The 57,671-nt window shown below is 63.8% G+C and carries 46 protein-coding genes and 6 pseudogenes (2 of these 52 cut by a window edge); 11 read left to right on the top strand and 41 right to left on the bottom strand.

Annotated features, from left to right (window positions below; genetic code table 11):
* The 6 genes from CBP34_RS17585 to CBP34_RS17610 all read right to left on the bottom strand — a co-directional run.
* Positions 1–1,175, bottom strand: partial view of an ABC transporter substrate-binding protein gene (locus CBP34_RS17585; protein ID WP_094098769.1) — the 5' portion only. The gene continues 559 nt to the left of window position 1, outside the view; the window shows 1,175 of its 1,734 coding nt (coding positions 1–1,175); the start codon lies at positions 1,173–1,175; its stop codon lies beyond the left edge, outside the window.
* Between the two features lie 186 nt (positions 1,176–1,361).
* Positions 1,362–1,670 carry a DUF2160 domain-containing protein gene (locus CBP34_RS17590; RefSeq protein WP_086913552.1) on the bottom strand — a complete coding sequence of 103 codons (309 nt, stop codon included), beginning with the start codon at positions 1,668–1,670 and terminating at the stop codon, positions 1,362–1,364.
* Positions 1,671–1,819: 149 nt separating this feature from the next.
* Positions 1,820–2,632 carry a carbohydrate ABC transporter permease gene (locus CBP34_RS17595; protein ID WP_094098770.1) on the bottom strand — a complete coding sequence of 271 codons (813 nt, stop codon included), beginning with the start codon at positions 2,630–2,632 and terminating at the stop codon, positions 1,820–1,822.
* Complete coding sequence (locus tag CBP34_RS17600) at positions 2,625–3,521, bottom strand: carbohydrate ABC transporter permease (RefSeq protein ID WP_094098771.1); 897 nt, start codon at positions 3,519–3,521, stop codon at positions 2,625–2,627. The genes CBP34_RS17595 and CBP34_RS17600 overlap by 8 nt, the downstream gene beginning before the upstream one ends.
* Positions 3,518–4,594: an ABC transporter ATP-binding protein gene (locus CBP34_RS17605; RefSeq protein ID WP_094099254.1), complete on the bottom strand. Its 1,077-nt coding sequence runs from the start codon at positions 4,592–4,594 to the stop codon at positions 3,518–3,520. Before CBP34_RS17605 ends, CBP34_RS17600 begins: the two co-directional genes overlap by 4 nt.
* Before the next feature lies 1 nt (position 4,595).
* Positions 4,596–5,687 carry an ABC transporter ATP-binding protein gene (locus tag CBP34_RS17610; protein WP_094098772.1) on the bottom strand — a complete coding sequence of 364 codons (1,092 nt, stop codon included), beginning with the start codon at positions 5,685–5,687 and terminating at the stop codon, positions 4,596–4,598.
* 192 nt (positions 5,688–5,879) lie between these two features.
* On the opposite strand from CBP34_RS17610, the gene CBP34_RS17615 reads away from it, so the two are divergent.
* The 3 genes and pseudogenes from CBP34_RS17615 to proC all read left to right on the top strand — a co-directional run bounded on the left by CBP34_RS17615 (position 5,880) and on the right by proC (position 9,245).
* Positions 5,880–6,644 carry a DeoR/GlpR family DNA-binding transcription regulator gene (locus tag CBP34_RS17615; RefSeq protein WP_086928855.1) on the top strand — a complete coding sequence of 255 codons (765 nt, stop codon included), beginning with the start codon at positions 5,880–5,882 and terminating at the stop codon, positions 6,642–6,644.
* A 107-nt stretch (positions 6,645–6,751) separates the two neighbouring features.
* Positions 6,752–8,328 (top strand): annotated as a pseudogene (gene glpK, locus CBP34_RS17620) (glycerol kinase GlpK).
* Positions 8,329–8,408: 80 nt separating this feature from the next.
* Positions 8,409–9,245 (top strand): pyrroline-5-carboxylate reductase, encoded by an 837-nt coding sequence (gene proC, locus CBP34_RS17625; protein WP_094098773.1) that lies wholly within the window; start codon positions 8,409–8,411, stop codon positions 9,243–9,245.
* A gap of 62 nt (positions 9,246–9,307) precedes the next feature.
* Here the strand turns inward: proC and ubiA are convergent, their stop codons facing one another.
* The 5 genes and pseudogenes from ubiA to recG form a co-directional block, all read right to left on the bottom strand.
* Positions 9,308–10,177 (bottom strand): 4-hydroxybenzoate octaprenyltransferase, encoded by an 870-nt coding sequence (gene ubiA / locus CBP34_RS17630; protein ID WP_094098774.1) that lies wholly within the window; start codon positions 10,175–10,177, stop codon positions 9,308–9,310.
* A 300-nt stretch (positions 10,178–10,477) separates the two neighbouring features.
* Positions 10,478–11,830: pseudogene (locus tag CBP34_RS17635) on the bottom strand (CYTH and CHAD domain-containing protein); the annotation flags it as partial.
* 95 nt (positions 11,831–11,925) lie between these two features.
* Positions 11,926–12,429 carry a Dps family protein gene (locus CBP34_RS17640; protein WP_094098775.1) on the bottom strand — a complete coding sequence of 168 codons (504 nt, stop codon included), beginning with the start codon at positions 12,427–12,429 and terminating at the stop codon, positions 11,926–11,928.
* A 145-nt stretch (positions 12,430–12,574) separates the two neighbouring features.
* Positions 12,575–13,540 carry a LysR substrate-binding domain-containing protein gene (locus tag CBP34_RS17645; RefSeq protein ID WP_086913560.1) on the bottom strand — a complete coding sequence of 322 codons (966 nt, stop codon included), beginning with the start codon at positions 13,538–13,540 and terminating at the stop codon, positions 12,575–12,577.
* 20 nt (positions 13,541–13,560) lie between these two features.
* Positions 13,561–15,717 carry an ATP-dependent DNA helicase RecG gene (recG, locus tag CBP34_RS17650; RefSeq protein ID WP_094098776.1) on the bottom strand — a complete coding sequence of 719 codons (2,157 nt, stop codon included), beginning with the start codon at positions 15,715–15,717 and terminating at the stop codon, positions 13,561–13,563.
* Between the two features lie 110 nt (positions 15,718–15,827).
* Between recG and CBP34_RS17655 the strand changes: the two genes are divergently transcribed.
* From CBP34_RS17655 to queA, 3 genes and pseudogenes are all read left to right on the top strand, one after another.
* Entirely contained in the window at positions 15,828–17,105 is a 1,278-nt protein-coding gene (locus CBP34_RS17655; RefSeq protein WP_086913562.1) for an HD-GYP domain-containing protein, read from the top strand.
* Between the two features lie 31 nt (positions 17,106–17,136).
* Complete coding sequence (locus CBP34_RS17660; RefSeq protein WP_086913563.1) at positions 17,137–18,093, top strand: 1-phosphofructokinase family hexose kinase; 957 nt, start codon at positions 17,137–17,139, stop codon at positions 18,091–18,093.
* A gap of 90 nt (positions 18,094–18,183) precedes the next feature.
* A pseudogene (gene queA, locus CBP34_RS17665) lies at positions 18,184–19,340 on the top strand (tRNA preQ1(34) S-adenosylmethionine ribosyltransferase-isomerase QueA).
* A gap of 172 nt (positions 19,341–19,512) precedes the next feature.
* Here the strand turns inward: queA and CBP34_RS17670 are convergent.
* The 8 genes and pseudogenes from CBP34_RS17670 to trpE form a co-directional block, all read right to left on the bottom strand.
* Positions 19,513–20,243, bottom strand: a pseudogene (locus CBP34_RS17670) (uracil-DNA glycosylase).
* A 58-nt stretch (positions 20,244–20,301) separates the two neighbouring features.
* On the bottom strand, positions 20,302–21,102 hold the full coding sequence (gene trpC / locus CBP34_RS17675) for an indole-3-glycerol phosphate synthase TrpC (RefSeq protein WP_094098777.1): 801 nt from the start codon (positions 21,100–21,102) through the stop codon (positions 20,302–20,304).
* On the bottom strand, positions 21,095–21,238 hold the full coding sequence (locus tag CBP34_RS19700; protein WP_167372739.1) for a hypothetical protein: 144 nt from the start codon (positions 21,236–21,238) through the stop codon (positions 21,095–21,097). The genes trpC and CBP34_RS19700 overlap by 8 nt, the downstream gene beginning before the upstream one ends.
* A 4-nt stretch (positions 21,239–21,242) precedes the next feature.
* Positions 21,243–22,273 (bottom strand): annotated as a pseudogene (gene trpD, locus CBP34_RS17680) (anthranilate phosphoribosyltransferase).
* A 25-nt stretch (positions 22,274–22,298) separates the two neighbouring features.
* On the bottom strand, positions 22,299–22,970 hold the full coding sequence (locus CBP34_RS17685; protein WP_094098778.1) for a LysE family translocator: 672 nt from the start codon (positions 22,968–22,970) through the stop codon (positions 22,299–22,301).
* Entirely contained in the window at positions 22,967–23,551 is a 585-nt protein-coding gene (locus CBP34_RS17690) for an anthranilate synthase component II (protein ID WP_094098779.1), read from the bottom strand. Before CBP34_RS17690 ends, CBP34_RS17685 begins: the two co-directional genes overlap by 4 nt.
* 4 nt (positions 23,552–23,555) lie before the next feature.
* Positions 23,556–23,885 (bottom strand): chorismate mutase, encoded by a 330-nt coding sequence (locus CBP34_RS17695; RefSeq protein ID WP_086928285.1) that lies wholly within the window; start codon positions 23,883–23,885, stop codon positions 23,556–23,558.
* On the bottom strand, positions 23,882–25,381 hold the full coding sequence (gene trpE / locus CBP34_RS17700; protein ID WP_086914229.1) for an anthranilate synthase component I: 1,500 nt from the start codon (positions 25,379–25,381) through the stop codon (positions 23,882–23,884). Before trpE ends, CBP34_RS17695 begins: the two co-directional genes overlap by 4 nt.
* Before the next feature lie 342 nt (positions 25,382–25,723).
* Here trpE and CBP34_RS17705 point away from each other — a divergent pair, with 342 nt between their 5' ends.
* Positions 25,724–26,311: a chalcone isomerase family protein gene (locus tag CBP34_RS17705; RefSeq protein ID WP_157896510.1), complete on the top strand. Its 588-nt coding sequence runs from the start codon at positions 25,724–25,726 to the stop codon at positions 26,309–26,311.
* 109 nt (positions 26,312–26,420) lie between these two features.
* Here CBP34_RS17705 and gph read toward each other — a convergent pair whose 3' ends face one another.
* The 14 genes from gph to CBP34_RS17770 all read right to left on the bottom strand — a co-directional run bounded on the left by gph (position 26,421) and on the right by CBP34_RS17770 (position 43,744).
* Positions 26,421–27,131 carry a phosphoglycolate phosphatase gene (gene gph, locus CBP34_RS17710; RefSeq protein ID WP_094098780.1) on the bottom strand — a complete coding sequence of 237 codons (711 nt, stop codon included), beginning with the start codon at positions 27,129–27,131 and terminating at the stop codon, positions 26,421–26,423.
* Positions 27,132–27,226: 95 nt separating this feature from the next.
* Entirely contained in the window at positions 27,227–28,006 is a 780-nt protein-coding gene (locus tag CBP34_RS17715) for a S1C family serine protease (protein WP_094098781.1), read from the bottom strand.
* Complete coding sequence (locus CBP34_RS17720; RefSeq protein WP_208616348.1) at positions 28,003–29,082, bottom strand: nucleotidyltransferase domain-containing protein; 1,080 nt, start codon at positions 29,080–29,082, stop codon at positions 28,003–28,005. The genes CBP34_RS17715 and CBP34_RS17720 overlap by 4 nt, the downstream gene beginning before the upstream one ends.
* Positions 29,083–29,096: 14 nt before the next feature.
* The gene (locus CBP34_RS17725; RefSeq protein WP_208616349.1) at positions 29,097–30,032 is read right to left on the bottom strand and encodes an HprK-related kinase A; all 936 of its coding nucleotides are present in this window, start codon (positions 30,030–30,032) and stop codon (positions 29,097–29,099) included.
* Positions 30,029–30,349 carry an HPr-rel-A system PqqD family peptide chaperone gene (locus CBP34_RS17730; protein WP_094098783.1) on the bottom strand — a complete coding sequence of 107 codons (321 nt, stop codon included), beginning with the start codon at positions 30,347–30,349 and terminating at the stop codon, positions 30,029–30,031. The genes CBP34_RS17725 and CBP34_RS17730 overlap by 4 nt, the downstream gene beginning before the upstream one ends.
* On the bottom strand, positions 30,330–30,938 hold the full coding sequence (locus CBP34_RS17735) for a hypothetical protein (RefSeq protein WP_086913574.1): 609 nt from the start codon (positions 30,936–30,938) through the stop codon (positions 30,330–30,332). The genes CBP34_RS17730 and CBP34_RS17735 overlap by 20 nt, the downstream gene beginning before the upstream one ends.
* A 185-nt stretch (positions 30,939–31,123) precedes the next feature.
* The gene (locus tag CBP34_RS20165) at positions 31,124–32,098 is read right to left on the bottom strand and encodes a tetratricopeptide repeat protein (protein ID WP_236748457.1); all 975 of its coding nucleotides are present in this window, start codon (positions 32,096–32,098) and stop codon (positions 31,124–31,126) included.
* Positions 32,056–33,900, bottom strand: a complete 1,845-nt coding sequence (prsT, locus tag CBP34_RS17740) for an XrtA/PEP-CTERM system TPR-repeat protein PrsT (RefSeq protein WP_236748458.1) — start codon at positions 33,898–33,900, stop codon at positions 32,056–32,058. The genes CBP34_RS20165 and prsT overlap by 43 nt, the downstream gene beginning before the upstream one ends.
* Before the next feature lie 22 nt (positions 33,901–33,922).
* Positions 33,923–35,284 carry a PEP-CTERM-box response regulator transcription factor gene (prsR, locus tag CBP34_RS17745; protein ID WP_086913576.1) on the bottom strand — a complete coding sequence of 454 codons (1,362 nt, stop codon included), beginning with the start codon at positions 35,282–35,284 and terminating at the stop codon, positions 33,923–33,925.
* Positions 35,281–37,374: an XrtA/PEP-CTERM system histidine kinase PrsK gene (prsK, locus tag CBP34_RS17750; RefSeq protein ID WP_094098784.1), complete on the bottom strand. Its 2,094-nt coding sequence runs from the start codon at positions 37,372–37,374 to the stop codon at positions 35,281–35,283. The genes prsR and prsK overlap by 4 nt, the downstream gene beginning before the upstream one ends.
* 23 nt (positions 37,375–37,397) lie before the next feature.
* Positions 37,398–38,792: a TIGR03013 family XrtA/PEP-CTERM system glycosyltransferase gene (locus tag CBP34_RS17755; protein WP_094098785.1), complete on the bottom strand. Its 1,395-nt coding sequence runs from the start codon at positions 38,790–38,792 to the stop codon at positions 37,398–37,400.
* A gap of 185 nt (positions 38,793–38,977) precedes the next feature.
* Positions 38,978–40,837: an O-antigen ligase family protein gene (locus tag CBP34_RS17760; RefSeq protein ID WP_236748459.1), complete on the bottom strand. Its 1,860-nt coding sequence runs from the start codon at positions 40,835–40,837 to the stop codon at positions 38,978–38,980.
* Positions 40,838–40,914: 77 nt separating this feature from the next.
* Positions 40,915–42,120, bottom strand: a complete 1,206-nt coding sequence (locus CBP34_RS17765) for a pyridoxal-dependent decarboxylase, exosortase A system-associated (protein WP_094098787.1) — start codon at positions 42,118–42,120, stop codon at positions 40,915–40,917.
* On the bottom strand, positions 42,092–43,744 hold the full coding sequence (locus tag CBP34_RS17770) for an acyl-CoA ligase (AMP-forming), exosortase A system-associated (protein WP_094098788.1): 1,653 nt from the start codon (positions 43,742–43,744) through the stop codon (positions 42,092–42,094). Before CBP34_RS17770 ends, CBP34_RS17765 begins: the two co-directional genes overlap by 29 nt.
* Positions 43,745–43,847: 103 nt before the next feature.
* Between CBP34_RS17770 and CBP34_RS17775 the strand changes: the two genes are divergently transcribed.
* From CBP34_RS17775 to CBP34_RS17785, 3 genes are read left to right on the top strand one after another with little or no spacing between them, the layout of a single operon-like run.
* Positions 43,848–44,108 carry an acyl carrier protein gene (locus CBP34_RS17775; protein ID WP_094098789.1) on the top strand — a complete coding sequence of 87 codons (261 nt, stop codon included), beginning with the start codon at positions 43,848–43,850 and terminating at the stop codon, positions 44,106–44,108.
* On the top strand, positions 44,105–44,956 hold the full coding sequence (locus CBP34_RS17780) for a hydrolase 2, exosortase A system-associated (protein WP_094098790.1): 852 nt from the start codon (positions 44,105–44,107) through the stop codon (positions 44,954–44,956). The genes CBP34_RS17775 and CBP34_RS17780 overlap by 4 nt, the downstream gene beginning before the upstream one ends.
* Positions 44,953–45,804, top strand: a complete 852-nt coding sequence (locus CBP34_RS17785; protein ID WP_094098791.1) for a hydrolase 1, exosortase A system-associated — start codon at positions 44,953–44,955, stop codon at positions 45,802–45,804. The genes CBP34_RS17780 and CBP34_RS17785 overlap by 4 nt, the downstream gene beginning before the upstream one ends.
* A 129-nt stretch (positions 45,805–45,933) precedes the next feature.
* Here CBP34_RS17785 and CBP34_RS17790 read toward each other — a convergent pair whose 3' ends face one another.
* The 7 genes and pseudogenes from CBP34_RS17790 to CBP34_RS17820 form a co-directional block, all read right to left on the bottom strand.
* Positions 45,934–46,740, bottom strand: a complete 807-nt coding sequence (locus CBP34_RS17790) for a THxN family PEP-CTERM protein (protein WP_094098792.1) — start codon at positions 46,738–46,740, stop codon at positions 45,934–45,936.
* A 198-nt stretch (positions 46,741–46,938) separates the two neighbouring features.
* The gene (locus CBP34_RS17795; RefSeq protein WP_094098793.1) at positions 46,939–48,384 is read right to left on the bottom strand and encodes a phenylacetate--CoA ligase family protein; all 1,446 of its coding nucleotides are present in this window, start codon (positions 48,382–48,384) and stop codon (positions 46,939–46,941) included.
* Positions 48,385–48,390: 6 nt separating this feature from the next.
* Positions 48,391–49,116, bottom strand: a complete 726-nt coding sequence (locus CBP34_RS17800; RefSeq protein ID WP_157896511.1) for a PEP-CTERM/exosortase system-associated acyltransferase — start codon at positions 49,114–49,116, stop codon at positions 48,391–48,393.
* Between the two features lie 370 nt (positions 49,117–49,486).
* Complete coding sequence (locus CBP34_RS17805) at positions 49,487–50,491, bottom strand: GNAT family N-acetyltransferase (RefSeq protein WP_236748460.1); 1,005 nt, start codon at positions 50,489–50,491, stop codon at positions 49,487–49,489.
* 22 nt (positions 50,492–50,513) lie between these two features.
* A pseudogene (locus tag CBP34_RS17810) lies at positions 50,514–51,835 on the bottom strand (UDP-glucose dehydrogenase family protein).
* A 208-nt stretch (positions 51,836–52,043) separates the two neighbouring features.
* Positions 52,044–52,409: a DMT family transporter gene (locus CBP34_RS17815; RefSeq protein WP_094098794.1), complete on the bottom strand. Its 366-nt coding sequence runs from the start codon at positions 52,407–52,409 to the stop codon at positions 52,044–52,046.
* On the bottom strand, positions 52,406–53,854 hold the full coding sequence (locus CBP34_RS17820; protein WP_094098795.1) for a UbiA family prenyltransferase: 1,449 nt from the start codon (positions 53,852–53,854) through the stop codon (positions 52,406–52,408). Before CBP34_RS17820 ends, CBP34_RS17815 begins: the two co-directional genes overlap by 4 nt.
* A 1,166-nt stretch (positions 53,855–55,020) precedes the next feature.
* Between CBP34_RS17820 and CBP34_RS17830 the strand changes: the two genes are divergently transcribed.
* Positions 55,021–56,955: a hypothetical protein gene (locus CBP34_RS17830; RefSeq protein ID WP_236748461.1), complete on the top strand. Its 1,935-nt coding sequence runs from the start codon at positions 55,021–55,023 to the stop codon at positions 56,953–56,955.
* Positions 56,956–57,107: 152 nt separating this feature from the next.
* Here the strand turns inward: CBP34_RS17830 and CBP34_RS17835 are convergent.
* The gene (locus CBP34_RS17835) for an IS3 family transposase (RefSeq protein ID WP_157896455.1) occupies positions 57,108–57,671 on the bottom strand (it continues 668 nt past the right edge of the window). Within the gene, positions 57,108–57,671 belong to an annotated coding region that runs on past the window's edge; the region does not span the whole gene.

The raw sequence follows: 57,671 nt of genomic DNA on the forward strand, positions 1-57,671 counted from the left end.
TGCATACCCTGCTTCCAGTATGGGCCGTTCGGCCCGGGCGCCATGCGCCACTTGGGTGTGCCATCGGCGTTCACCACGGGCAGGCCGGGCTTGACCATGTCGGCCGTGAAGGCCGTGTACCAGAAGATCTGCTGCGCGATCTGGCCTTGGGCCGGCACCGGGCCGGCTTCGCCAAAGGTCATGCCGGTGGCTTCCTTGGGCGCGTATTTCTTCATCCAGTCCACGTACTTGGTCAGCGCATAGACGGCTGCGGGTGAGTTGGTGGCACCACCACGGGCCACCGATGCGCCCACCGGTGTGCACTTGTCGTCGGCCACGCGGATGCCCCATTCGTCGATCGGCAAGCCATTGGGCGCACCGATGTCGGCGGTGCCGGCCATCGACAGCCAGGCATCGGTGAAACGCCATCCCAGCGACGGGTCCTTCTTGCCGTAATCCATGTGACCATAGATGGGCTTGCCGTCGATCTGCTTCACGTCATTGGTGAAGAACTCGGCGATGTCCTCATAGGCGCTCCAGGTGAGCGGCACGCCCAGGTCGTAGCCGTACTTGGCCTTGAACTTGTCCTTGATGTCCTTGCGATCGAACAGGTCGGCGCGGAACCAGTACAGGTTGGCGAACTGCTGGTCGGGCAGCTGGTAGAGCTTGCCATCGGGTGCCGTGGTGAACTTGGTGCCGATGAAGTCCTTGAGGTCCAGGCCCGGGTTGGTCCATTCCTTGCCGGCCCCTGCCATGTAGTCGGTCAGGTTCATCATCTTGCCGTAGCGGTAGTGGGTACCGATCAGGTCCGAGTCCGAGATCCAGCCGTCATAGATCGACTTGCCCGACTGCATGGAGGTCTGCAGTTTCTCGACCACGTCGCCTTCCTGGATCAGGTCGTGCTTGACCTTGATGCCAGTGATCTCCTCAAACGCCTTGGCCAGCGTCTTGGATTCGTATTCGTGGGTGGTGATGGTCTCCGACACCACAGAAATCTCCTTGACGCCCTTGCCCTGGAGCTTCTTGGCGGCTTCGATGAACCACTTCATCTCGGCCATCTGCTGGTCCTTGTTCAGCGTGGATGGCTGGAACTCGCTGTCGATCCACTTCTTGGCTTCGGCCTCGCCAGCCCAGGCAGCTTGCCCCAAAGTCAGGGTAGCGGCGGCGAACGCGATCGCCGTGAACTGCATCTTCATTGTTGTCTCCTCAGATGGAACCCCCATGGTGGCTGAACACCGGCCCGGGGGGAGATCGGGCCGGAGCGCGTCATCATCAAAAACGATAGCTGCCAGCGCTTTTCACAGCTATGTTTTAGATAAATTTCTACTTAAAAGTCTTACCAATAAAGCGGTACAAGCTATGTTTTTGATACCGCCAGCCCATCAACCCTTGCGCATCACCAGCGCCAGCACCACCATCGACAGCACAAAGCTGATCCAGATCGACGGGTCGCCGTCCAGGCGGAACCACTGGGCCAGCTTGCCGCTGATGCCGACAAAGATCAGGTTCACATAGGCCGCAGACAGCAGCCCGATGAACAGGCGGTCGCCGCGGGTGGTCTCCAGCGGCAGAAAACCCTTGCGCATCACGGTAGGCGACTTGATTTCCCACACCGTCATGCCCACCAGCATCAGCACGATGCAAATGAAGAACACCGCCACGGGCAGCGTCCAGGCCATCCAGTCAAACATTGGTACCCCCCTGAGCGCCTGCGGCGCTTCCCCCCAGGGGGACGCAGCCAGTGGCCGGGCAATGCCCGTTCCACGGCTGCTGCTGGCATGGGGCAGCCTGCGCACTCTGCGGCGAATTGGTGTGGTTCATGGTTCTGCTCCCTTTGTCGTCAAACGCGGCCCATCGCAAAGCCTTTTGCGATGTAGTGGCGGACAAACCAGATCACGATGGCGCCCGGCACGATGGTCAGCACCCCGGCCGCGGCCAGCGTCGCCCAGTCCATACCCGACGCGCTCACGGTGCGCGTCATGGTGGCCACGATGGGCTTGGCGTTCACGCTGGTCAGCGTGCGCGCCAGCAGCAACTCGACCCAGCTGAACATGAAGCAAAAGAACGCAGCCACACCCACGCCTGCCTTGATGAGCGGCAGAAAAATCTTGATGAAAAAGCGCGGAAAGCTGTAGCCGTCGATGTAGGCCGTTTCGTCGATCTCGCGCGGGATGCCGCTCATGAAGCCTTCCAGAATCCACACCGCCAGCGGCACGTTGAACAGCAGGTGCGCCAGCGCCACGGCGATGTGCGTGTCCATCAGCCCCACCGTGGTGTAAAGCTGAAAGAACGGCAGCAAGAACACAGCGGGCGGCGTCATGCGGTTGGTGAGCAGCCAGAAGAACACATGCTTGTCACCCAGGAACTGGTAACGGCTGAACGCGTAAGCCGCTGGCAGCGCCACCGTGAGCGAAATCACCGTGTTGATGCCCACATAGATCAGGCTGTTGATGTAGCCCGAATACCAGGACTCGTCCGTGAAGATGGTCTTGTAGTTGTCCCAGGTGAAGTGCTGCGGGAAGAACGAGAACGAAGACAGGATCTCCGCGTTCGTCTTGAAGCTCATGTTCACCATCCAGTAAATGGGCAGCACGGCGAAGATCAGGTAAGCGATCAAAAACAGCGACCGCTTGTGGAAGCGCTTTTCATTCATGGCCGGCCCCTTCGTTGCTGGCGGTGCCCACGCGCTGCATCCAGTTGTAGAGGATGAAACACAGCAGCAGGATGATGAAGAAATAGATCAGCGAGAAGGCTGCCGCAGGCCCCAGGTCGAACTGGCCAACGGCCTTGGTGGTGAGGTACTGGCTCAGGAACGTGGTGGCATTTCCCGGCCCACCGCCCGTCAGTACAAAGGGCTCGGTGTAGATCATGAAGCTGTCCATGAAGCGCAGCAGCACCGCAATCATCAGCACACCGCGCATCTTGGGCAGCTGGATATAGCGAAACACCGCCAGCTTGCTGGCGCCGTCGATGCGGGCCGCCTGGTAGTACGCATCGGGGATGGAGCGCAGCCCGGCAAACGCCAGCAGCGCCACCAGCGGAGTCCAGTGCCACACGTCCATCAGCAGCACCGTGAGCCAGGCTTGCGTGGCGTTGCCGGTGTAGCTGTACTCGATGCCCAGCTCCTGCAGCATGCGGCCCATCAGGCCAATGTCGGCCCGGCCGTAGATCTGCCAGATGGTGCCCACCACGTTCCACGGGATCAGCAGCGAAAGCGCCACCACCACCAGCACGGCAGACGACTTCCAGCCCTGCGCCGGCATGGACAGCGCCAGTGCAATGCCCAGCGGAATCTCCACGGCCAGCACCGCCAGCGAGAACGTGAGCTGGCGCCACAGCGCAGCGTGCAGCTCCTCGTCGCGCATCACGGCGGCAAACCATTCGGTGCCAACAAACACGCGCCGCTCGGGCGAGATGATGTCCTGCACCGAGTAGTTCACCACGGTCATCAGCGGCAGGATGGCCGAGAAAGCCACACAGAGGATCACCGGAAGAATCAGGAACCAGGCCTTCTGGTTCACGGGTTTGGTCGTGGTGCTCATGCCAGCAGCTCCTCGTTTTGGTAGTAGCAGGTGTGCTCACCCAGCACCTGCAGCCACACCGTGTCGCCTGCCGAGGGCAGTCGCGTCTCGGGGCTGAAACGGGCCTTGAGCGTGTGCTCGCCCACCTTCGCTGTCAACATCAGATAGGTGCCAATGTCTTGCACCTGCGCCACGCTGCAGGCCAGGGCGCCGGGCTGCTGCGCAGCGGCCAGCGCCAGGTATTCCGGGCGAATGCCCACCTCCAGCGACCCGGCGGGCAGCGCACGCCCGGCGGGCAGCGCCAAACGGTGGCCAACCACGGCCAGCTCTGCGCCATCCGCCTCTGCAGGCAAAAAGTTCATGCCCGGCGAGCCAATAAAGTGGCCCACAAACATGTGCGCCGGCCGCTCGAACAGCGCGTCCGCCGAGCCCACCTGCACGGCGCGACCGCGCGTCATCACCACCACCTGTTCGGCAAACGTGAGTGCCTCGACCTGATCGTGTGTCACGTAAATCAGCGTGAGCTTGAGCTCATGGTGGATCTGCTTGAGCTTGCGCCGCAGCTGCCACTTCAGGTGCGGGTCGATCACCGTGAGCGGCTCGTCGAACAGCACAGCCGCCACGTCCGATCGCACCAGGCCGCGGCCCAGTGAAATCTTCTGCTTGGCATCGGCCGCCAGGCCCGCCGCGCGCTGGTTGAGCTGGCCGCTCAGCTCCAGCATCTCGGCAATGACGCCCACGCGCTGCTTGATCTGCGCCTCGGGCACCTTGCGGTTGCGCAGCGGGAACGCCAGGTTCTCGGCCACGGTCATGGTGTCGTAGATCACGGGGAACTGGAACACCTGCGCGATGTTGCGCTCCTGCGGGCTCGCGCGCGTCACGTCGCGGCCGTCAAACAGCACCTTGCCATGTGAGGGGACGAGCAGGCCCGACATGATGTTGAGCATGGTGGTCTTGCCACAGCCCGAGGGGCCGAGCAGCGCATAGGCGCCCCCGTCCTCGAACTCCATCTTCAGAGGCAGCAGCGCGTAGTCGCTGTCCTGCTGCGGGTTGGGCTTGTACGAGTGCGCCAGATCCAGACTGATGCGAGCCATCTCAGCGCCCTCCTTGTAGGGCGAGGTGTCGCGCGGGCGCCCACGCCAGTCGCCCATCGGCGCCAAACACATAGGCCTGCGCCGGGTCCAGATGCAGCGTGATGGGCGCGCCCAGTTCAAAGTAGTGCACGCCGGTGAGCTGCGCAACCAGGTCGCCCCAGGGCGTCGTGGCATGTACGAAGGTATCCGAACCCGAAATCTCCGCCAGCTCCACCACGCCCCCCACGCTGATGTCTGCGGGGCGGGCCACCACGCGCAGCGCGCTGGCGCGCACACCCACCGTCAGCCCTGCCGCCGTGGCCACGCCTTGTGGCAGCGGCAAGGCCAGTTCCACCCCGCCCTGCAGGCGCACCCCACGCGGGGCCGCCGAAGCAGCGATCAGGTTCATGGGCGGGTCGCTGAAGGCACGCGCCACGCGCAGCGAGTTGGGCGCATGGAACACCTCGGCCGTGGGGCCGTATTGCAGCAGCCGGCCTTCATCAAGCACGGCCGTGTAGCCGCCCAGCAGCAAGGCCTCGCCCGGCTCGGTGGTCGCATAGACCACGGTGGACTGGCCTGCGGCAAACAGCTGGGTCAGCTCCTCGCGCAACTCTTCGCGCAGCTTGTAGTCCAGGTTCACCAGGGGTTCGTCCAGCAGCATCAGCGGCGCGCCCTTGGCCAAGGCGCGGGCCAGCGCCACGCGCTGCTGCTGCCCGCCCGAGAGTTCGGCCGGGTAGCGGTCCAGGAACATGTCGATATGCAGGCGACTGGCGATCTCACGCACCCGGGCGTCGATGTTCTTCTCGCCGCGCAGCCTGAGCGGCGACGCAATGTTGGCGGCCACCTTCATCGATGGGTAGTTGATGAATTGCTGGTACACCATCGCCACGTTGCGCTCGCGCACCGGCACACCCGTCACATTGACGCCATTGACCACCACGCGACCGGATGTTGGCGTGTCCAGCCCCGCCATGATCCGCATGAGGCTGGTCTTGCCCGCCTGCGTGGCACCCAGCAGCACCGTGACGGCGCCACTCTGGAGCGCAAGGCTCATGTCATGCAACCAGGTCTGCGGCCCTACCTTCTTGCCGATGCTGTCCAGTGCCAGCTGCATCCCGCAACCTTTCTTTGTGACCCGAGGGCGTATGAATCCGGCGCTGCTGCGACACCAGACACAGCACGCACACCTGATTTTCGATTTCGTTCATTTTTGATATTTCTTGATCACATTGAATCAATGTTTACCCTTAACAAGTTCCTTTTTGTTCGATTTAAAGTATCTCCACCCTTTAGCTGATTGATTCGCGTGAATACGAACCCCCGACAACTGCTGCTTCTTGAAGAAGTCCGTGCGCGCAAATCCGCCACGGTGGAACAACTGGCCGATACCCTGGGCGTGACACTGCAGACCGTGCGCCGCGATGTGCAGCGCCTGGCCGATTCCGGTCTGCTCACGCGCTTTCATGGCGGCGTGCGCGTGCCCAGTTCCACGGTGGAGAACCTGGCCCACACCCAGCGCGAAACGCTCAACGCCAAAGGCAAGGCGCGCATTGCGCGCGCCGTAGCCGAACAGGTGCCCAACGACTGCTCGCTGATCCTGAACATCGGCACCACCACCGAAGCCATCGCCAAGGCGCTGTTGCACCACCGGGGCCTGCGCGTGATCACCAACAACCTGAACGTGGCGGCCATCCTGAGCGGCAACCCCGACTGCGAAGTGATCGTGGCCGGCGGCGTGGTGCGCGCCCGCGACCGCGGCATCGTGGGCGAGGCGGCGGTGGACTTCATCCGCCAGTTCAAGGTGGACATTGCGCTCATCGGCATCTCGGGCATCGAGCCCGACGGGTCGCTGCGCGACTTCGACTACCGCGAGGTGAAAGTGGCGCAGACCATCATCGAACACGCCCGCGAGGTCTGGCTGGCCGCCGACCACAGCAAGTTCAACCGCCCGGCCATGGTGCAACTGGCCACGCTCGCCCAGATCGACCGCCTGTTCACCGACGCCCCTCCTCCCGAACCATTCCCGGCACTTCTGCAGGATGCCGAGGTGATCTGCACCGTCGCCGCATGAGTGAGAACAACCCCCTGCGCGGCGGTCGCTGGCATCGGCTGCGCGCTTTCATTGGCCGGCTCTCCGAATCTGGGCCCAACCGCATCGCCTGACATACCCTTTCATCTATGACCTACCTGCTCGCACTCGACCAAGGCACCTCCAGCTCCCGCAGCATCGTCTTTGACGAGCAAGGCCGCATCGTGGCGCAGGCGCAGCTGGAGCTGCCGCAGATCTACCCCCAGCCCGGCTGGGTGGAGCACGACCCGCTGGAAATCTGGCGCACCCAGCTGGCCACGGCACGCGATGCGCTGGCCAAGGCGGGCATTGCCGCCAGCGCCGTGCGCGCCGTGGGCATCACCAACCAGCGCGAGACCACCGTGCTTTGGAACCGCAAGACCGGCCAGCCCGTGCACCACGCCATCGTGTGGCAGGACCGGCGCGCCGAGCCTGCCTGCGCGCAACTGCGCGAACAAGGCCATTCCGCCACCATCCAGGCCAAAACCGGGTTGCTGGTGGATGCCTATTTTTCGGGCACCAAGCTGCAGTGGCTGCTGGACCATGTGCCCGGCGCGCGCGACGCGGCCGAGCGCGGCGAGCTCGCCTTTGGCACGGTGGACAGTTGGCTCATGTGGAATCTCACCCACGGCCGGGTGCATGTGACCGACGTGAGCAACGCCTCGCGCACCATGCTGTTCAACGTGCGCACCAACCAGTGGGACGACGAGCTGCTGGCGCTGCTGCGCATCCCCAGGGCGCTGATGCCCGAGGTACTGCCGTCCAGCGCCCACTTTGGCGACATCGCCCCCGACCTGCTGGGCCACCCCATCCGCATCGGCGGCGTAGCGGGCGACCAGCAGAGCGCGCTGTTCGGCCAGGCCTGCTTTACCGCCGGCATGGCCAAGAACACCTATGGCACGGGCTGCTTCATGCTGATGCACACGGGTGGCACGTTCCAGACATCCCACAACGGCCTGCTCACCACCAGCGCAGCATTGGCAGCCCCCACGCTTGCTGCTGCGCATGCGGCGCTGCCCCCGAGGGGGCCGTACCAGGCTTGGGGCGGCCCGGCGCCTGGCAGGCCACGACCCAACCCGAATTCGCCATGGAAGGCAGCGTCTTTGTCGGTGGCGCCGTGGTGCAGTGGCTGCGCGACGGACTGCGCGCCATCGATTCGAGCAGCGAGGTGCAGGCGCTGGCCGAAAGCGTGCCCGACTCGGGCGGCGTGATGATGGTGCCCGCCTTCACCGGCCTGGGCGCACCTTACTGGAAGCCTGATGCCCGCGGCACCATCACGGGCCTGACGCGCGGCACCACGCTGGGCCACATTGCGCGGGCCGCGCTGGAAAGCATCGCCTACCAGAGCGCCGCCCTGCTGCTGGCCATGAGCCGCGATGCCGTGGCCGCAGGCGGCGCCCCGGTCAGCGAGCTGCGCGTGGACGGCGGCGCCTGCATCAACGACCTGCTCATGCAGTTCCAGGCCGACCTGCTGGGCATTCCGGTGGTGCGGCCTGCCGTCATCGAAACCACGGCGCTGGGCGCGGCGTACCTGGCGGGGCTGTCGAGCGGTGTGTATGGCAGCACCGATGAGCTGTCCCAACTGTGGCGGGCAGATCGCCGATTTGTGCCCACGCTCGGCAATGCGCGTGCGCAGGAGTTGATGGCGAACTGGGAGCACGCCGTGCGCCAGACCACGGCAGACTGAATTCGGTTGCGCACCAGAACGTAAGGGCGCGGCGGCGCTACCATCGTGGCCCCAGTTGTTGTTGCCACCTTGCACCTCCCATGAACCAAACCGCCGCCTCCCCCTCCCTCCCCACCATCGCCTTCATCGGCGGCGGCAACATGGCCAGCGCCATCATTGGCGGGCTGATCCACCGCGGCCACCCGGCCAGCCAGATCGAGGTGGTCGAGCCCTGGGCCGAGGCCCGCGAGGCGCTGCGCAAGAACTATGGACTGCAAGCCCAGGCCGAAGCGGGCCCGGCACTGCAGCGCGCGCAGATCGTGGTCTGGGCCGTCAAGCCCCAGACCTTCAAGGACGCCGCTGCCCAGGCAAAGCCCCACACGGCAGGCGCCCTGCACCTGAGCGTGGCCGCCGGCATCCGCTCGGACAGCATCGCCCAGTGGCTGGGCAGCGAACGCATCGTGCGCACCATGCCCAACACGCCCGCGCTGGTGGGCAAAGGCATGAGCGCGCTCTATGCCCGCCCGGCCGTCAGCGCGCCCGAGCGTCAGAGCATCGAGGCCATCATGGCCACGACGGGCGAGTTCCTGTGGGTGGATGATGAGCCGCTGCTGGACGCCGTCACGGCGCTGTCGGGCTCGGGCCCGGCCTATGTTTTCTATTTTCTGGAAGCCATGACGCGCGCCGGCACCGACATGGGCCTGACCGCGGCGCAGGCCCACCAGCTGGCGGTCGGCACCTTTGTGGGCGCCTCGGAGCTGGCCCGCCGCTCCGACGAAACGCCCGCGGTGCTGCGCCAGCGCGTCACGTCCAAGGGCGGCACCACCTATGCGGCCCTGCAATCGATGGAGCAGGACGCGGTGGGCGAGAAGTTCGTGCAGGCCATGCAGGCCGCACGGCAGCGTGCGCACGAGCTGGGTGACGAGTTTGGAAAATAAGTATCAAAACAGCCTGTAGCTCTTGATGGATAAGCGCTAATAGCTATTTATTTGATAGCAAATCAACCCAGCAGATAGCTGCCCGCAATGCCGACGAACAGCGTGAACCCCACCCAGTGGTTCATGCGAAACGCCCGAAAACACCCCTCGCGCGAGCGCGTGCGGATCAGCCACCAGTGCCACACCACCTGGGCCAGCGCCACCGCGATTGCTATGTAAAAAATAGTACCTAGCGCAAGCGGTGCAAGCGCTACCAGCCAACAACCCAGGAACAGCAGGTAGAACACCACAATGGCGACCACGTCAAAGCGCCCCAGCGTGATGGCCGAGGTTTTCATGCCGATCTTCAGGTCGTCGTCGCGGTCCACCATGGCGTATTCGGTGTCGTAGGCCAGCACCCAGAACAGGTTGCCCAGCCAAAGCAGCCACGCCATGGCCGGCACCTGGCCCTGCACGGCGGCAAACGCAATCACGATGCCGAAGTTGAAGGCAATGCCCAGCACCGCCTGCGGCATGGCAAAAAAACGTTTGGTGAACGGGTAAAGAATGGTCACCAGCAGCGCCGGCACCGACCAGGCCACCGCCACCCAGTTCGTCGTGAGGACCAGCCCCAGCGAAATGAGCGACAGCACCGCGCCCACGGCCAGGGCTTCCTTGACCGAGACCTGGCCCGAGGTGATGGGCCGCTGCGCCGTGCGCTTGACGTGGCGGTCGAAATCGCGGTCGGCCACGTCGTTGATGCAGCAGCCGGCGCTGCGCATCAGGATGGTGCCCAGCACGAACACCGCCAGCAGATGCCAGCCTGGAAAACCGCCCGCCGCCAGCCACAGCGCGCTGAGCGTGGGCCAGATCAGCACCAGCCAGCCGGCAGGCCGGTTCAAGCGGATCAGGTCGAGGTACAGGGAAAAACGGCTGCGCGGAGAAGGGGTCATGCTGAAACCAACGAAAAACGGACAGGAACGGGCAAAGGACGAACGCAGCGAAAAATGCGGCGAGCGGCGCCGCCCGCGCGCGATGGCGGGCCGGCCCGGAAAACGCGCTTTATACGCTACCCGCCGCTGGCGGGGCGGGCGGTGGGGCCAGTGGCACGCCGGCCTGCCCGGCGGCAAAGCCGCGCAGAAACTCCACAATGCCCGGGTCCACCGCCAGCCGCTGGCCAGCACCCCGGCCTGCAGCACATCGCGCGATGCACCGATCCCCGCCTGCAACTGGGTTGCCTGCTGCAGCCAGCGCTGTGCGCGCACGGGCAACAGCGGACGCAAGGCCTCGATGTTGTAGCGCAGGCGCTTGGCCAAGATGCGCGCGCGGTGCTGGCTTTCGGCATGGGTGCTGTCGCGCAGCGCCTTTTTCCATTGCGCATGCAGCCGCTGGATGCGCTGGCGCACCCAGTGGCGCACGGTTTTGCCCGGCAGGTCCGGCGATTCACCCCAGGCCTGCGGGCGGGCCAGGTCATCCAGCCACAGGGTGATGGACAGCAAGGCCGCGCCCACGGCCGGCTCCTGCAATGCCCGGCGCACCAGCTGGCGCTGCTGCAGCGCGGCCTGCTGGAATGCCTGCGCCATCGCCTGCCAGCGCTCTGCCCGCCCGGCGTCACCGGCCACAAAGGCGTCTTGCAGCGCGGGCAGCGTCTGCGTGCACGCCACATCCAGGTCGCGCAACTCGCCCAGCAAGACCAGCATGGGCTGCATCTCCGGCCACGCAGGCACCGCCCGCACCGGCGCGGCCGGTTTGAACAGGCGCAAGGCGCCGCGAAAGCGCCGCCAGCCCACGCGCGCCTGGTGCACCAGCTCGGGGGCGTCGCTATGGACCAGCGCGTTCAGGTTGGCGGTGAACTGGGCAAACATCTCGCCCAGCACGGGCTGCACCAAGGCGCGCAACGAAACCTCGGTGCCCAGTTGCGGCGGGCGGGCGCGCAGCGGGGTGTCCAGCTTGCCATCGCGCAATTCATAGCCGCGCTGGGCCTTGCTGGCCGCCAGCGGCAGCACGGCGATGTGCTGCGCAATCTGCCGCGCCAGATCGAACAGCGCGGCGGGCGGCCCGGCCAGCAGTTCCAGCTCCAGCTCGCAAATCGGCACGCTGCGCTGCCCGCAGGTGATCTGCCCCATGTCAAGCGCCACCTCGATAGCACTGCCATCGCGCCGGCGCACCGTCCAGGCCGTGCGCTCGAAGTCCGTGGCAAAACAGGGCGCGAGCGCTGCAAACACCGCGCCGTCGGGGTCGACTTTTTGCCAAGGCGGCGCGGACTGCAGGGCGGCCTGCACCAGCGCAGGCCCTGGCACCGGCACTTCCCATTCTCCGCGCAGGCTCAGGGCCGAATCGCCGCTGTCGCTGGTCTTGAGGGTTTGCAGCCATTGCGGCGCATTGACCCCGCCCACACGCCGCAGGCGCAGGGCCATGCGCTGGGTGCGCAAGGCCTGTCCGGGCGTGTCGTAGTAAATGTTGTCCACCTGCTTGTGCACGGGCTGGCGCCGCGCCAGGGCCGGCAGGCGCGCCAGCTGCCGCGCCAGGCCGGCGGGATTGGACGTGGGCAACGCGAGCTTGATTTCAAGCTCTGCGCCCGGGCCGGGGTAGCTGGTAGATGGCATGGTGTTTGTCTCTCCAGGTCACGGCGCCACGGTGACAGACCGCTGTCGGAAAAAAGCGCCGGCAGCAGACACGCCCCGTGATCCAGCAAACGAAATCAGTCTTCCAGCAACGAGCGCAGCATCCACGCTGCCTGCTCGTGCACCGTCAGGCGCTGGGTCAGCAGGTCGGCCGTGGGTTCGTCGCTGGCCTTGTCGGCCAATGGGAACAGGCTGCGCGCGGTGCGGGCCACGGCTTCGTGGCCTTGCACCAGGATACGGATCATCTCGGTGGCCTTGGGCGGCTGGGCGGGGGCATCGGGCAGGCTGGTCAGCTGGCCGAACTGGGCATAGGAGCCCGGTGCGAAATGGCCCAGCGAGCGGATGCGCTCGGCAATCGGGTCCACGGCATTCCACAATTCGGTGTACTGCGTCATGAACATGGTGTGCAGCGTGTTGAACATCGGGCCCGTCACGTTCCAGTGGAAGTTGTGGGTGGTGAGGTACAGCGTGTAGGTATCGGCCAGCAGGCGTGACAGGCCCTGGGCAATGGCGGCGCGGTCTTTTTCGCTGATGCCGATGTTGATGCTGGGTGCCGAGGTTTTGCTGGAAGCTTTGGCCATGTCATTTCTCCTGGAATGGGCGGGTGGAACAACGGCTGCGGGCGCCTGAAAATCAGGCCTGCAGCGCAATCGACCACTGTAGCGCAGGAAACCGCGCGCACAGGGCACAAGCGCCGTTCAACCCCGCCTGCACGGTCGCATCAGGTCATGACAGCCGCGTGACGCCCGGTAGCTCGCAGGCATAAATGGCGTTGCGCAGCGCGGCAATGGCTTCATAGCGCGTGAAGCTGCGCCGCCAGGCCAGCACCACGCGGCGCGTGGGCGGTGGGCTGCCATCTTCCTCGCGGATGGGCAGGTAGCGGATATAGTTTTCGTCGCTCTTGCGCCGGCGCGACACGGTCAGCAGCGCATCGCGCGGCACCGACAAGCGCGGCACCAGCGTCACCCCCATGCCGGCGGCCACCATGTGCTTGATGGTCTCCAGCGACGAGCCCTCGAACGACTTGCGGATGCCCTCGGCATTGCTGGCAAAGCGCGCGAACTCGGGGCACACCTCCAGCACATGGTCGCGAAAGCAGTGGCCCGCGCCCAGCAGCAGCATGGTCTCGCTCTTGAGCTCGGACGCGGTGATGGATTTTTGCGCGGCCAGCGGGTGCTTGCTGGGCACCGCCGCCATGAACGGCTCGTCATACAGCGGCGCGATGGCCAGGCCCGTGTCGGGAAAAGGCTCGGCCAGGATGGCACAGTCAATCTCGCCGGTGCGCAGCATCTCCAGCAGCTTGACGGTGAAGTTCTCCTGCAGCATCAGCGGCATCTGCGGGGTGCGCGTGATCGAGTGGCGCACCAGGTCGGGCAGCAGGTAGGGGCCGATGGTGTAGATCACGCCCAGGATCAAAGGCCCGGCCAGCGGGTCCTTGCCGCGCTTGGCAATCTCCTTGATGGCCGCCGCCTGCTCCAGCACGCTTTGCGCCTGGCGCACGATGTCCTCGCCCAGCGGCGTCACCGTGACCTCGCCCGCACTGCGCTCGAAGAGCTTGACGTCCAGTTCCTCCTCGAGCTTCTTGATGGCGACCGACAACGTGGGTTGCGACACATAGCAGGCATCGGCCGCATGACCGAAGTGCTTCTCCCGCGCCACGGCAACGATGTACTTGAGTTCGGTAAGGGTCATGGTGAATGCATTTCGGCCCGTCAGGCTTTGAGATAGTCTGATTTTCCACCCAACCAGCGCGCCACGTGCCTGGCAGCCAGTTCCGGGTAGCGGTCCAGCATCTGCGGCGCCAGCTCACGCGCCCATTCGAGCAGGTGCGTGTCGGTGGCCAGGTCGGCAAATCGCAGCAGCGCATCGCCCGACTGGCGCGCGCCCAGAAACTCCCCAGGCCCGCGGATTTCGAGGTCGCGCCGGGCGATCTCAAAGCCGTCGTTGGTCTCGGCCATGGCGCGCAGGCGCTCCTTGGCGGTTTCGCCCACGCGGCCGCTGTCGTTGGTGGCATAGAGCAGCACGCAGGCCGATGCCGCAGCGCCCCGCCCCACCCGGCCGCGCAACTGGTGCAACTGGCTCAAACCAAAGCGCTCGGCATGTTCTATGACCATGAGCGAGGCGTTGGGCACGTCCACACCCACCTCGATCACGGTGGTGCTGACCAGCACGCCCATCTGCCCGCTGGTGAACAGCGCCATCACGGCCTTCTTCTCGGCCGTGGGCATGCGCGAGTGCAGCAGGCCCACCATCACACCGGGCAAGGCCTCGCTCAGGTCGGCGTGCGTGGCGGTGGCGTTGGAGAGGTCCAGCGCCTCGCTTTCTTCGATCAGCGGGCACACCCAGTAAACCTGCCGCCCGGCCGCCACCTGCGCGCCGATGCGCGCGATCACCTCGTCCTTGCGGCTGTCGGCAATCAGCTTGGTGACGATGGGCGTGCGGCCCGGCGGCAGCTCGTCGATCACCGACACATCGAGGTCGGCGTAATAGCTCATGGCCAGCGTGCGCGGGATGGGCGTGGCGCTCATCATCAACATGTGCGGCTCCATGCCTTGATGGGACAGCTTTTGCCGTAAGGCCAGCCGCTGCGCCACGCCAAAGCGGTGCTGCTCGTCGATGATGGCCAGCGCGAGGTTCTTGAACTGCACCTGCTCCTGGATGACGGCGTGCGTGCCCACCACCAGCGCGGCCTCGCCGCTGGCCACCAGCGCCAGCATGGCGGTGCGATCCTTCTTCTTTTGCCCGCCCACCAGCCAGGCCACGCGGCGGCCACGGGCGGCGAGCAAGGGCTCGAGCCAGCCGATCATCTTGGCGAAATGCTGCTCAGCCAGGATTTCGGTGGGCGCCATCAGCGCGCACTGCCAGCCGGCGTCCATGGCGAGACACGCCGCCAGCGCCGCCACCACGGTTTTGCCCGAGCCCACATCGCCCTGCAGCAAACGGTGCATGGGCACGGGGCGGGCCAGGTCGGCGGCGATTTCGTCGCCCACGCGGCGCTGCGCGGCGGTCAGGTCGAACGGCAGCACGGCCATGAGCTGCTCATGCAGGGGCAGCGCGCCGTCGTCCGCCCTGGCGGGGCGCAGCACCGGGGCCCGCAGCCGGTCGCGCTCGCGCCGCGACTGCTGCTGCGACAGCTGCTGGGCCAGCAGTTCCTCGGCCTTCAGCCGCTGCCAGGCCGGGTGGCTGTGGTCTTCCAGCGTGGACAGCGCCACATCCGGCGTGGGGTGGTGCAAAAATGTGAGCGCCTCGCGCAAGCTGAATAAGCGCTGGAGGCCGTTTTGGCTATATATCCGGGTCACCGGCGGCTCTGCACCGGGTGGCAGGGTGTCTGACAAGTCCACCCGCGTCAGCGCGCCGACCACCGCGCGGCGCAGATAGGGTTGGGGCAAACCGGCGGTGGTGGGGTAGACCGGCGTCAGCGCGGCAGGCAGCTCGCCGCCTGCCACACGGAACGCTGGATGCAGCATCTGCCGCCCCCAGAAGCCGCCCTTGACCTCACCCCGGATGCGCAGGCGCGCACCCACGGCCAGGGTCTTCTGGTGCGAGGGGTAGAAGCTGAAAAAACGCAATTCGCACGACCCCGTGTCGTCTTCCACCCGCACCAGCAACTGGCGGCGCGGGCGCAGCTGCACTTCGCTCGCGGTCACCGTGGCTTCGATCTGCACCATCTGCCCGTCGCGGGCGGTGGCCAGTGGTGTGATGCGGGTTTCATCCTCGTAGCGCAGAGGCAGGTGCAAGGCCAGGTCGATATCGCGCTGGAGACCCAGCTTTTGCAACGCCTTCTGGGCCACCGACGCCCCGCCCTTGGCGGCCGCGGGGGCCGCAGGCCGGGCGGCGACGGGGGAAGCGACTTTGGCAGCGATGGGCATGGAGGAGCGATGGGAGCGCGGGTATGGCCAAAAGGCAGGACAAAAAGGCTACCATGGTTGTCTTCACTCACACCTTGTTACGACGATCTTTCGCGTCCCGTGCTTCCGACATGCTCAAGCGCATCCCAATCCGACACCTCACCCTGGGCATGTACCTGCACGAATTCTGTGGTTCGTGGATGGAGCATCCGTTCTGGCGCGCCAAGTTCCTGCTGAAAGACCCCAAGGACCTGGCCCGCATCCAGGCCACCTCCATCCACGAATGCTGGATCGACACCGACAAGGGCGTGGATGTGACACCGGGCACCGCCTCGGTCTCGCGCGCAGAAGCGGATGCGCAGGTCGAGACCGACTTCAGCCAGCTCGAAGACTTGCCGCCGCTGCAGGTCAGCCTGCCGTTGCCGCCGCTGCCCGCGCGCAACCGCGCCCCCACGGACATGGAAGGCGAGCTGAAGATGGCCGCATCGATCTGCATGCAGTCCAAGCAAGCCGTGGTGTCGATGTTCAACGAGGCGCGCATGGGCCGCGCGGTAGATACCTCCAGCGCCAAGAGCCTCGTTGAAGACATTTCCGACTCCGTCACGCGCAATCCGGGCGCGCTGATCAGCCTGGCGCGCCTGAAGACCGCCGACGACTACACCTACATGCATTCGGTGGCGGTGTGCGCCCTGATGGTGGCGCTGGCCCGGCAGCTCAAGCTCGACGACGAGCAAACGCGGCTCGCCGGCATGGCGGGCCTGCTGCACGACCTGGGCAAGGCGGCGGTTCCGCTGGCCGTGCTGAACAAGCCCGGCAAGCTCACCGACCAGGAATTCACCGTGGTGCGCAGCCACCCCGTGGCGGGCTACCAGATGCTCAAGGAGGGCGGCAACCTGCCCGAGGCCGTCCTCGACGCTTGCTTGCACCACCATGAAAAGGTCGATGGCACCGGCTATCCCAACCAGCTGCGCGGCGACGCCATCAGCGTGATCGCCCGCATGACGGCGATCTGCGATGTCTATGACGCCATCACCTCCGACCGGCCCTACAAGCGCGGCTGGGACCCGTCCGAGTCGCTGCGCCGCATGGCCGAGTGGACCAGCGACCATTTCGATGCGCGGCTGTTCCAGGCCTTCGTCAAGAGCATCGGCATCTATCCGGTGGGTTCGCTGGTGCGGCTGACTTCGGGCCGCCTGGGCGTGGTGATGGAGCAAGCCCCGGCGGCGCTCACCACCCCGGTCGTAAAAGTGTTCTTCTCGACCAAGTCCGACCTGCGCATTCCGCCCGAACTGGTGAACCTCGCGGCACCGGGCACCACCGAGAAAATCGTGGCGCGGGAAGACCCCGACCGGTGGAATTTCCCCGACCTGAACACGCTGTGGTCCGGTCTTTCCGAAGCAGCCTGGTAAAACCACCCTGCCCATACTTACCTTCGCTGCCGTGCCCTCCCTGATCACCCTCACCCTCAACCCCGCACTCGACCTGGCCACCACCACCGACCGCGTGGCGCCCACGCACAAGCTGCGCTGCGGCCCCGTGCAGCGGTTTGCGGGCGGCGGCGGCATCAACGTGGCGCGCGTGCTGCACCGGCTGGGCAGCGAGGTGCAGGCCTGGGCCCTGGCGGGCGGCGTCGCCGGCGCACAGGTGCGCCAGTTGCTGGCCGATGAGGGCGTGGCCACCGCCATCCAGCCCATTGCCGGCGACACGCGCGAGAACTTTTCGGTGGTGGAAACCACCACCGGCCAGGAGTTTCGCTTCGTGCTGCCCGGCCCCACCCTGCAGGCCACGGAATGGCAGGCCTGCCTGGACACCTTGGCCGCACTCACCACCGCACCGCGCTGGCTGATCGCCAGCGGCAGCCTGCCACCCGGCGTGCCCCCTGATTTTTACGCCCGGCTCGCACCCGGCGCCCGCGCACGCGGCACGCGCCTGGTGGTGGACACCTCCGGCCTGCCACTGGCGGCGGCGCTGCAGGCCGGGGTCACGCTGGTCAAGCCCAGCCTGCGCGAATTGCGCGAACTGCTGCAGCTGCCCCTGGCCAGCGCCGCAGCGTGGTGCGCGGCCGCGCAGGCGCTGGTGCACGCGGGCCAGGCGGAAATCGTGGCACTGTCCCTGGGCGAGCAAGGTGCGGTGCTGGCCACGCGCAACGGAGTCTGGCAGGCCCCGGCCCTCCGCGTGTCGGCAGCCACCGGCACCACGGGCGCGGGCGACTGTTTTCTGGCCGCACTGGTCTGGGCACTGGACCGCGGCGAAGCGCCGCCAGAGGCCCTGCGCTGGGGCGTGGCCGCCGGGGCAGCCGCGCTGCTGTCCCCCGGCACGGCGCTGGCCCAGGCCCATGACGTGCAGAGGCTCGTGCACAGCGTGCCGGCACCGGTGTCCTTCACTGTCCAGCCATAGCCTTACCCTGCATAGCGCGCGGCCCCGTGGGACAATCGCTCCCTTCGCAATTTTTTACCTTGGTACGGGCCCGTTCAGCCCTCAAGCACGATGACTGATCTCTCCAGCGGCGCAGCCAGTGCGCCCTTCACCCCCAGCGCGATACCCACACCGCGCGTCTTCACCCTCAGCGACTTCGACTTCTCGCTGCCCCCGAACGCATCGCCCAGCACCCTGCCCCCGAACGCAGCGCCTCGCGCCTGCTCGACGGCCGCGCCATGCAGCCCGTGGACCGCATCTTTCGCGACCTGCCCGGCCTGCTGCGCGCGGGCGACCTGCTGGTCTTCAACGACACCCGCGTGGTCAAGGCGCGCATCTTTGGCGAGAAGGCCAGCGGCGGCAAACTGGAGCTGCTGATCGAGCGTGTGCTGCCCGCCGAGGCCGGTGGCACCGGTAACGAAGTCGTGGCACACATGAAGGTCAGCAAGAAGCCCCTGCCCGGTAGCGTGGTGCACATGGCCGGTGGCCGCAAGGCAGGGGGCTTTGACGCGCAGCTGCTGGGCCGCTGGCCCACCGAGGACGGCCCGCTTTTCCGCTTTGCGCTGCACGGCCCGGCCAACGAATCGCCCTGGGAGCTGATGGACCGCCACGGCCACCTGCCGCTGCCACCCTACATCGAGCGCCAGCAAAACACCGGCCACGACCCCGACGAAGCCGAAGACAGCCAGCGCTACCAGACCGTGTTTGCGCGCAACCCCGGTGCCGTGGCCGCGCCCACCGCCGCGCTGCACTTTGACGAGGCCGTGCTGGCCGACCTGGCGGCGCGCGGCATCGAGCGCGCCAGCGTCACCCTGCATGTGGGCGCGGGCACCTTCCAGCCCGTGAAGACCGAGAACCTGGCCGAGCACCAGATGCACAGCGAGTGGTACGAGGTGCCCCTGGCCACGCTGGCCGCGCTGGAGCGCTGCCGCCAGCGCGGCGGCCGCGTGGTGGCCGTGGGCACGACGACGGTGCGCACGCTCGAATCCTGGGCCAAATCCGGCCAGGCCACGGGCGACACCAACATCTTCATCACACCGGGCTTTGCGTTCCAGGTGGTGGACTTGCTGATCACCAACTTTCACCTGCCCAAGAGCACGCTGATGATGCTGGTGAGCGCGTTCGCGGGCTATGCCCATGTGATGGGGCTGTACCGGCATGCGATTGCGCAGGAATACCGGTTTTTCAGCTATGGCGATGCGATGCTGCTGGAGCGGGTTGCTGGGTGATTTTCGGCTGTTGCGCTTTATGGGATTGCGCTGATAGCTATTGTTTTGATAATTAGCGCTGTGACTTTATTCTTTGCTGAGGGCGGAGGCCGGGGTGTGCATCCTCAAATACCAGCAAAAACTATCAAATCCACAGCAAATACCACCGGCCTACCCAGCGCAAAAAACGAATTCAGCCCTTAGCCAACCAATCCCGAAACACCCCCGCCTGCCCGAAATGCCCACACCCGATGAACGGCACCGGCGGCCGCAACGCCGACAGCGGCGAGGGATGGTTGGCACACAACACCACGTGCCCGCGATCACCAGGAATGACCGCCCGCTTGGCTTGCGCATGCGCGCCCCACAGCATGAACACCACCGGACGCGGCCCCTCGGCCACCCGACGGATGACCGCGTCGGTCAGCACCTCCCAGCCCTTGCCCGCATGGCTGGCGGGCTGCCCTTCTTCCACAGTGAGTGAGGTGTTGAGCAGCAGAACACCGCTGCGCGCCCATTGCACCAGGCTGCCGCCGGGCTGCGGAAACGCGGGCGGGGCGTGCCCAGGTCGCGCTGCAACTCCTTGAAGATGTTGCGTAGCGACGGCGGCAGCGGCACGCCCGGCGCCACTGAAAACGCCAGCCCCTCGGCCTGCCCGCGGCCATGGTACGGGTCCTGCCCCAGGATGACCACGCGCACCGCATCGGGTGGCGTGAGTTCCAGCGCGCGAAGCGGGCGCGGCGGAAAAATGACGGCTCCCGCATCCAGCCGAGCTTGCAGAAACGCCCGCAGTTTCTGACCGGCTACGGTAGCAAAAAACCCATCCACCAGCGGCTGCCAGCCCGGCGCCACGGGCCAGTCGGCGGGGTCGGCGCTCTGCAATTGCGTGGGATCGCACGCAGGGCTCGCAAACAGGTCATTCATGGTCGAAATGGCCTCCCGCGCTTATCCATCAAGCGCAAGCAGCTATTAATTTTGATTTTCAGGCAAACAACTTGGCCAGCGCCAGACCCGGATCCTGAGCACGCATGAACGCCTCGCCCACCAGAAAGGCATGCACGCCCGCATCGCGCATCGTCCTGACGTCCGCAGGCGTGAGGATGCCCGATTCGGTGACCAGCAGGCGGTCGGCCGGCACGTCTTTCACCATGTCGAGCGTGGTCTGCAGCGTCACCTCGAAGGTGCGCAGGTTGCGGTTGTTGATGCCGACCAGCGGGGTCTTGAGCTTCAGTGCGCGCTCCAGCTCGGCGCGGTCGTGCACTTCCACCAGCACGGCCATGTCGAGGCTGCGGGCAATGGCTTCAAAGTCGGCCATCTGGGCATCGTCAAGGCTGGCCGCAATCAGCAAGATGGCATCGGCACCCATGGCACGCGATTCATAGATCTGGTACGCATCCACCATGAAATCCTTGCGCAGCACAGGGAGCAAGGTGCTGGCGCGGGCTTGTTTCAGGTAGTCGGGTTGGCCCTGAAAGAACTGCCGGTCGGTCAGCACAGACAGGCAGGCAGCGCTGACCTTGCCATCGCCTTCCATATAGCTTTGAGCGATGTCGGCAGGCTCGAAGTCAGCGCGGATCACGCCCTTGCTGGGGCTGGCCTTCTTGATCTCGGCAATCACCGCCGCCTGGCCCTTGGCAATCTTGGCGCGCAGCGCGCCTTCAAAGTCGCGCGTGAGCACGCGGCTCTCGGCGTCGGCACGCATGGCGGCCAGGGGAATGCGTTTTTGTGCGGCGGCGACTTCTTCGTGCTTGACGGCCACGATCTTGTTCAGGATGTCACTCATGGGGAGATGCCTTTTCGTCGGGCTCCGGTGAGCCCTGTTTCAGTATTTTGGTGAACAAGCGGTGCATCACCAGCCCCGCGATCACAAACAGCGCCGAGACGCCCAGTGCAATCCAGGTGCCAGGGTCGCGCCACATGGGGTCAAGCAGCGAGAGCGTGGGTGCGCGTGACCAGTTCGCCCAGCTTGGCCTTGGCGGCGCCGCTGTCGATGGCCTGCTGCGCACGCGCGAGGCCCGCAGCGATGCTGTCGACCACATTGGCGGCATAGAGCGCGGCGCCGGCGTTCAGGCAGACCACGTCACGGGCGGCGCCGGGTTTGCCATCGAGCACGTCGAGCATGATGGCGCGCGACTGCTCGGGGTTGTCCACGCGCAGCTGGCGGGTGCTGGTCATGGCCAGGCCGAAATCTTCGGGGTGCACTTCGTACTCGCGGATGGCACCGTCCTTGAGTTCGCCCACCAGGGTGGAGGCGCCCAGGCTGATCTCGTCCAGGCCGTCGCGCCCATAGATCACCAGGGCGTGCTGCGCACCCAGGCGCTGCAGGGCCCGCACCTGGATGCCCACCAGGTCTTCATGGAACACACCCATGAGGATGTTGGGGCGCCCGCCGGGTTGGTCAGCGGCCCCAGGATATTGAAGATGGTGCGCACGCCCAGCTCTTTGCGCACGGGCGCCACGTTCTTCATGGCCGGATGGTGGTTGGGCGCGAACATGAAGCCGATACCCACCTCGGCAATGCACTGGGCAATGGCTTCGGGCGACAGGTTGATGTGGACGCCCAGGGCCTCCATGGCATCGGCGCTGCCGCTCTTGCTGCTCACGCTGCGCCCGCCATGCTTGCTGACCTTGCCGCCCGCTGCGGCGATCACAAAGGTGGCGCAGGTGGAAATGTTGAAGGTGTTGGCGCCATCACCGCCCGTGCCCACGATATCGACCATGTGGGTGGTGTCGGGCACATGCACCTGGGTGGAAAACTCGCGCATCACCTGCGCGGCGGCGGTGATCTCGCCAATGGTTTCCTTCTTCACGCGCAGGCCGGTCACGATGGCCGCCGTCATGACGGGCGAGAGTTCGCCGCGCATGATCATGCGCATCAGGTGCAGCATCTCGTCGTGGAAGATTTCGCGGTGTTCGATGGTGCGCTGCAGCGCTTCCGAGGGGGTAATGGGCATGGGGGAGTTCTCCTTGCTGAGGGTTTCAGGCGGCGGGACTGTCGGTGACGGCGAGCTTCAGCCCGAAGCCGATGAACATGAGGCCGGCAATGCGGTCGAGCAAGTGCATGCCGCGCTGCAGGGCATCGACGCGCCGGCCCATCCAGGCGGCGGCAATCGCCCAACCGGCACACACCGGCAGCGCATTGAAGGTGAACAGCAGGCCCAGCAGCAGAAAGGCAAGCGTCTTGTTCTCGGTGCCCGGGGCAATGAACTGCGGCACGAAGGCGAGGAAGAAAATCACCACCTTGGGGTTGAGCACATTGGTCCAGAATCCGCCCAGAAAGACCGCGCGCAACGACGTGCGGTGCTCCGCCGCGCCCTGCTCCGTGACCGGCGGCATGGAGGGGCTGCCGCCCGCATCCGGCGCCCGGGCCAGCAGCAGGCGCGCGCCCATCCAGAGCAGATAGCCGGCGCCCACCCATTTGATGACAGTGAACGCCGTGGCAGACGCCGCCAGCAGGGCCCCCACGCCCAGCGCGGCGGCCAGCACATGCAAGCAGCAGCCGAGCGCAATGCCGCACGACGCCACCATGCCCGCCCGGACACCCGATTTGAGCGCGTTGGAGACGATGTACAGCACGTCGGGCCCCGGAGTGAGGTTGAGCAGCCAGCCTGCGGCGATAAACACCAGCAGCTGCTGCGGCTCGATGATCACGCGCGCTGCTCCAGGAAGTTGCGCAGCATGGCGTGGCCGTGCTCGGTGAGGATGCTCTCGGGATGGAACTGCACGCCCTCAATGGCGAGCGTCTTGTGGCGCACGCCCATGATCTCGCCGTCTTCGGTCCAGGCGGTGATCTCCAGCACCTCGGGGCAGGTGGTGCGCTCGATGGCCAGCGAGTGGTAGCGGTTCACCGTGAACTGCGCGGGCAGCCCGGCAAACACGCCTTTTTGCGTGGTGGTGATGACACTGGTCTTGCCGTGCATGAGCTCTTTGGCGCGCACGATGGAGCCGCCAAACGCCGCGCCAATGGCCTGATGCCCCAGGCACACGCCCAAAATTGGCAGCTTGCCGGCAAAGTGCTGGATCGCCGCCACCGAGATGCCCGCCTCGGCGGGCGAGCAGGGGCCAGGCGAGATCACGAGGCGATCGAGCTGACCGGCGTTGAGCCGCGCCTCGATCTCGGCCACGGTGATTTTATCGTTACGGAAGACCTCCACCTGCGCGCCCAGTTCGCCGAAATACTGGACGATGTTGTAGGTGAAGCTGTCGTAGTTATCGACCATCAGGAGTTTCATGGCCTCACCCTTCCTGCGTGGCGGTGGGGTGCAGGCGCGCGAACTCGCGGTGTTCATGGGCGATGTAGGCTTCCATCATGCTGCGGTAGATGGCCTCCAGCACGTCGGGCTCGCCGCCCTCGACCTGGGTGCGCACACGCACGCGGTCCACGATGGCCTGGATGCGCTCCTCGTCGCGCACCTGCGACGCGTCCTGCTTGATGCGCGCGGCCTGGGTCATGTAGCCGCCGCGCGTTACCAGCAAGGGCACCAGCACGTCGTCCAGTGCATCGATGTGGCGACGCACATCGTCCATGGTTGTGCAATGCTGCACGTTGTTGATGGCCTGGGTCATTCCAGCCCCTCCTCGACAAGTTCGGCGGCGCGCAGCAGGGCGCGGGCCTTGTGTTCGGTTTCTTTCCACTCCAGCTCGGGCACCGAGTCGGCCACCACGCCCGCGGCTGCCTGCACATACAGCGTGCCGTCCTTGATGATGCCGGTGCGGATCGCAATGGCCACGTCCATGTCGCCCGCGTAGCTCAGGTAACCGCAGGCACCACCATACACGCCGCGCTTGACGGGTTCGAGCTGGTCAATCAGCTCCATGGCATGCACCTTGGGCGCGCCGGTGAGCGTGCCTGCGGGGAAAGTGGCCTTGAGCACGTCCATGCTGGTCATGCCCTCGTTCAGCAGGCCTTCGACGTTGCTCACGATGTGCATCACATGGCTGTAGCGCTCAACCACGAAGGCTTCGGTCACCTTGACGGTGCCGGTCTGGGCGATGCGCCCGATGTCGTTGCGCGCCAGATCGATCAGCATCACATGCTCGGCACGCTCCTTGGGGTCGTTGATGAGTTCCACTTCGGCGGCCTTGTCCTTCTCGGGCGTGGCGCCGCGCGGGCGCGTGCCTGCCAGCGGCCGGATGGTGACCTTGGTGCCCGCGTCGGTCTGCTCCTGGCGCACCAGGATTTCGGGGCTGGCGCCCACCACATGGAAATCGCCGAAATTGTAGAAATACATGTACGGCGAAGGGTTCAGTGAACGCAATGCGCGGTACAGGCTGAGGGGGCTTTCCGTGTAGCGTTTGTGGATGCGCTGGCCCACCTGCACCTGCATGAAATCACCGGCAGCGATCAGATCCTTGGCACGGCCCACGGCCGCCAGGTAGTCGGCCTTGGCAAAGCTGCGCTGCGCGGGGTGGCTTTCCGTGGCCTTGACCACGGGGGCGCTCACCGAATATTTGAGCTGGTCCTTGAGCGCGCGCAAGCGCTTCTTGGCCTGGGAATACGCCTCGGGCTGGGCCGGATCGGCATAGACGATGAGATACAGCTTGCCCGACAGGTTGTCGATGACCGCCAGTTCCTCGCACTGCAGCAAAAGGATGTCAGGCGTTTCCAGCGTATCGGGCGGGCAGGTGGTTTCGAGCTTTTTCTCGATGTAGCGCACTGTGTCGTACCCAAAGTAGCCTGCCAGGCCACCGCAAAAGCGCGGCAGCCCCGGGCGCAAGGCCACCTTGAAGCGTTTTTGATACGCCTCGATGAAATCGAGCGGGTTGCCCCGCACGGTTTCCACCACCTGGCCGTCGGTGACAACCTCGGTTTTGGCGTCTGCACCAAAACCGCTGGCACGCAGCAAGGTGCGTGCAGGCAGGCCGATGAAGCTATAGCGACCAAAACGCTCGCCACCCACCACCGATTCCAGCAGGAAGCTGTGCTTGCCGCCGTCCTTGCTGTGCGCGAGTTTCAGGTACAGCGATAACGGGGTTTCCAGGTCCGCAAAGGCTTGCGCCATGAGGGGAATGCGGTTGTAGCCTTCGCCGGCCAGGCTTTTGAATTCAAGTTCCGTGATCACGGGGGAGAGCTCCCAGCTGAGGCGGCGCATGGTGCAAAGTGTGCAAAGCGCCGCTGTTCATTCGACAGGCCCCGGCGGGGCCACGGTTGCACGCAGGGAGTTTCCCCGGTGCCATCAGGCGTTCAAAAAGACAGGCGTGCGCCAGGGCCAGGCTCCCCGGTCGCTGCAACCTGTGATGAACACGTGGTGTATGAACATGACCAAAGTGTAGCAAAGGTCTGCGGACCGTTGGGTGGCGCCACCCCACTGCGCATGGCCAAACCGCTGGAAAACCCTGTGGTGGTGGCCGGCAATTCTTGCAACAATTAGAAACGAACGATCGTTCAGTTTTAGGAGTGCTGCATGAAATTCTTCCCTGAATTCGCCTTGTTTGCCGGGGCTCTCGTGCTGGCGGCCAGCGCAGTGGCCCAGCCCATCACCGTGGCCGACGTGAAATACGAAGAATCCAGCGTCGTGAATGGCAGCACCCTGCAGCTGAACGGGGCGGGCGTGCGCTACAAGGCCGTCTTCAAGGTCTACACGGCCGGGCTGTATCTCGAAAAGAAGGCATCGACCGCGCAGGACGTAGCAGGCGTGCGCGGACCCAAGCGCCTGAGCATCACCATGCTGCGCGAGATTGATTCCGCCGAACTGGGCAAGCTGTTTTCACGCGGAATGGAAGACAACATGGACCGGGCTGCGTTCTCCAAGCTGATTCCCGGCGTGCTGCGCATGAGCCAGGTGTTCTCAGAGCACAAGAAGCTGCAGGCTGGCGACCAGTTCATGATCGACTGGATTCCCGGCACAGGCACGGTCATCACCGTCAAGGGCAAGCCCCAGGGCGAGCCCTTCAAGGAACCCGAGTTCTTCAATGCGCTGATGGGTATCTGGCTGGGCAATGCACCCGCCGACTGGAAGCTCAAGGACGCCTTGCTCGGCAAGCCCGCCTGAGCGCGGATGCGCACTGGTCAGCCTCCTGTCCCAACCTGCACCAATCGCGGGGCACCGCAAAGTCGGGCACCTCGTCACCATCACCACCGGCGTGCGACGCGGTGGGGCGTCAGGCCACCAGCAGCAACTCCAGCGAATCCACGTAACCGTCTGCATCCACCGCCTGCACCGGCAGGCCATGGTTGTAGCCATAAGTGACCAGCACCACGGGGCACCCGGCGGCGCGAGCGGCCTGCGCATCGTTGGAAGAATCGCCCACCATCAGCGTGCGGGCAGGTTCGGTCTGCAAGGCCTCACAGGTTTTCAGCAGCGGCAATGGATCGGGCTTCTTTCGCTCGAAACTGTCGCCCCCGAAAACCTGCTCAAAATAGCCGTCCAGCCCTTTGGCGCGCAGCAATGGCAAGGCAAACGAAGTCGGTTTGTTGGTCAGGCAAGCCAGCCGCAGGCCGGCATGGCGCAGGGCCTGCAGTCCCGCCACCACGCCGGGATAGACATGCGCGTAGTCGCCGTTGATGGACAGGTAGTGCTGCTGGTAGCTGGGCCACGCGCGGGCGTAGAGCGCTTCCATTTCGATAGCTTTTGGCGCTTTACCTGCCTTGGCTAGCACATGATTTAGCACTGAATGCAGCAAATGCTCGGAGCCCTTGCCAACCATCTGCTCGATGGCCGGCGCGGCAATCGCCGGCAGCGCCAAGTCGCTCAGCATGCGGTTCAGGGCTTCGGCGAAGTCACCCAGTGTGTCCACCATCGTACCATCGAGGTCGATGATGGCGCAGGCCAAGGGAGCGTGGTTCGATCCAAAAGACTTCAAATTCAGCATGGGTCAGCAGGATTCACAACAATGCGCCGGATGTTACTGCGCTGCACCACCGCAGCGTGACATGGGCATGCCGCACCGCCACACCTCCCCCGCATCTACCGGTGCCGCGCCATCAGCTCCAGCACATAGCGGCTTGGAATTGCGTAGGAAATGCCCGAGGGCTGGCTCATCGCCGATTCGCGCGTGCTCTTGATCAGCACCATGTTGATGACGCCGAGCACCGCGCCGCTGCGCGGGTCAAACAGGGGGCCGCCACTGTTGCCGGGGTAAGCCGTGGCGTCGAGCTGGAACACCTGCAAGGGCCCGGCGCGCAGGCTTCGAATGGCGCGCTCGCTGAGCTGCTGGCCCGTCGGGCTGGGCAGGGCCATGGTGGTGATGGACGAGACGGTGGCGCGGTGCGTGACGCTGGAAAAACCCAGCACCCCGCCGATGGGAAAGCCCATGAAGGCCAGTTCGTCCCCCTCGCGCACCGGCTCCGACGCCACCACGTTCAGCGCCGCCGCGGCCGGACCGTCGATCTGCAGCAGGGCAAGATCGTGCTCGGGAACAGTCTCCAGCACCCGCGCCTGGCGCATGGTCCACGCGCCCGCCCCGGCGCGCAGTTGCACGACCAGGGCCGGCCCATCGGGGCCCACGGTGCCGACGGCGGCGGTGACGTGGGCGTTGGTCACCACGCGCAAGCCGTCGCCCACCACAAAGCCGGTGCCTACATAGCGAAACCGCGGCGTGTCCGTTGCACGGTAGGTGCCCACCAGCACCACGGCGGGTTTGATCCGCTCGATGGTGTCGGGCAGTTGTGCCAGCGTGTTGCTGCTCCATGCCACGTGCAGCAAAAAGACAAGTGCCCAGCGCATCCACCAGCGTTTGTGGTTCATGGTTTCTCCTTGGGAAGCAGCCCGCCCAGCGCCTTGCGCGCCAAGTGCGGCAGCAACAGGTGCAGCGGCATGCGCAGGCGGTGGCCGTTCAGGTAAAGCAAGCCGCGCGCCAGCGGTGTCCATGCATCCGCTGTGGAGGCATGGTCGGGCCGCAGCGTGCGCAAATACAGGGCATCGCGCAAGCGGTGCTGCCAGTCCCGCTGACACACGCTGGGCGCAAGCGCGGCCACGGTGCTGGGCGGCACAGGGGTTTGCATGATGGCCTGCGCATAACGCAGCGCGTGGTGCAGCGGCCACTGCAGGCCCAGCGCCGCCGCGCGCTCCAGCAGCTCCGGCCAGAAACCGGGCACCATGGCAAACTCGCGCAGCAATGCGTCGAGGTCGACCACGCCGCGGAATCCGTGGGCGAAGTCGCTTTCGTGAAACAGGTGAGCCGCGCTGTGCAGCACCATGTCCGCCGGTGCGAGCACGCACACACCCGGTTGACCGGGAAGCGCCTGCGCCGCTTGCAACAGACGCTGCGTGCTGGGTCGGGCCCGGGCGGTGGCTGGCACCAGGGCATGGTGCACGTCCAGCACCGTGCCACGCTGCAGGTGCCGCATCGGCGGCAGCTCGTGCATCCAGGTGCGGTAGTAGTGCTGGTCGTAGGCATCATGGTTGGTGTGCACCCAGCCCGCCATCATCAACGCCGTTTCCACGTCGGCCAGGCACTCGTGCGGCACCAGAATGTCCACGTCCGACACCATGCGCCCCAGCGATGCCTGCAGGCCCGCCAGGGCGTAGGCGCCGCCTTTGAGCAGAACCACGGGCACGCCCGCTGGCTGCAGGGCGCGCGCAATCTGCGCCACCTCGAAGCGCAGCTCACGCTGCTGGCGCGTGGCCAGGGCCAGCGCGGACGCGAGGTGCTGGCGCGGCGCAGGGGGCACGGCAGCCCACGCGCCATGGGCCTGCACCAGGGCGGCGATACGGGCCAGCACATGGGCGCGGCGCGCCTGCCGCACCACCAGATCCCATTCGGCCAGGCTCAAACGCTGCGGCTTCGGCGCCGGGCCGAGCAGATTCAACAGCGGCTGCATGGCGTTGTCCTGCATCAGGAAACCCCGGCTGGCGACGGTGGCTGCAGCGCGTCAAACCAGGCCAGCGCCTGGTCAAGCTCGCTGTAGCGCAAATCAAAACTGTCGCAGGCATCGACCAGCCGCACCAGGGCCTCGAAACCCGCGCGGCCATGCACATGCTGGTTGAAGCTGTTGCGCGCGAGTTCCACGACGGTGGTGGCCTTGGCCCGCGGCTGCACCTGCAGCGCCGCGCCCCGCTCGTACCGCGGAAAAACCACCCACGCCGGCAGGGCGCGTTCTTCGGCACGCGCCAGGCTCTCTGGCAGCACCTTGAGGTGCGCGACCGTGCCCTTTTGCGTATCGTGCGCCACCGGCCCCAGCACGCAGCCCGGATTGCGCTCAAGAATCACATCGATGGAGGCATTCTTGAGGCTGATCGGTCGCGGCGACGGGACGACCCAGCCACTGCCGGGTTCCAGCAGCGTCAACTCATCGGACAGCAGGCGCCAGCCACGCAGCATGAGGGCCGCGCACAGCGTACTCTTGCCCGCACCCGGCGGCGCCGGCAGGACCACAGCGCGCCCGCCTCGTTCCAGCACAGCGGCATGCAGGCTGATCCACTGGTGGCAGTGGCTGGTCACGCACCAGTTCAGGCCCCACTCGAACAGCGCGAATGCTTCACCCTGCGCCAGTGGCGTGAAGGGCTGGCGGTCGTCCAGCGCGAAAACGCACAGCGGCCGAAACCATGGGCGGCGCGCCTCCACCGCCACATGGAAGTCGAAGAACCCGGCACCGTCGTGCGGGGCCAAAAGATGGTCGGAGTACAGGCGCTCAAGGCCATCGGCCACAACGGGGATCGGGCTGCGCACACGCACCACAAAGGGTGGAATCACGATACCCAGGCCTTCGCCGCACAGCAGCCTGTCCAGCTGGGGTCTGGACAGGGAAGACAGCCGACGCTGCGTGCTCACGCGCTGCAGGGTTCGATAAAACCCAGGGATTCAAAGTCTTGCAGCAATTTGTCGACCCTGCGCACATCGTGCGCGGTGGGTGGCTCGCCGAGCAGGGCCAGCGCCAGGCTTTCGGAGCAGGACTGTGGCGCCGCGAGCACCTGCTGCAACAGCTCACCCGCAACGGGGCTGAGCGCATGGATGTCGCCACTGGCATAGTCGTACACCACGGCGCCATCGGGCCACAGCTGCAGCAGATAGTCTTCTCGCCGTGGGCAATGCCAGCGCCCCGCAGGCACAGGTTGCGCCGGGGCGGCATCAGCCGAAACGGCGCGCACTGTAGATGGTTTCGAAGTAGGCGATGGTTTGTGCATAGTCCCACTGGGCACCGGCAAACGGACTCCAGTTGCCGCGCCCGCTCCAGATGGCATTGCATTGGGAAGTGGTGAGCGCCAGAACGTCGCGATCATCGTGGAACTCAAGCGCTGTCAGATACGCCGCCACCACATACCTGGCCAACACCGTGTCGCGGTCATGCCCCTCGTAACCCAACACATCCCCCAGCGTCACCCGGCGCCCAAATCTGCCTTCGGGGTTGGCAGCGAAGCCGCACTCCTGAAACTTCTTGTTCTTGAACTCGCTTTGCTTGAGGTTCCACTCGGCAGGGGTGCGAACGACGCAGTCGGTCTTGTAGCGGGCATTGCTGACCCGCCCCTGGTTGGCCTGCAGCGAGGCAAATGCCGATGTGGTCACGCCATTTCCCTGGCCGCCGCCCAATGCGCCAGCCAGAACGGTGTTGCTCTTGAGTGCAGCCACCACGGGTGCCGCACTCAGGCCCGCACGCACAATCTGCCGGCGGCTGACACCCTGTGCACTTCCATCTGGCATGTCGCCAGAGGGTGTGGGCGTTGTTTCAGATTTTTTCATCGCGCTCTCCCAAGCAAATCAATTTGTCTCGCCGGCGACATCGCTTCCACGAGGCGTTCCGGGAATTGATACATCCGGCGCATGTGAAGTCCACATCCCGAAGAATTGCGCAAGGAGCCCGGCATGGCCCATGGCCGCACTGACCAAGGCATCCGCTGCGTGGACTGCACATTCATCGCCAGACCTCACAGCGTTTTCTTGAGCCGATCCACCTCGGCCTGGGCAGAAAACCGATCACCTGCGGCGCTGAGCTCATCGAGCAACGCGCGGGCAGCATCCTTGTTGCCTGCCTTGATCTGAATCTTGGCCAGGTTCAGCTTGAATTCCAGAACCTGCGGCTGCAGCTGAACCACCTTTTTCTGCATCTCCACGGCCCGCTCATGCTGGTTGGCGGCAGACAGCAGCATGGCCCAGGTGTCCATGAACGCCGGCTGATTGGGTGCCAGCGCGTTGGCGCGTTCAGCATCAGCCAGCGCGCCGTCGCGGCCAAGCTGGCCTTTGAGCCAGGCCAGATTGTTCAGGGCAGCCGCGTTGTTGGGCTGAATCGCCACCACCCGCTCAAACTGGCGCAGACTTTCAGGCAACTCGTTGAGGGTCAGCGCCCGGTTTCCCAGATAGAAGGGAAAGGCCGCATCCTTGGGCTGGGTCCGCAGCCATTCAGCCGCCCATCGATCGGCTTCGGGCTTCTTTCCAGCCGACAGCAGCACGTCATGCAGCCGCACTGCCAGCTCCGGGCTAGCGACCTGCTTGAGCCCCGCGCGGAAAGCGTCAGCGGCTTTATCCCAGGCCTTGCCTGCCGTGTGAATCTCGCCCTCGAGCATGTATCCCACCTGCTCCTTGGGCCTTTGCTTTTGCACTGTGCGGCTGATGGCCAAGGCATCGGCGGGCTTCTGCGCCGCCATGGCCAAGCTGACTTGACCTTGCTGGGCCTCCAGCGAATTGGGATCAATCTCCAGCGCCTTGCGCAGATTCTGACTGGCTGCGTCACGGTCCCCGGCGATCAGGTGGGCACTGGCCATGCGCAGGTAGGGCAGGGAAGACTGCGGCTGCAGCGCCGCCATGCGGTTGAAACTGGCCTGCGCCTGGTTGTGTTCTCCGTTGGCCGACTGCGCGCGCCCTAGGACATCGAGCAACTGCACGTTGTCAGGCAATGCGGACACCCCTGCTGCGCCACAACCAGCGCATCCTTGGGCTCGCTGTTGCGCAAATGATGCTCCGCAAGAAGCAGGCGCGGCAGAGGGCTGCTGGGCGCCGCCTCCACCACTTTGCGCAACAGAGTTGCCAGCTCTGTCTTGTCCGCGCCATTGGCCTGGCGCAACTCAACCAGAGCCAGATGCGCCTGAACGTTGCCTGGCTGGCGCTTGATGGCCGCTTCCAGGCGCGCGCGCGCATCGTCGGGCCGCTTGTCCGCGTTGTCGAGCATCGCCAGCACGCCCACTGCAGGAAAATAGTTGGGATCGATCTCGAGAACCCGTTCCATGGCCTTGCGTGCGCCGGCTGCATCGCGCTTGAGCAACAAGGCACGGCCGCGCAAGAACACGGGCAATACGTCTGCTGGACGCTTTTTCTCCAGCGCATCGATGGCTTTCAGGGCCTGATCGACCTTGCGCTCCTGCAGCAGTGCGTTGATCAGGGCCATGTCTGCCACCACGCCGTCATCGGATGCGGCGATGCTCTGCAACTCACCCAGCGCAGCATCGCCCTGCCCCGATGCCAGCCGGCTGACCGCCAGCGATGTTCGCTTGGCCGGGTCTTTTGGATCCAGGCTGGAGGCTTTCGCAAAATAGCGTTGTGCACGGTCCACATCACCATGGAGCATGTACACCTGCCCGGCCAGCGCAATCATGCCGGGGTCGCGCTCGCTGCGCTCTACGTCCACAGGCAATGCGGCCATGGCCTTGTCGAGACGGCCCTGGCGCACATAGACGGTCACCAATCCACGCCGCGCCATGGGCAGCCCCGCTTCCAGTTGCAAGGCCTTGGCCAGCAAAGCCTCGGCCTGCACATTGGCGCCCAGCCGCAGTTCCGTCATGCCAGCCAGTTCGAGGGCACGAAAATTTTCGGGCGTGAGACTCACCAGCTTCTGCGCATGCTCCTGTGCCACCTTGAGATCATTTTTGGCATATGCCAGCATTGCCTGCAAATACAGGGTCTGCGGCTTGCCAGGCGCCGCCTTTGCCAGCCCCTGCAGGGTTTCGGCAGCGGCATCGGTCTTACCCTGGAGCAGCAGCAGCTGAACGACGGCAGCCTGCCCCTCCAGGTAAGAGGGATTGACTTGCAAAGCCTCGCGGTACGCCGCCATCGCCGCATCCATGTCACGCTTGCCATACAGCAGCAAGTCACCGCGCAGTTTTAGCGCCTCATCAGCGCCTGCGGACTGCCGGGGGATCTTGTCCAGACCTGCCAGGGCGCCCTCGACATCGCCACGCTGGGCACTGGCACGCGCCAGCTCGATCAGCGCAGGCGCATGGTCGGCCTTGGCCTTGAGGGCCTCGTCGATGCTGGCGCGGAACTTGTCTTCCTGGCCCTGGCGCAGCCAGGCAATGGCCACGATGGTCTTAAGACTTGCCTGCGCTGGGGCACTTGCCAGCTGCTGGCCGTCATAGTCGGTCGTGATCTTGCTGTACTGCCTGCCCAGCAACAAGGCTTGGGCCAGTTGCGGAATCACTTCATCAGGGGCCGCACCCAGATCCTGTGCTTTTCTGAACTCGGTTTCAGCACCCGCTATATCGCCGGTGAGTTCCAAGGCCTGGCCCAGCAGGAGACGCGCCTTGGCGGAATCCGGGCGGTCCTTCAAGACATTCTTCAGCTGGATGATGGCCGCGGGCGCATCGTTGCGGCTTAGGTAGTCCTGCGCCGAAGCCAACAGCGCATCGGGATTGTCGCTACCGCAGGCCGACACCAGCAAGGCCACGGCCAGTGTGGCGGCAGGAATGAGGGAACGGGAAATGGGAGGCTTCATGGTCGTTCTCCAGGAAAATTGTTCAGGGCTTGAGGCCCAGGCGATGCATCAGGTCATACAACGTAGGGCGGCTGACGCCGAGCAGGTCGGCCGCCTTGGCAATCGTGCCGTCCGCCCGGGCAAGCGCCGCAAGCACCGCGCGCTGCTCGGCGGCCTCGCGCGTCACGCGCAGGTCGAGGGACCGGTCGCCTTCGGCGCTGGCGGCGCCCGCAAGTCCCACATCGTCGGCGGTGATCTGATTGCCATCGGCCATGATGGTGGCCCGCTTGATGCAGTTTTCAAGTTCGCGGATGTTGCCCGGCCAGGGATGGGCCTCTATTGCGCGCAACGCATCGTCGGCCAGCGTCAGGTTGCGACGGTGCTCCTGGCCGAATCGGCGCACAAAGGCGTGGGCAAGCAGTGCCGCGTCTCCCACCCGCGCACGCAAGGGTGGTATCTCCACCACGATTTCAGCCAGGCGGTAATAAAGATCTTCACGAAACCGGCCCTCCTTGACGCATTGCGTAAGGTTCTGGTGGGTTGCGCACACCACGCGCACATCCACGGCGATTTCCTGGCGACCGCCCACGCGTTCAACAACGCGCTCTTGCAGGAATCGCAGCAGCTTGGCTTGCAGGGACATAGGCATGTCCCCGATTTCATCGAGCATGAGCGTGCCTGCATGCGCTGTCTCAATCTTGCCCGGCGTGGTCTTTGCGGCTCCGGTGAAGGCTCCTTTTTCGTAGCCGAAGAGCTCGCTTTCCAACAAATTTTCAGGAATGGCTGCGCAGTTGATGGCAACGAATTTGCCGTCCTTGCGATTGGACAGCTGGTGCAGGCCGCGCGCCAGAACCTCCTTGCCCGTGCCACTCTCGCCCAGCAGCATGACGGAGGCGTTGGTGTTGGCGACTTTTTCGATGGTGCGGCAGATGCGCAGCATCTGCGGGTCGCGCGTCAGCAAACCGGCGAGCGTGTCGGGCATCTGCATCGCCTGCAGCCGCTTGTTCTCGGCCTGCAAATGGTGCAGCCGGAAGGCCCGCTCCACGGTCAGGTTGAGCACCTCTGGCTCAAACGGCTTGGCCAGAAAATCGTAAGCCCCCATGGCCACGGCCTTGAGCGCGTTGGACTGGTCGTTCTGCCCGGTCAGCACGATCACCTTGGTGTCAGGATCGACGCCCAAGATTTGCTCGAGCAGCTTGAACCCCTCGGAGACCGAATCCGCATCCGGGGGCAAGCCCAGGTCCATGGTCACCACCGCGGGGGCATGCCGACGCAACTGCGTCATGGCACTTTCGCGATCGTCGGCGGTGACGGATTCAAAACGATCCAGCGACCACTTGATCTGCTTTTGCAGCGCCAAGTCGTCCTCGACAATAAGCAGGGGCTGCAACTTGTCCGGGCTCATGCCTCCTCCTGTGGATGTAATCCGAAATCACGACCGATTTCAAACAAGGGAAGCAGGAGACGCACCACCGTTCCCCTGCCAACCTGGCTGTCCACGGAAACCTTGCCGCCGAGCTCCTGCACGTACTGAAAACTCTCGTAGGTGCCAATTCCCATGCCGGCCTCTTTGGTGGTCTGAAACGGCTTGAACAAGCGCGTCTGGACAAACTCTTCGGTCATTCCCTGGCCTTCATCACCCACTTCGATGCGGGCATGGCTACCGAAACGATCTACTTTCATCCATACCCGGCCATCGGCGTCCGTCGCGTCAAACGCGTTGTGTACCAGGTGCCCGATGATGCGCTCCAATCGATCGGCCTGTCCACGGGTAAAAACCTGTGGCGATGCCTCCAGCTGCACGGTGCGCCCACGGCACAAGGCGTTGGCCGCCAGCCGTTCGGCAATCTTGCACAGATCCACGCCCACCGACGTATCACCGGAAGCGGTGCCGCCGCGCAATTGCAGCATCAGCTGACGCATGCGATCGAGCGAGTTCTCAACCGTCATCAGCATGTCGGCCTGGAACTCGGGGTTGTCCTGCAGTCGCTTGGCGTTTTTGACCATGAGTGACAGCTGGGCGACGATGTTCTTCAGGTCGTGCACCACAAAGGCCGACATGCGGTTGAAGGCTTCAAACTTGCGCGACTCCAGCAAGGCTTCGGTGGCCTGTATTTGCGCCAGGAAACTCGCGGCCTGACGGCCGGCGGTCTTGAGCAGATCGGTGACCTCCCAATTGACGTCCACCAGCGTGCGCGGACTGGCCAGCAACACAAAGCCCAGCAATTCCTTGCCCTGCCACAGCGGCACCAACAGCCAAGCCTGCGGGTACTCTGCCAGCCACTCGGGCAGGCGCAAATCGCGGTAACGTCCGGGCGAAGCGCGGAACTCCTCCAGATTGACCACCCATCCGGTGGATCGCATGAACGTTGGAAGTTCGGCCTGCTGGTCTACGGTCTGGGTGGTCGAGGCCAGATTCCACCGGGCCACCTGCCGGTACTGATCGTCATCCGGACGCAGCAGCCACAACGCCCCTGCGGGGCTCTCCAGCATGTCGGCCAAGCCCTTCACCACATTCTGGCCCGCTTCTTGGGGATGGGCCTGGCTCGACAGCGTGGCAGTGAACTTCAACCATTCTTCACGGTAATCAAAGCGGTAGCGAAAGAAATGCTTACCCAGAAACACCCGCAACTTGGCACGCAACGAGCCCGAAAGCGCCAGCGCCAGCGCAAGCACCAACCCCACGAAAACCAATCCCAACTGCAGGGCGCCCCCCCATTCACCGCCAAAATAGCGAACGTAATAGCCAACGCCCGCGATGAACAGCAGATAAAGCCCCACCAGCACCAGCGTAGCGGAGTGGAATACAACCTTGCGCGAGACACGAATCTTGGCGATCCAGTTGCGATGCCGCGTGGTGGCCAACAGCAGCAGTGGCACCATCAGCGCGTGCACGAAGGGCCTCGCAGTCAGTGCGTCAGGATCTACGCCCTGAAACAGCACGCCTTGGGAAAACAGGTACAGATCGAACAGGAAAGTGCCCGCCAGCCCAAGGCACACGGGCTTCGCGCTCCACAGCGAATCCTCGGGCAGATTGCGAAACAATTGTTCCACCAGCACCAGTCCGCCAAGTGCCAGCAGCACCATGAGAAACATGTGGCCCGTGGCTCCCGCCAGAACGTTCACGAGCACAATCAATGCGGGTACGCCTAGTAAACCCGCAGATGCCAGTCCAGGCACCCAGCGATACCACGGGCCCTGCACCCCACCAGCGTTGGCTTTGAAGAACAGGGCGACAAAGACACCCCAGCTGAGGTAGCGCAGCATGTCGGCCGACTGCGCACCCAGCCACCAGGCAGCGTTGACTGCCAGCGCCAGCAAACTGAAACCACTCCAGACCACGGTAAGTAGCGCTGCGGCAAGCATCGCCACGCCGATGCGATTGACTGGCGCCCGCAGATATTCCTGGCGGAGCAAGCGCAGGGACAACAAGGAGTACGCGCCCGCTGCCAAGGCCAACCCCCAGTAAACCAGCGCGTTTTCACTGTTGTTCATGGCGATGGGCGGGTGACCACGTGTTACTGCGCGCCTTTGCCGGTCAGGACTACGCCCACCGTTTCAAACAGGATGACCAGATCAAGAAACCATGAATGGTTCTTGACGTAGTAAAGGTCGTATTGCAACTTGTGCTCTGTGTCTTTGATGGACGCACCGTAGTGGTACCGCACCTGGGCCCATCCGGTCAATCCCGGCTTGATGCCGTGACGCAAGGCATAGTAGGGAATCTCGCGCGTGAGCTGATCCACAAAATAGGGCCGCTCCGGCCGAGGCCCCACCAGGCTCATGTCCCCCTTGAGCACGCAAAACAGCTGGGGAAGTTCGTCGATGCGCATCTTGCGGATGATTTTTCCAATGCGCGTAACCCGAGCATCGCCGGCACTGGCCCAGCGGGGTGTACCGTCTTTTTCCGCATCGTTGCGCATGCTGCGGAACTTGATCACATTGAAAATCCGACCATTGCGGCCGACACGCTCCTGACGATAGAGAACGGGACCTCCTCCTTCCATAAAAATCAAAAGCGCGGTAACAAGCATCACGGGAGATGCAATGATCAGCAACAAACTTGCTCCGATCATGTCAAAGAGCCATTTGACGATGGACCGTACAAGCCCCTGTTTAAATCCCTCCCCAAAAATCAGCCAACCCGCTGAAACGGCTTCCAGATGAATCTGCCCCAGAAACTGCTCGAAATGGGTTGCAATGTCGATGACCTGGATGCCATTGACCTTGCAATCGAGCAATTCACGCATCGGCATGCTGCCGCCACGGCGCTCACTCAGCGCCACCACGATTTTGTCCACACGGTACTTACTGACTGCATCGGTCAGGGTTTGCCCAGAGGAAATGACCCTCAATGCGGAAACAGCGGGTTCCTTTTCATTGGAACTTGAAAAATACCCCACCAATTCAATACTTGGATCATTTTCTTGCAGAGATTGACCCACTACACCGGCACGCGCTCCGGTACCAAAAACGAGGACACGCTGGCGCGTGTAGGAGGCGGGAAATACATTTCCGCCGAACAGCCGAATAATCAACATACCGCTGACGATAATCAGCAGCGCGACCAGCGCCTGCTCATTCTGGTAAGGGGACTGCAGGGGCAAGAGAAACAAGATGCCACCCGCAATGGCCATGGAAAAGAGAAAAGACAGCACAGCCCTTGCTCGCACCTGACCCACGGTCAATGTGCTTGGTTGCTCATACAAGCCAAGGGCGAAATTCACCGTGAGAATTCCGATGGCCATCAAGGCGCCCCGAATGACACCCGAGGAGATCGCCGAAACATTGAACATGCCTGTTCCCGCCTGCATCGTCAACGAAACAATCAGCGTTCCAACAATCAGGACGGCATAAACCATGATTTGCAAAATGGTGCGCCGATGAAAATAATGACTGGAAATCTTGATCATTGTTTTTTCCTGCCGTGCCCGACTTTCGGACGCAAAAAATACGGATCAAAAATCACCCACATCTGGCAATTTATGAAACAAAACGTTCAAACGATCGCCGCACCTGACGTGGCAAAAAGTTGCTTGACAGTTCGCTCCTTGAGAGGCAAAGCACCACGGATCGCAACTAGTCTGCGTGAATTCAGTTAGCTCTCACGAACCAATGGCGATACGACAAGCAACAGCCACAGCATAGTGGATACACGTGGAATTTCAATAACACTTATTACCACCCCGATCAAAAGGGCGGCTGCAATAGAGATCCCCACGATCAGGGACAAGGGTTTTTGGTGCGCAACTCCCTGGGCTGCCATCACCAGCGCACCCACCGCCAGGGCGGCAAGAACCGCCAGGCCCAACAATCCACGTTCGATCAACAACTCCAGATACAGGTTGTCCATGTGCCAGGGCAGGAAGTTCGTGTGGGCGATGCTGCTCCAGTAGCGCGGCCCCTGCGCAAAATCCGGATTCTTGAGTATCTGCTGGCCCTGTGGATCGATCAGCTCCACCGCATCCAGGCGCACAGGCGTGTTCGCCCCCAGCACCGAGATCGACAGCACACCCTCTCTCAAGGTAGATCGGATACCGGTCGACGCAAAGTCGGGGCCGTGCAGTTGCAGTTCCATCCAGCGGCCAGCAGCAACGCTTGACGCAAGCACAAGGGCCGTTTGCACCTGACACTCGAAGGAATACAGCAGATGCTGCTCGCACAACTGGACCAACAGCCGCGCAGGTGCATGCACCTGCCCCCGCAAGCGGACCCGGTATGCACCACCGGTGGCCAAAGCCACGCGCTGGATGAGCGCCAGCTCGCCCTTGACGCCAGGCCAAGCGGGCCCAGAAAGCCACACCTGAGTGCGGCCTTCCGAACTGCGCGCCCAGCGCATCTGGCCCGGCAGTCCGCCCTCAGGGGTCTGCGTACCGTAGTGCGCAGGCAACCTTCCCACACCCAGCCCAAGGAGCCACTGGCTTGGCGTCTTCAGCAAGTCAACTCCGCGCTGCCAATGTTCGATACGGTGGTAGAGATCCTTGTTCGATCGGCCCAGGCGATCCGGCATGAAGGTGCCGCCCACAAAAACGCCCAGCACTTCAGCCACCAACAAAACCGCCAGGCATGCCATCGCGCGCCGGTGCCACACAGAACGATCGGGCGCAACCAGGCGGAATCTGTGTGCCAACGTGGCCAGCGCAATCAAGGCAAGTGCCACAGACAGATAAACGCCGCGCGAATACGTCATGAGCACCGCATAGATCGACAGCAGCATCAGCGCCCCCGCCGCGCACCAGCGCCAGCCATGCGGCGCGGTCCATGCCGCCCACCATGCGAACGGCACCGCCAACGCCAGGTAAAAGTCGATGGCGCCGCCGCCGACATGCATTTCCCAGAACCAGGCGGTGATTCGAGTGTGATCACTAAAATCCAGTGCGCCCACATAAATGCCGCGCTCCCACACCACCGCAGCGCACACCCAGAAAAGACCGAAAATCATGCCGCGCGCCAGCCGCAGGGGCGCAGCGTGACCATACCGGTACAGCACGGGCATCAGCATCAGCCCCCACACCATGCTTTTGGCCACACGCAGCGTGTTGCCTGGCAAATCGTAGTCTCCGTAGACCCCTTGGGCCCACAGGTCCGCCAGCATTGCGGTCCACGGTACGGCGCCCCGCGCATCGTCCAGACCGCGCCACACGCCTGTCAACAACACCGGCGGCAGCACCACGTAAACCCACCGCATGCTGCGCGGCGTCCGGTCGAACGCCGCTGCCGGTTTACACCAAGAATCAAGACCCCAGCGCAGGTATGCGCCGCCCATGGCGGCGAGTATCAAGAGGTCGGATTCGTCAACCAGCCACCAGCCCGTCCAGGGTGTGAAATTGGCCACGGGCAGCAAGGCCGGCAGCATGAACCACAGATCGGCGGGCCGCCATGTGGCCCAGGCCACCGCGCTCCCGAGCAACAGCACAGCCAGGGCCGGGGTCAACGGGTGGTGCAGCGCGCCGGCCAAGGCGGCTGCAGCAAACAAGCCGCCCGCCAAGCCCGGCATACCCGCCCCGGCTGCGGCAGATGCTAGGCTGCGTGCGTTTACACCAGCACTTCGGGACAAGGCGGGTGCCCCAGAAAGGCCTGCGGACTGGCCGTCGCGCCATAGGCTCCGGACTGGAACACCACCACCAGGTCGCCGGGCTGCGCCACGGCCAGGTCCATCCGGTCGGCCAGTACATCCAGCGGGGTACACAGCGGCCCCACGATTCCGGCAGTTTCGCGGTCGGATGACTGCAACCGGTTGCCAATCACCACCGGATAGTTGCGCCGGATCACTTGGCCAAAATTGCCCGACGCAGCCAGGTGCTGGTGCATTCCGCCGTCAGTCACCAGGAACACCTGCCCCCGCGACACCTTGCGGTCGATCACCCGCGCCACATAAATGCCCGCCTCGCCCACCAGATAGCGCCCCAGCTCCAGCACCAGCCGCGCCGCAGGCAGCGCACGCTCCAGATCCATCTGCACCTGTGCCAAGGTGCTGACCACCGGAGCCAGATCCAGCGCCCGTTCACCCGGGAAATACGGTATGCCCCAGCCGCCCCCCAGGTTGACGTGGCGCACGGGTGCGGGGGCATCGTGCGCCAGGCGCAGCACCAGATCGAGCGATCGGCGCAGACTCTCTGCAATGACTTCGCCACGCAGGTTCTGCGAGCCCGGATAGACATGAAAGCCCTCAAACGCAACACCATGCTGCGCCATGCCGCGCAACAGGTCGGGCACCTGCTCGGCGTCGATCCCGAAGGGCTTGGGCCCGCCCCCCATGTGCATTCCGGCGCCGCGCAACTCGAAATCCGGATTGATGCGCAATGCCACGCGCGCCGGCCGCCCAAGCGCCTGCGCGGCATCGGCCAATGCCCGCAGCTCGCGCGCCGACTCCACATGCAGCAGCACACCTGCTGCCACGGCCTGACGCAACTCGGCCTCGCGTTTGCCCGGCCCGGCAAAACCGATGGAATCAACATCCGCGCCGGCGTCGAGCGCCAGCTTGAGTTCGCCAGCCGAGGCCACATCCATGCCATCAACCAGCGGGCGAACAAAACCCACCAGCGCCGGCATGGGATTGGCCTTGATGGCGTAGTGCAGATGCACGCCATGCGGCAGCACCCGGCGCACTGCATGGATGCGTGCGGCAATCAGGGCCCGGTCGTAAGCATAAAACGGCGTCTGGCCGACCCGCTCGGCCAACAATGAAAGTGGCAAGCCACCGACCTGCAGTTCATTGCGGGATGTGTCGAATCGATCCATATTCATTTATCCAGCGTTGTCGGTCCAGCTTGCCATTGGGGCTGCGCGGCAGCGGCTGACTCACCCAGTTCAGTATTTTGGGCAACATGAACGCTGGCAGGTGATCGCGGCAATGCGCCAGCAGGGCTGCGCTGTCTGCATCGGCCTGGCCGCTGGCCGCGGGCGAAGCCAGAAGCGCCGCGCAGATGGCGCTGCCAAGCGCCTCGTCCGGCACTGCATGCACCAATGCCTCGGCAACCAAGCCGCTGGCATACAGCACCTCTTCCACTTCGGTCGGGCTGACGCGGTAACCCGATGTCTTGATCATTTCGTCGCGCCGGCCCACAAAATACAAGAACCCGTCGGCATCGCGGCGCACCGTGTCGCCCGAGTACACCGCACGTTCAGGCGCCCGCCAGTCGCCCCCCGCAGTCAGCAAGGCCGGCGGCCATGGCTTGAAGCGGTGCGCCGTTTCTTCGGGCCGCCGCCAATACCCCAAAGCCACCAGCGGGCCGCGGTGCACCAGTTCGCCGGGCTCGTCCACCGCACATTCGGTTCCATCCTCGCGCAGCACGCGCACCTCGGCGTTCGGTATCGCGCGCCCGATCGAATCGGGTCGCCGGTCCACTTCCTCGGGCGGCAGGTAGGTGGAGCGAAACGCCTCGGTCAGTCCGTACATCAGATAGGGCAAGGCAGATGGCGCCAGTGCGCGCAAGCGTTGCAGCGTAGTCCTGGGCATGCGACCGCCGGTGTTGGCCCAATAGCGCAAATGCTGTGCGGCACCGGCCGGCCAGTCCAGCGCCGCCAGCTGCATGTACAGCGGCGGCACCGCCGTCAGGCCTGTGACCCGTTCACGCACCATGGCCTGCAGCACATCGCGCGGCAAAAGGTAGTTGAGCAACACCACGCGCGCGCCCACCAGAAAGGCCGTGGTGAGCTGGCTGAATCCGGCATCGAAAGACAGCGGCAGCACGGCCAGCAAGGTGTCATCGGCGCGGTTGTTCAGGTAGCTGGCCACGCTGGTAGCGCCGGCCACCAGATTGCGGTGCGACAGAACCACCCCCTTGGGCTGGCCCGTGCTGCCCGACGTGTAAAAAATCACCGCCACATCGGTGTCCAGTTGGGCGGGCAACGCGGCCGAATGACTGTCCAACACATCAGGCCAGGCATGCCAGGCCATGCGAACAGGCAAGGCATCAGCAGTCGCCCGTACGAGCCGGTCGCACAACACCACATGCTGCAGCCCGGGGCAGCTTTCCAGCACAGGTGCCAAGGCCGCCAGCCGCGCGGCAGATGTCACCAACACCTGCGCCTGTGCATCTTGCAAGATGTGCACTACCTGCGCCGACTTGAGCAACGGATTCACGGGCACCAGAACCCCCCCCGCAGCGGGGGCGGCAAAACTGGCCACCACGGTTTCCACCCGCTTTTCCAGATACACCACCACGCGGGCTCCGCGCTCCAGCCCCAGGGCCAGCAGGCCCGCCGAAAAGCGCTCAACCTGCGACTGCAGATTGGCATATGACAGGTGCATCCCATCCACCGTCAAGGCCGTGCGACCAGGCCAGCAGGCGGCCGCGCGCGCCGGCAGCTCGTGCAGCAAAACGGGGGGCACTCCGCTGTGGAAATCCGGCGCGTGGGGCATGTGGCGGATGTTAAGTCATTGCCATGTTTTTCAGTCGCTGTCGTGCGCAACCGGCGGCGTGCCTAGAATCCATCCACCGCCCCGCCACACACCAGTACCCGCCATGAACCTGACCGAACAAGTCCTTCACGTGCTCGACAGCGCACTCAGGTTGCAAGGTCGCACCACGGAATTCACGCGCGACACTCCGCTACTTGGCGCCCTGCCCGAACTCGACTCCATGGCCGTGCTGGCACTGCTCACTGGTCTGGAAAACCACTTCGGCATCACCTTCAATGACGAAGACGTCAATGGCTCGGCCTTCGCCTGCGTGGGCAGCCTGAGCGACCTGGTGGAGCAGGCGCTGGCGCGGCAAGACCCATGAGCCTTCTTGGGCGCGCCATGTTGCCGCAGGCTTTTTTCCTGCCGACCGGCTCCGGGAAGCGCTTTTGCCTGTTCCACCCTGCGCCAGGTGATTTCGTGCGGGGTTGCGTGCTTTATCTGCACCCCTTCGCCGAAGAGCTCAACTGCACGCGCCGCGTGGCCGCGCAACAGGCGCGGGCGCTGGCGCTGGCAGGCTACTGCGTGCTGCAAATCGACCTGCTGGGTTGCGGCGACAGTGCGGGCCACTTTGCCGATGCCACCTGGGAGGCCTGGCTGCAGGACGCGAGGCTGGCCCGCCACTGGCTGCGTGAACACGCCAGCGGACCGCTGTGGCTGTGGGGCATGCGCGCAGGCGCCCTGCTGGCTACGGCGCTGGCAAAAGACCTGAGTGAGCCCTGCCACTTGCTGCTGTGGCAGCCGGTCGTGAGCGGGCAGCAGCAGCAGCAACAATTTTTGCGCCTGCACACAGCAAGCCAGTGGCTGGGAGCGGACAGAGCCAGCGGGCAGACGCCGTCCCAGATGCTGAACAACGGCCAGCCTGCAGACATCGCCGGCTACACGCTGAGCCCAGCGCTGGCGCGGGGCCTGGCCGCAGCGCGGCTCGAGCCGCCACCGTGCCCCTCAGGTCAACTGGTCTGGCTGGAATTGTCGGTCCAGGCAGAACCCGCCCTGAGCCCTGCTTCTGAAAAGCAGCTCGCCGTTTGGCGCGACGCCGGCTGGGCCGTGTCTGCGCAGGCGCTCACGGGCCCGCTCTTTTGGCAGACGGTGGGCACCGACGATGCCCCCGCCCTCGTGCAGGCCACGCTCGATGCGCTGGCCAAAACGCCCGCGCAAGCTGCACCACCATGAGCTACCACGAGCACCCGCTGGTCGTCACCGGGCCGAAAGTGCAGGACATGCTGGGCATCGTCAGCCTGCCGGCGCCAGGCGCACCGCAAAAAACCACTGGCGTCGTGATCGTCGTAGGCGGCGCGCAATACCGGGTGGGCAGCCACAGGCAGTTTGTGCAGCTCGCCCGCTTTCTCGCTGCCGCAGGCTACCCCGTGTTGCGCTTTGATTTCCCCGGCATGGGCGACAGCCCGGGAGACCCCGTGCCATTTGAAGACTCAGCCCCCCACATCGCCACCGCAATCGACGCCCTGCGCGGCCAGGGCACAGGGGTGGGCAAGGTCGTGCTCTGGGGCTTGTGCGACGGTGCATCGGCCAGCCTGCTCTACATGCAAGCTCGGCATGACCCGCGCGTGGCGGGGATGGTGCTGCTCAACCCCTGGGTACGCTCCGACGCCGGACTGGCCCGCGCACAGGTCAAGCACTATTACCGACAACGCCTCATGGAACCCGGTTTCTGGCGCAAGCTGGCAGCCGGTGGCGTGGGCTGGCAAGCCCTGCGCGGCCTGGGAAAAAACCTGCGCGCCATGCGACAAAAACCGCCAGAAACGCTCACATTTCAGGAGCTAATGGCGCACGGATGGAAAGCGGTTGAAGGCAAAATCATGCTTATTTTGAGCGAGCGTGATCTGACGGCACAGGAGTTCGTGGAACATGCCAAAACGCACCCCGCGTGGCGCGGCTTGCTTTCACGCCCTGGCGTCACCCAACACGCGGTCCACGGCGCAGACCACACTTTTTCCAGCAGCTCGGCGCAACGCGAGGCGGAAGCCGTGGTGCTTGCCTGGCTGAACGATCTTGATCGCTGAACCGTCACAGCACGCGGGGTTGCGTGTGCATTGATAAATAAAAAATAGACAAAGGAAAGGGGGCTACGCCGAAGCGCGCCCCCTTTGAATTTACAGCTACCGCTGCTGGGCGGTGCCTGCGTCAAACCATCAGGCGGCAGAGCGCCGGCGGGCCACAAAGCCCAAGCCTGCCAATGCCAGGCCAATCAGAGCCAGCGACCCAGGTTCTGGAACCTGCAGGCGCTCTGACGAGATGGTGAGGCCGAAAGCCAGGCGGGTAGATTGCCCTTCCACCGTGGTGAAACCAAAGCAGCCATTGGGCGCTCCAGCGGCAGCGCAAGCGGCATTGGACAGCGTGCTCAGGTTGCCGCCGGAGGTCGGGAAGGCATTCACGAAGTAAGTCTGGCCGTCATAGACGAAGGACTCATTGAGAAAACCATCAACCAGCACAAAGATGTCGTTGCAGGGATTTCCGGGAGGGCTGGTAGCTGCGCAAGGCGTTGAGTTCGGCGTTTCAGTGAACCGGATGGCGTAGTTGATATTGGGCAACGGCAAGTTGGGACCCACGGGGTTCGTCGGCTTCAGGGTCACTGCGGCCGTCAACACAGCACTGGTCAACGTTCTTCCGGTGATGGGGTTGTTCGAGTGTGTCAGCGCAATGCTCGGGGCGATGTAACCGGCGGGAGGAGTGCCACCGCCGTACCATGTCAGAATATTTGTCGTGGCCGGAACGGGATTGTTGATCACCAGCGAGCTTTGACCGCTACCGGTGGACGTTCCCCATTGCAACGTCAGAGGATTAGGATTTTGGACGCCTGCACCCGTGCCGGCGCTGGATGTAAAGGCGGTCCAGGTGCCAGAGGCTGTGACGTCCCAATTGATGACAGGTGCCGCATGGGAAAGTGCGCTGACTGCCAACGCACCTGCCGCAAGCAGGGTTTTGGTGAGGTGTTTCATGGTGACTCCTGATAAGGGTTGGCGCAAGAGGCTGTCTGGTCGCCGGGAAGATCCCAGTTGTTGACGCTTCAAACCGCCTCGCCATCCAAGTAAGCACGAGCCATGCCAGCAATTCAAACCACTCCAAGTGGTTGAAAAATAAAGGAATTTTTAAAACTTTCCGATCCGCCACGTCAGCGGCGTAAAGAAAATCGACGGTCAATCGGCGGCTGCGGCCACGTAGGCAAACTTTCGCTCAAAGTCCAACAGGGGCCGCCACCGAAAGTCTTCGGGCTCGACCAGTTCCACTTCAAGTTCTGCAAACCCGTGCCGGGTGCAGTGGTCCACAAGCTGGGCGTGCAGCACCGGGGTAACTGCGGCGGCGTGGCTGGCCTGCAGCGTCAGCTGGATGCCACCCGTGCCGTTTTTGGCAAGGCGGAAAGCGCCGCTCAGCTGGTCGGCGATGGCATGGTCCAGGTAAAGCAGCTCTTTGATGCTTTCCACGGAAGGCAAGCCTGCAGGGCGGTCTTTGATGCGCCCCTGAATGGCCACCAGCGGCAGCCACGGAGCAGCGGTGCCCGCCAGGGCAGCGCCCTGTACAGCCTCCTCCGACGAGATGAGCCGGCCCAGATCGCCCGTGGCGTAGCGCGGCAGCGCAATGACCGCATGGCTGTCTAGCATGGTGATGCAAAGCTCGCCAAAGCCGCTCGCATCGGGATGGAGGATTTCGATGTGGGTGCGCAACGGGTTGTAGCAAAAAACCGAGGGCATGGCATACAACGCCGCCGCCGAACCGCACAGCAGCTGCGCCAGCGCCGGCTGGGTACGCATGGCGCGGCGCATGCGAATGGTCTCGCGCGTTTCAAACAGCAGGTTCAGGCCCAGTTCGCCCACCCCGAACGAGCTGCCCACGATGCGGTGCGGGTCACGATCGATGTCAATGCCCATGCGGGCGGCAATGTAGTCGCGCTGGGCTTCCACCAGCACTTCTTCGCCCACGATCACGCTGGTGTTGAGCGCGCGCCAGTCCACGCCCACCCGGTGGGCTTCGTCCAGCAGACGGCGAATGAACAGGGGGTCGGTGCACAGCAAGGTTTGCTGAAAACCCGGCCCCACGTCGCGCAAGATGGAGCACGCCATGTCTTCGCGCACACTGACATTGGCCACCGCCACCGCCCTGGAGCGGAAAACCACTCCCATCGGCAGGCAGTTGACGAGCAGCGTGGGCTTTTCGTCCACGCCAAAGACATCCTGAAGGCCCAGATCGATAGAAAACCAGGCTTCTTCGTGCTCTTTACGGGCCGTTAGCCGAAAACCATAGCTGCGGCCACTGCGGCCCGAACTGGTGAGCACATCGGCTAGCGCGTTGGCCGGAAGCGGCCGCGAGAGCTGCGCCAGCGTAAAGCGCTCGAAGGTGTTGGCCTTGGTCAGCACCGGCAAGCGGTTCCAGTCGGTCTGCGGGCCGAGTTGGGCCGCATCGACACCGTGCTCTTGCAGCAAGTTTCTGTAGGCCGGGCTGAGCTTTGCGGCGTCGCTGATGGCGCGGAGCGCACGGCTTTTGGATGTGGCCAGCATGCGATGGCTACCCATGCGCCGGCCCTGGCTCAACATGAACTTGCGCAGCGCGCGCACTGCACCCGAAGGCAGAAGCGAGAGCAGCCCCATGGGCGCTCAGGTCAGGTCAACGGCGCTACGCATCCAAGCCAGCAGCGCCGGGTTTCGCTGGTCCAACTGGCGCTCAAGAACCCGCAAGTCCGCGACATAGGGGGCCACAGGGCCGTAGTAGTCGGTGGCGGGCCCGATTTGCTGGAAACCAAAATTCATCCGGGTCAGTATGCGCGCCAAGGACCGCTCCATGGCGGCATACCAATAGCGAATCTCGTTTTGCAGGCTGTAGGCATACATTTCGCGATACAGGCTCAGCAAGATCTGCGGCGATGGATTGCGCATCTCGGGGGCAGGTGCAGGATCGGGTTGGTCGGTCGAGGCGCCGCTGGGCGGCTGCTCGCCGTGGCGGCGTCGGTAATCTTTACGCACCATCAGCCGACTGATTTCGGCCGACAGCGAAGCAGGGGGCAAGATCACGTCATCGAGCAGCGTCACACAGTGGGTTTGAAACGGAAACGTCTGGATCGCGTCCGGAAGCACCAGGCGCACATAGCCGGCCACCTCCTGGCTGTGGTTCAGCGACGCGAAATGCGCCGAGTTGCTGTCATGCTCGTCGGTTTCGCGCCCGCCGGGACAGTCTTCCGGTTTCAGAAAGCCGCATTCCTCGCAATAAACCTGGTAACGCAGTTCCTCCACGGAACGAAACAGGGGACCATCGTGATGGGGCAAGACTTCACGACCCGAGAATTGGGCAGCGAACTCTTGCTGTGGCTGTAAAACGGCATTCATGCGGGGCGATCCTGCGTGTATTGCGAGGGCTAGGGTGGGCCTCGTTGCGACGGAAGATGGCCCTTTCAGTGGGTCACACAAGCCGATAGAGGATGGAAACAACCGCTCTTCAGACGGCACTTGGCCCATGATTGCCCAAGATAACGCTTGATCCGTAACACTTAGTGAATGAAGTCGGCACGAAAATAGCACCATCACTCAGGGGAAAGTGCCTCTGCCGCGTATCGCATCCATCTTGTTAACGCACACTTACCAAAGTTTCCAAATGGCAACGTGAACGTGTCAGTCGGGGTTGACCGCACAAAGCGTGGACGAGCGGACTCCAACCATGCAAAGACTTAGGTGAATGTTGTGAGCCGCTCGAGCAGGCTCACAACGCAGAGCGCAAAAACCTGCGCCAACGCCCCAGAAGATGCCGCCCCCCTGCCAGCCAGCCACGCCAATGCCGCTGGTCGAAGGCCACCAACCCTACACGCTCGCGACGCTGGGCCATCCAGTCACGTTTGTAGGCGTCGTCGCCGCTGAGATAGTCCACTTCGCGCACCCCGTCCACGTCCATGACGTGTTCCATCAGAGCCGCCGTGAGAATGGAACCTGGCGACAAGCGGTCTTGCCCCTTCACATAAGCCAGCTTGTAGATATTGGCCTTGTCGCCATGCACCAGCCAGACCTGCGCGGCCAGCGGCTGCTCGCCCAGCCACAACACACCCAGGCGCAGCCAGCCTTCGCGCGCGGCGGTGTGCACGAGCCCCGGCATGAAGCCGGGACAGGGCTCAGGCTGCTTCCAGCTTTGGGAGTAGACCGCCTGGTATGCGGCCAACGCGTTATCCAGGCCGGCGGCGTCACCCGTGTGGATATCGATCCGCCAGGCGCCAGCATGGTCCAGCCGGCGGCGCCCACGCTCCACGCTGTGCCGAAGGGCCGACGGGCGCTGTTGCCAGTAGGCGGCAAACCCGCCGTCGGGCACCGGCTGGTACCAGTTGCCGAAGCAGAAAAACCTGTCCGTCCAGTAGCCGGCGGCGCGCAGACCACTTTGCAGCGCCACCAGCCACGCGCTGTTGGCGTCCAGCGGCTGCAGTCGCAACACGGAGCTACCCGGCAACCGGCGCAGTGCCTGTGCCGCCGCCTGCCACTGCGGGGCCGAAAGTTCGTGAATGGCTTCCGCCGAGCCCACCGGGCCATAGAGACAACTGTAGTAATTGCTCAACGCTGCCAGCGGATCGCCGGGCGATTGCTGCATCAAGCGCAAATGGGCCGCTCGGCCTTGCCGCGGGGCTGGCAGCTGCCACGTCCAGTTCTGGTGGGGAGGCCGCTCGAAGCCATGGGCCAGCAGGTTGGCAAACCATGCTTCTGTCTCGAAGATGTCGCCGGGCATGCCGCCGCCCTGCCTTGGTCGCTTAACGGCCGATGGCCAGATAGTCAAATCCCTGACCACGCACCAGCGCAGGGTCGTACAGGTTGCGGCCGTCCACGATGAGTGGCTGCTTGAGCCGTGCCTTGATGAGGTCAAAGTCCGGGCTGCGGAACTCTTTCCATTCGGTCACGATGACCAGCGCGTCCGCTCCCACCAATGCATCGTTGGGGGTCTGCGCATAGCTCACGCGCGGCTCGTTACCCAGCACGCGCTGCGCTTCATGCATGGCCACCGGATCGTAGGCGGTGACTGAGGCACCGGCGGCCAGCAGGTCGGCCAGCAGCTCCAGGCTGGGTGCTTCGCGCATGTCATCGGTGTTGGGTTTGAATGCCAGGCCCCACACAGCAAAATGCCGGCCCGTGAGATCGTCGCCCAGGCGTTGTTTGATCTTGCGGCCGAGCACGTGTTTTTGCGCTTCATTGGCAGCTTCCACTGCCGCGAGCACTTTCAGACCCACGTCGTCCTCGCCGGACGCGGTTTTGATAAGCGCCTTCACATCCTTGGGAAAGCACGAGCCACCGTAGCCGCAGCCCGGGTACAGGAAGTGATAGCCGATGCGTGGGTCGGAGCCCATGCCTTGGCGCACCATTTCAATGTCGGCACCCAGCTTTTCCGCGAGGTTGGCCAACTCGTTCATGAAACTGATGCGCGTGGCCAGCATGGCGTTGGCGGCGTATTTGGTCAGCTCGGCGCTGCGTGCGTCGGTCACGATCAGGCGCTCGCGGTTGCGCTGAAACGGCGCGTAAAGCGCGCGCATCAGCAAAATGGCCTGCTCGTCGGACGCGCCCACAATGATGCGGTCAGGGCGCATGAAATCCTCGACTGCCGCACCTTCCTTGAGGAACTCGGGGTTGGATACCACCGCAAAAGGCGTCTGCACGCCGCGCTGACGCAGTTCGTCGGCAATGGCTGCCTGCACCTTGTCGGCCGTGCCGACAGGCACCGTGCTCTTGTCCACCACCACCTTGTAGTCGGTCATGAGGCGGCCAATGTTGCGCGCCGCCGCCAGCACATATTGCATGTCGGCCGAGCCATCTTCGTCGGGCGGGGTTCCCACCGCGATGAACTGGATGGTGCCGTGCTGGACAGCGCGCGCCACATCGGTGGTGAAGTGCAGGCGCCCGGAAGCTACATTGCGCTGCACCATGTCCTGCAGGCCGGGTTCAAAAATAGGGATGCCACCTGCCTCCAGAACACGAATCTTCTCGAGGTCGAGGTCCAAACACAGAACATCGTTGCCGACTTCAGCCAGGCAAGCCCGCTCACCAGCCCCACATACCCTGTCCCAATTACTGTAATTTTCATGATGCCTGATTCAAAATAGCCATACCACTTGGGAATGCAACGAATGCATCATAGCCACGGCACAAGGTTGAGCGCCCTCGTGCAAACAGTGCGCCAGGCCGCCAGGATTTGCCAAAGCGGCGCATACAAGGGGGCAAAAGAGCAAAGCCAAATGGCCATGAAGAATTAACCTGAAATGTCATCCTATCGAAGCGTGGGCGCGAATTTTTCAGGACCTTGCAACCAAAAAAACCCCAGCGCAAATCAATGCCACGCCACCGGCCCGCAGCAGCGAGACCTGCTCGCCCACCATGAGCCCCACCACCACCGTCAACGCAAACCCCAGCCCGACGAGCGGGTAGGCCTTGCTCACGTCCCATTTCGACAGCACGCCGAGCCAGATGACGGCCCCCAGGCCATAGAGCAGAAAGCCCCCCACTACATACTTGTTGGCAATCACCGACACGATATTGCCCAGCGAATAGGGCTGGGCCAAGGCATCCCGCACCCCCTGGTCCGACATGCCAGCTTTCAGCGCGAACTGCGCAGCCACCGACAGCGCGACGCTTAGCAAGGCAATCACAAAGGTGTTCACGGCAGAAGCTCCACAGTCAAAAAATGGGCTGCCATGGCTGCGACGATCATGGCGAGCACCGTCAGGCGGCTGCCGCGGTCTTTGATGGCATAGACAACCGGGTCGTCGTGCATCTCACCGCGTGATGTCTTGACCCACAGGCGGGCCATCCAATACACCAGCCCAATGGCCACCAACCACAGCATTTGCGGGGTGGCGTAGCGTGCCTGGGTCTCGGGGGCGCTGATGAACAGGCCGAACACCACCACGGCACAGAGTGCTGCGCCCACACCCAGCGGCCACAGCACCACCAGGTCGCTTACCCGGTAGTCGCGTCCCCGGGTGGCACCCGCGCCGGCCTCTTTCAACGACACCAGCTCTGCACAGCGCTTGACCAATGCCAGGCTCAGGAACAGGAAGGCCGAAAACGCCAGCAACCAGGAACTGGTGGCCACACCGATCGCCACGGAACCAGCCAGTATGCGAATGGTGTAGAGAAGCGACAGCATGAGCACATCCATCAACACGTATTCCTTGATGACCCAGCTATAGAAACTGGTCAACACCAGATACGTCACCAGCATCCACAAAAACCCGCGCGATACGGTGCTGGCCAGGAAAAGGGACAAGACCAGAGCAATGCCCGCCACAAGGAGCCCATGCAGGATGGGCAGCGCGCCACAGGCAAAGGGGCGCAGGCGTTTGCGGGGGTGAGAGCGGTCGCTTTCAAGGTCCCACAGGTCGTTGACGATATAGGTCGCTGACGCAGCGAGGGAAAAAGCCAAAAAGGCCAGCACCATGCTGCCCAGCTTGTAGACATCGGTGAATGCGAATGTGGTGAGCAGCGGGACGAACAGCAACAGGTTCTTGATCCATTGGTGCACCCGCAATGCCCGCAGCCACACGGCCATGCCGCTGCTCTGCTTCGGGTATTCGCGTTCGATCGGCACATCGCGTCGCACCAGCGCCGCCGTGCTTTGCGCCACACCCACCAGGATCGCCGCCCTGGCCTGCTTCCAGATGGGAAGGTCGGCCCTGGAATCGCCCGCATACACAAAAGCCTCGCCCACGTTTTCCTGGATCGCCTTGAGTTTCGCCAGGCCCTTCAGGTTGCTGCCGGCGTGGGTGGCAAGCACCTTGTCAAAAATGCCCAGATGCCTGGAAACCTCGTCGGCGGTCGTGTGGTGCGCCGCCGTGGCCAGGACGATCTGACGCCCCCTGGATTTTTCCGCTTGGAGATACGCCAGCAGCGGCGCGCAATAGGGAATTTTTTGGGCGTCAATGGCGACGCGCGCCGAGATGGCATCCTTGAACCCTGACCGGCCCCGCATCAGCCACAAAGGCAACCACAGAAGGCTGACCGGAGAATGCTTGAGCAGGCGAACCAAGGACTCCAGCAAAGTGTCGGTGGGCGTGAGGGTGCCGTCCAGGTCCACGACCAACGGCAAGTTCGATGTATCCCCCATCCGCCCCTCCTTCAATGTGTGAGGCAAGTTGTAGCAGATATCCCCGAAAATCCCGCTTTCTTTCTGCGCGCCACAACCCCATTGATCACACAAGAAACGGACCAAAATGAACGCCGATAAAGCGTGAAATGCTATTTAATTAATAGCTTTTAACCGGGTTGCAGTGTGGATGAAACCGACCAGCACGTCATGGTGCTGATGACGGCGATTCGAAATTGCGCCGGAAACGGGCGTGCACAAGCCCGGCTAACGCAAATATGTTTAAAGATGTTGCAAGCAGGTGGAGCAGCCCATGCCCGCTTTCCGACGTGTATGCAGGCCTGAACGCAGTAGTGGCTTCGGTGAAGCGGGTGGCTTTTTTACGCTGATTTAACCCCTTCAACCGCATACCCAACCTGGGTTCAGTGCTACACGTTTTTTCCGTTTGGCACCATGCACCCAAAACTTTGCAAGTGCTTCGAACGGAGCCTATCCATAGGCTAAACAGGGAAAAACTCTATTTTCTCGCTGTGACAACCAGTTTCGTCTGGGGTCATACCCTCTCGGACAATCGCTCGTCTGCTGTAGGCCGAAACAGACCTTTTCTGTAGTCAACGCCCATAAACCCCACAAATTTCGCGGCGCCAGTTACTGCTGGCGTGCCGCCATTCCGGCCTGAATCCACAGAGTCACACTGCATCGGCATAAACCTTTTGCCGAAACACCTCTGCAACACCATCCCATTGAACGGTCCAATTCACATGATCACTGCGCCCGCACACCCCCCCACAATCAGACACGATTGTCGCAACGGGATTACAAGTCTTCTACTTCTAGCCACCCTGTCTGCATGCGGGGGCGGCGGCGACAGCGCTGCACTTGGACTGGAATCCGCGCAAGCGTCCGAATCCGCTCTGGAACTTCAGCGACAGCGCCAACGCACCTCTTCCACACCATCGACCCAAACCGTTTCGACCCCTGGCATCGTTACAACCCCTGGCATCGTTTCCACGCCGGGCATCATTTCCACGCCGGGCATCGTTCCTACCCCAGCTCCAGCTCCAGCTCCAGCTCCAGCTCCAGCTCCAGCTCCAGCTCCAGCTCCAGCTCCAGTTCTGCCGCCGGCCCCGACCCCAATTGCCAAAGCCCCCTTTAGCTGCGCGGCCGGTGCCATTACCTGTGTCGAAGTGGCCTCCACCAGCACCCAGGCGCAGGCCAGTTTGCCTGTCACCTTTGGCCAACCCTTCAAAGCGGGTGATTGGTTGCACACAACGCAAGGGCTTGTGGCCCAGGTAGGCGGAGCGACCATTCCCTTGCAGGCCGATGAAATCTCGTCGCACCGCGACGGTTCTGCCCGCTTCGCCGTCCTTAGCGCGCAGCTGAGCAACGTCCAGCCTGGCGAAGCCCGCATCATCAACATCTTCCCTGGTGCAAAGGTCAACAGCACCCCCAGCGTGCCCGCATCCCCAGACTGGAACCTGGAACTCGAAGCCCAGGTGTACGACGCCAACGGCAACGTCACTGCCACGCTGGTAGCACAACCACAAAGCCAACTCGTCACGCAAATCGCCAGCACCACCGGCCGCCGCCTGGCCGGCGCTGTGGCCACCGAGTACACCGTCGCACTGCCCTTCAAGAACAAGGCCACCGGCACCCCGCACCCGCACTTGAGCGCCCGGTTGCACACCCGCCTGACGGATGGCGGCCAGCGCATTCGCACCGACGTGGTCATGGAGAACACCCGCACCTGGACGGCCAGCCCGGGCAACATCACCTACTCGTTCGCCGTCAAACGCAACGGCAGCACGATCTACACCCAGCCCAAGTTCACCCACTACCACCACGCGCGGTGGCACAAGGTGCTATGGACCGGCTCGTTGGCCGAGCCCAAAGCCCGCGTGCGCCACAATATGCCGTACTTCATGGCGAGCAAAGCCGTCTGGAATTACGACCTGAACATCCAAATCCCCGCCAGCGTCCTGGACAACGACTACAGCCGCTTGACAAAAGCTCGTGCTGACCAAGCTGCACTGGGCCCGATGGGCAATGTCATGGTGGAGCCCTATTTTCCAATGACAGGTGGGCGCGACGATATTGGCCCCTACCCGCGGTGGACGGTGAATTACTTGTTGAGCCAAGACTCCAGCGCACTTGAAGTGATGTTGGCCAACGCAGACGCTGCGGCGGCCGTGAATACACACTATCGAGACGAGGCCACAGGCTACCCCCTTGATCTTGATCGCTACCCCAACGTCTCGATCACTCCAGAATGGTCAAGTCCTGTCTTGCCGGCAGTAGTAGACGGCACCACCATCTGGACACCGGACGTGGCTCACCAATCATCTTTTGCATATGTGCCCTATCTGGTGACAGGGGACACCTTTTATTTAGACGAAATGATGTTCTGGACCGCCTGGAATGCAGCGACACCAAACCCGGGCTACCGGGGTGCTGGCCTCGGACTAGCCATAGACAATCAGGTGCGCGGCCAAGCCTGGGCGATGCGCTCTTTGGGTGAAACCTATCGCGCACTGCCAGACAACCACCCTCGCAAGAGCTACTTTGACAATCGCCTGAAAGTTAACTTGGATTGGTATGCCAAGGTATACCCTTTGAATCCCAGTGCCGCTACGCTTTATCCGCTCAATGCACTGCCAAAACCCGACCAACAAGATGTCACCGGGCCATGGCAAAACGACTATTTCGGCATCGTGATGGCCCAGTTGGCAGAAAACAATGAGCCGAATGCCTACACGACACTGGCGTGGATCAGCAAATTCAACGTGGGTCGTTTTAATGCTGAAGCCCAAGGGTTCTGCACTGCATATGCCGCAGGCTATTACTTTAGTACCAGGAACTCGAGCAACAATCCATACACATCTTGGCGAGATCTTTTCCAGGCCAATTTCCCTGGTGAAACCTGCAACACAGGGATGGTCATTGCGGGCTATCCAGCGTCGTCTGATGGATATGCAGCGAGTGCTCGTGCAGCGTTGGCCTCAGCGTTCAACGGTGGCATCACTGATGCAGGATCAACATATGCAAAATGGCGTGCGATGACACCAGCGATGGACGCCGACATGTCTAGAAACCCAACTTGGGCCATCGTACCAAGACCTTGACTGGATGCCCCGAAGTGCCGCGCAGGTGCGGCAATGCATGTCGGTTATGCCCGCTATGGGCATTATGGAAAAAGGGAACGTGTTCAACGCGTTCCCTTTTTTTCATATTTTGTTGAACCGCCCCGGTTTTCGTGGAGGCCAGTTGGTTTAAGTCAGGCCACCATCATGGCAGTCTGACTGGCGAGTTGCCGGTAGTAGTTTGCCTCAGCTTCTACAGGCGGGATGTACCCGATGGGTTCGAGCAGCCTGTGATGGTTGAACCAGGCCACCCATTCCAGCGTGGCCAGCTCCACGGCCTCCTTGGTCTTCCAGGGGGCGCGGCGATGTATCAGCTCGGCCTTGTAGAGCCCGTTGATCGTCTCGGCCAGCGCGTTGTCATAGCTGTCACCCTTGCTGCCCACCGAGGGCTCTATGCCCGCCTCGGCCAGGCGTTCGCTGTACCGGATGCTGACGTATTGCGAGCCGCGATCCGAGTGATGGACCAGGCTGCTGCCCTGCTCGGGTTGGCGTGCGTACAACGCCTGCTCCAGCGCATCGAGCACGAAGTCCGTTCGCATCGAACTGCTGACTCGCCAACCAACGATGCGACGGGCAAACACGTCGATGACGAAGGCCACGTACAGCCAGCCCTGCCAGGTCGAGACATAGGTGAAGTCGCTGACCCATAACTGGTTCGGCCGCTCGGCCCGGAACTGCCGGTTGACCCGGTCCAGCGG

It is taken from the genome of Acidovorax carolinensis (assembly GCF_002157145.1).
Classification (GTDB): Bacteria; Pseudomonadota; Gammaproteobacteria; order Burkholderiales; family Burkholderiaceae_C; genus Acidovorax; species Acidovorax carolinensis.

Bases quoted from the DNA above. Each gene is read 5' to 3' on its own strand.
- CBP34_RS17695 (WP_086928285.1), bottom strand. From the start codon at position 23,885: ATGACCCAGGCCATCAACAACGTGCAGCATTGCACAACCATGGACGAT.
- CBP34_RS17775 (WP_094098789.1), top strand. From the start codon at position 43,848: ATGAACCTGACCGAACAAGTCCTTCACGTGCTCGACAGCGCACTCAGG.
- CBP34_RS17800 (WP_157896511.1), bottom strand. From the start codon at position 49,116: ATGAATGCCGTTTTACAGCCACAGCAAGAGTTCGCTGCCCAATTCTCG.
- CBP34_RS17605 (WP_094099254.1), bottom strand. From the start codon at position 4,594: ATGGCTCGCATCAGTCTGGATCTGGCGCACTCGTACAAGCCCAACCCG.
- CBP34_RS17770 (WP_094098788.1), bottom strand. From the start codon at position 43,744: ATGCCCCACGCGCCGGATTTCCACAGCGGAGTGCCCCCCGTTTTGCTG.
- CBP34_RS17790 (WP_094098792.1), bottom strand. From the start codon at position 46,740: ATGAAACACCTCACCAAAACCCTGCTTGCGGCAGGTGCGTTGGCAGTC.
- prsK (WP_094098784.1), bottom strand. From the start codon at position 37,374: ATGAACAACAGTGAAAACGCGCTGGTTTACTGGGGGTTGGCCTTGGCA.
- prsT (WP_236748458.1), bottom strand. From the start codon at position 33,900: ATGAAGCCTCCCATTTCCCGTTCCCTCATTCCTGCCGCCACACTGGCC.
- proC (WP_094098773.1), top strand. From the start codon at position 8,409: ATGAACCAAACCGCCGCCTCCCCCTCCCTCCCCACCATCGCCTTCATC.
- CBP34_RS17655 (WP_086913562.1), top strand. From the start codon at position 15,828: ATGCTCAAGCGCATCCCAATCCGACACCTCACCCTGGGCATGTACCTG.
- CBP34_RS17610 (WP_094098772.1), bottom strand. From the start codon at position 5,687: ATGCAGCTGGCACTGGACAGCATCGGCAAGAAGGTAGGGCCGCAGACC.
- CBP34_RS19700 (WP_167372739.1), bottom strand. From the start codon at position 21,238: ATGTGGCGCGACCCTGGCACCTGGATTGCACTGGGCGTCTCGGCGCTG.
- CBP34_RS17735 (WP_086913574.1), bottom strand. From the start codon at position 30,938: ATGAAAAAATCTGAAACAACGCCCACACCCTCTGGCGACATGCCAGAT.
- CBP34_RS17645 (WP_086913560.1), bottom strand. From the start codon at position 13,540: ATGACCCTTACCGAACTCAAGTACATCGTTGCCGTGGCGCGGGAGAAG.
- CBP34_RS17765 (WP_094098787.1), bottom strand. From the start codon at position 42,120: ATGGATCGATTCGACACATCCCGCAATGAACTGCAGGTCGGTGGCTTG.
- recG (WP_094098776.1), bottom strand. From the start codon at position 15,717: ATGCCCATCGCTGCCAAAGTCGCTTCCCCCGTCGCCGCCCGGCCTGCG.
- CBP34_RS17755 (WP_094098785.1), bottom strand. From the start codon at position 38,792: ATGATCAAGATTTCCAGTCATTATTTTCATCGGCGCACCATTTTGCAA.
- CBP34_RS17590 (WP_086913552.1), bottom strand. From the start codon at position 1,670: ATGTTTGACTGGATGGCCTGGACGCTGCCCGTGGCGGTGTTCTTCATT.
- CBP34_RS17705 (WP_157896510.1), top strand. From the start codon at position 25,724: ATGAAATTCTTCCCTGAATTCGCCTTGTTTGCCGGGGCTCTCGTGCTG.
- CBP34_RS17595 (WP_094098770.1), bottom strand. From the start codon at position 2,632: ATGAATGAAAAGCGCTTCCACAAGCGGTCGCTGTTTTTGATCGCTTAC.
- prsR (WP_086913576.1), bottom strand. From the start codon at position 35,284: ATGAGCCCGGACAAGTTGCAGCCCCTGCTTATTGTCGAGGACGACTTG.
- gph (WP_094098780.1), bottom strand. From the start codon at position 27,131: ATGCTGAATTTGAAGTCTTTTGGATCGAACCACGCTCCCTTGGCCTGC.
- ubiA (WP_094098774.1), bottom strand. From the start codon at position 10,177: ATGACCCCTTCTCCGCGCAGCCGTTTTTCCCTGTACCTCGACCTGATC.
- CBP34_RS17720 (WP_208616348.1), bottom strand. From the start codon at position 29,082: ATGCAGCCGCTGTTGAATCTGCTCGGCCCGGCGCCGAAGCCGCAGCGT.
- CBP34_RS17780 (WP_094098790.1), top strand. From the start codon at position 44,105: ATGAGCCTTCTTGGGCGCGCCATGTTGCCGCAGGCTTTTTTCCTGCCG.
- CBP34_RS17785 (WP_094098791.1), top strand. From the start codon at position 44,953: ATGAGCTACCACGAGCACCCGCTGGTCGTCACCGGGCCGAAAGTGCAG.
- CBP34_RS17690 (WP_094098779.1), bottom strand. From the start codon at position 23,551: ATGAAACTCCTGATGGTCGATAACTACGACAGCTTCACCTACAACATC.
- CBP34_RS17715 (WP_094098781.1), bottom strand. From the start codon at position 28,006: ATGAACCACAAACGCTGGTGGATGCGCTGGGCACTTGTCTTTTTGCTG.
- CBP34_RS17600 (WP_094098771.1), bottom strand. From the start codon at position 3,521: ATGAGCACCACGACCAAACCCGTGAACCAGAAGGCCTGGTTCCTGATT.
- trpC (WP_094098777.1), bottom strand. From the start codon at position 21,102: ATGAGTGACATCCTGAACAAGATCGTGGCCGTCAAGCACGAAGAAGTC.
- CBP34_RS17795 (WP_094098793.1), bottom strand. From the start codon at position 48,384: ATGGGGCTGCTCTCGCTTCTGCCTTCGGGTGCAGTGCGCGCGCTGCGC.
- CBP34_RS17640 (WP_094098775.1), bottom strand. From the start codon at position 12,429: ATGGCCAAAGCTTCCAGCAAAACCTCGGCACCCAGCATCAACATCGGC.
- CBP34_RS17820 (WP_094098795.1), bottom strand. From the start codon at position 53,854: ATGGGGGATACATCGAACTTGCCGTTGGTCGTGGACCTGGACGGCACC.
- CBP34_RS17805 (WP_236748460.1), bottom strand. From the start codon at position 50,491: ATGCCCGGCGACATCTTCGAGACAGAAGCATGGTTTGCCAACCTGCTG.